Genomic DNA, 43,234 nt, shown 5'->3' on the forward strand with positions numbered 1-43,234 from the left:
ATCCCCTCACCCAGGACGTCCCCATGGATCGACTGCGATCAGTGAACGAACTAAGCGACGTGCAGCCAGGTGATTGGGCTTATCAGGCACTAAAAGCTCTGGTAGAAAAGTATGAGGTGATGACGGGCTTTCCCGATCGCACGTTTCACGGGAATCGACCCCTGACTCGATACGAATTTGCGACCGTGATGAATGCAGTCATTACTCAAATCGAGCAGTATTTTATCTCTGGGGAAATTGGTCGCATCCGGGAAGATTTTGCCACTATCAGGCGGCTTCAGGACTCCTACGACAATACTCTGGGGAGTATTGACAGTCGCGTGCAGAAGTTGGAAACGGAGATCGGCACCCTGGAGCAACACCAGTTTTCTACTACGACCCAATTAAAAGGAGAACTGGTGGCTGGACTGACTGATGGCAGCAATGCCAACAGCACTATTCCCATGCGAATTCGTCTGGACTTGAATACCAGCTTTACCGGAACCGATCTGCTGCGGACTGAGCTGGAAGCTGGAAATAATGGGGGAGATGCTATCAGCAAAGCTCAATCAACCCGTGGCCCTAACCTCCTGGGAACATTCGGTCTACTAGCCGACGGAGGTGGTTTAGACTTTGTCAGCTATCCCAATACCGTTCGCATCAGCAAGTTGTATTACACCTTTGCGCCTGCCAAAAATCTCAATTTGACTGTGGGTGGTCGCCTCAACCCCAGAGATTTCATTGATTACAACCGCTTTGCTAATGATTCTCTGGAGAACTTTTCCTCCAGCTTTTTCATGAATAATCCGCTGATTGTGCAAAATCCGGTGGATCGATCGGGAGGGGCAGGAGCCGCGATCGCCTGGGCATTCACGCCATCCCTGATCTTAAAGGGGTTATATGTAGCGGCGGATGCCAGCAGTCCCGGCGGCGGTTCCACCCAAAGAGGATTGTTTGGCGATCGCAACCAGGGTAGCGTGGAACTGGAATACTCCTTCAATCCAACTCTGGTAGCCCGCCTGCAATACACCAGTGCCACCGTTAACGGGGTGGCGATTAATGCTGGAGGTTTGAACGTTGAGTGGGCCTTCAACCGCCAGTTTGCTGCCTTTGGACGATTCGGAATTGGTCGCTATGCAGGTTTTAATACCGTGCTGGATCAGCAGCTTTCCCTGACTCCCATCACCTGGGCGTTGGGGGGCACGATTCGCAATATTGTGATTCCGGGATCCGTGGCGGGTTTGGCGATCGGGCAACCGTTTGTAACCAGTGACCTGGGAAACGCGACTCAAACCAACTTTGAAGCTTATTACCGCTTTAACCTCAACGACAGTGTGATTTTCAGTCCAGCCTTTTTAATTGTTGCCAATCCTAATAATCGGGCGATCGACACGATTTTTGAATGGGTGGTGCGCATGAATTTTTCGTTTTAGGTAATTTGCCCTTATGATTAGCCCTATTGGTTTACCCTTGTAGTTCCACCTCTATCCCCCCCTCCCCTCAGTTATACTGAAAGCTCAGCAATACGTATTTCTACTTGAACTCTTTATTCAAAGATGCAGCCAACTGACCCGAATAAGTTTACAGACAAGGCATGGGAAGCGATCGTTCAAGCTCAAGATGTGGTGCGTCGCTACAAACAGCAGCAACTGGAAGTTGAACATTTAATGATTTCCCTGTTGGAACAGCAGGACGGGTTGGCAACAAAAGTATTCGCCAAAGCCGGAGTGGATAAGGCCCGCCTGTTTCAACAGATTGAAGACTTTACCCGACGGCAACCCAAGGTTCCTAATGCCGATCAGCTTTACCTGGGGCGCAACCTGGATGTGATGCTCGATCGCGCTGAAGAAACCCGCCTTAAATGGCAGGATGATTTCATCTCGGTTGATCATCTGCTGATGGGCTTTGCCGTGGATCCCCGTTTGGGATTACGGGTACTCCGCACTTACGAACTGAATCCCCGCAAGCTAGAAGCCATGATTAAAGAGGTGCGGGGCAGCCAGAAAGTCAGCGACCAGAACCCGGAATCCCGCTATGGCGCACTGGAAAAGTATGGACGAGATCTGACCGAGCAGGCCAAGGCTGGCAAGATTGACCCGGTGATTGGCCGGGATGAAGAAATTCGTCGGGTGGTGCAGGTTCTATCCCGTCGCACCAAAAATAATCCGGTGCTGATTGGCGAACCGGGTGTGGGGAAAACAGCGATCGCCGAAGGGTTGGCCCAGCGAATCGTCAAAGGCGATGTCCCGGAATCCCTGAAAAACCGTACCCTGATCACCCTGGATATGGGATCCCTGATCGCTGGAGCCAAGTACCGGGGTGATTTTGAGAATCGGCTGCGATCGGTGCTCAAGGAAGTGATTCACTCTGATGGGCAGATTGTCCTGTTTATCGACGAACTGCATACCGTGATTGGCACTGGCTCTACGCAGGGTGCCATGGATGCCGGAAATCTGCTGAAACCGATGCTTGCTCGTGGGGAACTGCGTTGTATTGGTGCCACGACCCTGGATGAATATCGCAAATACATTGAGAAAGATGCGGCTTTAGAGCGGCGCTTCCAGCAGGTGTTTGTGGATGAACCCAGTGTTGAGGACACTATTTCTATTCTGCGTGGCTTGAAGGAACGCTACGAGGTTCACCACGGGGTCAAAATCACTGACTCTGCTCTGGTAGCGGCGGCAACCTTGTCGTCTCGCTATATTGCCGATCGCTTCCTGCCCGATAAAGCGATCGATCTGGTAGATGAAGCCGCCGCCAAGTTGAAAATGGAAATTACCTCCAAACCCACGGAACTGGAAGATATTGAACGTCGCCTGATGCAGTTGGAAATGGAAAAGCTGTCCCTGAAAGGCGAAGACCAACTGGGTATGCTGGCCTCCACTCGTGTCTCGAAAGATCGTCTGGAACGGATTGAGCAGGAAATTAGTGACTTGCAAAGTAAGCAGGAAACCCTGAGCAGCCAGTGGCAGGGAGAAAAGCAACTACTGGAAGCGATTAAAAAACTGAAGGAAGAGGAAGAAAATTTACGGGTTCAAATCGAACAGGCCGAACGGGCCCATGACCTGAACATTGCTGCCCAACTGAAGTACGGGATGTTGGAGAAAGTGCAGCGCGATCGTGAAGCACAGGAAGCCAAATTGCTGGAAATTCAATCCCGTGGCTCTACCCTGCTGCGAGAACAGGTTACAGAGTCCGACATTGCTGAAATTGTCGCCCGCTGGACAGGGATTCCTGTCAATCGCCTGCTAGAATCGGAACGGCAGAAGCTACTCAACCTGGAACATCATCTGCATCAACGAGTAGTCGGTCAACATGAAGCCGTGGAAGCCGTCGCTGCCGCCATTCGCCGTGCCCGTGCCGGAATGAAGGATCTGGGGCGTCCGATCGGCTCCTTCCTGTTCATGGGGCCAACGGGAGTCGGGAAGACGGAACTGGCTCGCGCCCTGGCCCAATTTTTGTTTGACTCTGATGATGCCTTGGTACGGCTGGATATGTCGGAATACATGGAGAAGCATTCCGTCGCTCGCTTGATTGGTGCTCCTCCTGGCTATGTGGGCTATGAAGAAGGTGGCCAGCTATCGGAAGCGGTGCGTCGCCATCCTTACTCCGTCGTGCTTCTAGATGAAGTGGAAAAGGCTCATCCGGATGTGTTCAACATTCTGCTGCAAGTCCTGGATGATGGGCGGATTACGGATTCCCAGGGCCGTATGGTGGATTTCCGCAACACCGTGATTGTCATGACCAGCAACATTGGCAGTGAACACATTCTGGATATTTCGGGAGACGACGATCGCTACGAGGAAATGCAGAAACGAGTCATGCAGGCGCTCCGGAAGCACTTCCGGCCTGAATTTCTCAACCGGGTGGACGACCTGATCATCTTCCATGCTCTGGGTCGCAGTGAACTGAGTCAGATCGTTGGCCTGCAAATTCAGAAAATTCAGGCGATGTTGGCCGACCAAAAGATTCGCCTGGAAATTACCCCTGCCGCTCAGGACTATATTGCTGAAGTGGGATACGATCCGACTTACGGTGCTCGTCCCCTAAAACGCGCCATTCAACGGGAGTTACAAAACCCGATCGCCACCAAAATCCTGGACAATACCTTCACCGAAGGCGACACGATTTTGATCGATTTAGTGGGCGATCGCTTGAAATTTACCAACAAGCAACTGGCAGTCAACAACCAACCTGCACTAGCGTAGGGAGCAGAGCGATCGCATATTGGAATTGGAATGTAAGGCAACAGCAACAGCAAGTTTTAGAAATGATTTATGGCGTACAGGGACTTTACACTATTGGAGGATTAAGCCAATGTGCAGCCTCAGTGGTAGCGGCTTAGATCTTCAATTACAGGGAAAGCAACAACACACCAATGATTTATGGGGCTGTAGCGAGCGGAACAACCTGGAAATTTTTGATACTTGAACAGACTGTTTTACGAATTGATCCGATTGAGTACCACATTAGCCAGGTAGAAAAAATTCTGGCAACCTTGCTGCAACCATTTCAGGGTACTCTCACGAAAAGTCTGGTTCAGATTTGAAGGTAAATCCCCTTGATTCACCACGAAGGCACAAACTAGCTTAAATGGCAGTCCCCCGCATCTAGATGCGGGGGACTGCCTCCGCAGTCAAATGGGCTATCTGATCGCGACCAATTGATTGGAAGCCACAGGGGGGTGGTGGAGTGATCGCCCTACTGCTGCTGCGATCGCGGCTATACTTTGCACCAGATTCTGCATGGTTTCCAAAGATAATGCTTGTCGGGCATCAGAAACCGATTTTTCTGGCTCCGGATGGCATTCAATGATCAGGCCATCGGCTCCAGCAGCGATCGCGGCACGGGCCAGGTCGGGTACTAGCTCTCGTTTTCCAGCAGCATGACTGGGATCGACAATTATGGGTAAGTGGGTTAATTGCTTCAGGGCAACTACTGCTCCCAGATCCAGGACATTGCGAGTATAGGTATCGAAACTGCGGATGCCGCGCTCACACAACACCACATTCGGATTGCCATGCGCCATGATATATTCTGCGGCCATAACAAACTCTTCAATCGTGGCCGCCAATCCCCGCTTTAAGAGAATTGGCTTGGCCACAGTTCCCAGAGCCTTTAATAGCTCGAAGTTTTGCATATTGCGGCTGCCAATTTGCAGCATATCGGCATAGGCGGAAACGGTTTCAATCTGGGCGATCGACATCACTTCCGTGACTACAGGTAAACCATAAGCCTGCCGCACTGAGGCCAGAATGCGTAGGCCATCCACTCCCATGCCCTGGAAACTATAAGGGGAGGTACGTGGCTTATACACACCTCCCCGAAGAGCGCTAATTGAAACGGTTGAGAGCGATTGCGCAACCCGCTCCATTTGCTCTACGCTTTCGACAGTACAGGGGCCGCCAATGACGACAATCGCCGACCCGCCGATCGCAACCTGATGGGATAAATTGACCACAGTACGGTGATCAGCATGGGTTTTAGTGGTCAGTTTTGCTTCTAACACAGTGATGGCTCCTAAGGTAATGAGTAGATGGTGGACAATGGAAACAAATCAACAAAAAGCCCGGAACTAGTTGGTCCCGGGCAGCATCATGAATGTACAACGACCTTACCCGGGTGATTCCCTGGCCCAAAAATAAAAACCGAAAAACCAACTGTGTTGCTGCATCATGATGGGGTAGAACCGTGAACTGAGTATAGTTCGCAAGTCAAAGTTTGTTATCAGAAAAGTTAAATCTCTAAACTTGAACAGGCTTTAATTAAAAAGCCGCAGACTGGATGCTGCGGCTCACTCAGAGAAATAGCAAGTAACTCGCTTCACTCTAAGTGAACCGGGAACGCCAAAAGTAAAAGTAAAAAGCGCGATTCAGCATCGGATTGCTTGGAGGAAATAAATTTCTTACTTTGACCCTAGCAGGATGATCAAAAATGCGTCAAGTACCCCAACGGGTTAATAGTGAAGCTAAGGAGATTTCCTCTTTCGGAAAGCCAGAATGCAGAGAGCGGAAAAAGCGATCGCTGTTGTAGACCCGACAGCTAACTTTACAGTTTCTTCATAAACTATCCGCATATTTACCGTTCATTCTCCATAGTTCTTTCTAAAATGAAGGACACAAGGTGTTATCTAGAGTTATGAATGTAATTAAAAAGAGAGCATTTTACGTAATAATGCTGATTGCTGGCACTCAATTAGCTCCTTTTTCGAGAATTAATCTTGAAAAACTTTACTCCTCGACTCAAACCAGTTTTATATCAATGTCATCGCTCAGTAAAAACCAGGAAAATCTGGGGCACTTCGCCTATTCTCCACCTTCCTCGATCGGAGGCCCAAGACGATCGGCGGGGTCAGGGGCACGTTGGATTCCACGGTCTTGCTAAGAAACAAGAACGGAATCAGGGTTCCTTCTTAGGTGATTTAGCCATCCCATCTTCTTAAAAAATCAGGCTCCAAAATGAAGAAAAAGAGGCAGAGTTTCTGCCTCTTTTTGCATGATTTTTATATATCAGGAAACAATGCCGTAGAGTGAGAACCGCTATTCTAAAACTGCATTTCTGCAGCCTGAACGCGCTCGACCTGTTTCTTCTTGAGTACCAGCATGATTTGAGTCAGGATGACAATGCCAAAGAATGCTAGCAGACCCAGAATGCGGTTCGGGCTTTGCAGGACAATCTCCGCATCTACCTGACCAAAGCCGCCCACGTTGGGATTATTGGTCAACGCTTCACCAGAAGCCACTTGCTGTCCTTCGGAAACCAGTAACTCTGGCCCTGCAGGAATTGCTTCCGTGATTGTATTGCCATCAGCTTTTTGAATCGTCACTTCGTAGCCGTTGTCATCTGTCCTGGCAATCTTGGTAATCGTGCCAGCCGCAGAAGCATTAAAGACCGTGTTATTGCTCTTTTCACCATTGGGATAAATCTGGCCTCGGCCCCGATTGCCGCCCACATGAATCTGATACTTGCCAAAGTGGATAGACTTATCTGCCTTAGGATCGGGAGACAGGATGGGGAACACAATCTCCTGGTACTGCTCACCCGGAAGGGGGCCTACTACGAGAATGTTTTCCTTATCTTCGCTGTAAGGCTGGAAGTAAACGTCCTTCACCTTTTCCTTCATTTCTTCGGGAATTCGATCTTCGGGTGCCAGCTTAAAGCCTTCGGGAAGCATTAACACGGCTCCTACGTTAAGCGGTGCTTTGGCTCCGCCATAAACTACCTGCTGCAAATTGGTGTCGTAGGGAATCTTAACAACCGCCTCAAAGACAGAGTCCGGCAGCACCGATTGGGGAACTTCTACCTGAGTTGGCTTGGCCGCCAGGTGGCAGTTGGCACAGACAATCCGACCTGTTGCTTCACGGGGATTGTCATAAGCTTGCTGGGCGAAAGCCGGATAAGCGGTGGCTGTTTGGGGAAAGGCAAGGCTGCTCACTAACAACACTGCCAGGGTGGCGATCGCAAGAGTTACAGCCCGCTTCAGGGTAGCCGTCCCTGGGAGCAAAACTTCTTGAATAGAACGTGTTCTCATGTCAGTTAAATACACCAGTAGCAAGGAAAATTAGGTCCACCAGGGATCTTCACCTGTGCGGAAATCAGTTTCTGTCCAGGGAGTAAAGGCGATTTTGTCATCTTCCACAGTCGCATGAACCAGCGCCAGAGGCAGCGGAGCAGGTCCCCGGACGACCTTGCCTTCACTATTGTACTGAGAGCCGTGGCAAGGGCACATGAACTTGTTTTCGTTGGGATTCCAGGGCACCACACAGCCCAAGTGAGTGCAGACCGCATTCAGGCCAAAGTCGGCGATCGATTTATCTTCTTTCACGATGATATAGGTCGGATCACCCTTCAAACCTTGAGCTAGAACATGATCTCCGGCATTGTGAGTAGCCAAAAACTCACTCACAATCACATCTTTGCCGAGTGCATCTTTGGCAGTTACACCACCCCCAGCTGCTTCACTGGATGGGGGAATAAAGTACTTAACGACGGGGTAGAGCATACCTAGAACAGCGCCGCCGCCCGCACCTACCAATAACAGGTTCATAAATTGGCGACGCCCCATATCGGGTACGTCGGAGGATCCAGAGAGTTGAGTCATGAGAATGTAAAGCGGTATTAAGGATCGGTCGAGAATATACGAAGCAGAAGCTAGATCAAGCCCAGTTAGAAAACCGGGGTTTTCTTGCCAGAGCAATTATGATGCTGGGCTTGGACAAAGTTGAGTACTCAGCCTGTTAAGCCTTCTCACAAGTAATTATTACATTGTGTGTATGCATTCCCATAATTCAGCCCTGGGGGAATTGATACAAAATGTTAAGAGAGGCTGACGAGCAGGATATGGCTGGATGGGATCTCCTGCGAAAGACAGATGTAGTCAGCAATACACAGGTAAGACAATTCATTTATCCCACCAGTTCCTTCACCTTCTTCATAATCCCCGTTGGGTCAATGCCCTGGTAAGGATACTGTTCCCAGAGGCCGCCACAGCCTTCTTTATGGGTGCCCAGGTAGGCAAATTTGGGAGTTAAACCCCGCTCCAGAAGCCAGGAACCAAAGCGGCTACCCAGACCTGTTTTCCGGTTGAAAGCTTCAACGACGAGGACGAAGGGAGATTTGCCAATTTGGTTCAGAACCGCTTCGTCCACCACATTCAGGGTGGGTTTGTTAATCAGGCCAACATCAATCCCTTCTTGTTTCAGGCGATCGACTGCATCCACCGCCCGGTAGAGTGCATCACCGAAGGCCACGACATACCCCGCTGTGCCTTCCCGCACGACTTCATCCTTACCAGGGACGAACTTGTAATCGCCACCATACAGACTGTTGCCATGGGCATCCAGGATATTGGGGGTTTTGGAACGGGTAGAGAAGATGAACCGCAGACCGGGATCAAAGAATACCGCTTCCACACAGGCCTTCATCTGAGCGGCATCGGCAGGGAAGTAGAGGCGGGTTTCATAGCCGTCATCCAGGCCGTTATCCGCAAAAAAGTTGTTGAGGCCGAAGTGACAGGTATTGTCGGCCATGTCATCAATGCCGGAGTGGGAGAAGTGGCATAGCAGGTTAGAGTAGTTCAACCGGGCCATGGTGATTTCGGAGATGCACATTTCCAGGAAAGCGGCAAAGGTGGCGAAGATGCCCTGTTTGCCTTTTTCCATGCCAAATCCCGCTGCAGCAGAGAGGTTGCCCCGCTCCATAATTCCAGAAGGGATAAACACTTCGGGATGGGCATCGTGGATTTTTTTCAAGCCACAGGAACCTTCCAGGTCACTATCAATGACGACGACTTTGGCTTTGCGCTCTTCCTCACTCATCCGACCGAGAATTCCGACTACGGCATCTCCGAACACATTGCGGTTGGAGTCCCACTTGTCGCCAGAGCCGATGAAGGTGTAGGTCTGCTTGGGTTTTTGAATATTTCTCAGATAATCTACGGCGGCACTGTGGCCCCGGTCTTCCAGGTAGGCGATCGCCTTCTCTACCGAAATTACATCATGACCGTGGTTAGAGCCTTCTAGCCCACGAATGCCGACGCACATGGGGCGCTTGTTGATTACGGCGATCGGCCCTGGGGTACTGACCGCTTCGTAAATCCGGCTATACAGTCCATCTAGGTCTTCTCCATCGCCTTCCAGCACTTTCATCCCATGACCAATCAGAGTTTTGGCGACGCTGAAGCCAGGCAGATATTTAGAGGGATGGCCTGCGATCGTCACATCATTGTCGTCGATGATTAGCTTCACGTTCAGGTGTTGGGCTACGGCCAGACGAGCCGCTTCGGCATCATTCCCTTCCTGCTGGGAGCCATCCGATCCTAGGCAGAATACAGTCTTTCCAGGATTTGCCATTGCTACCCCGTTGATGTAGGGCCACATGTGTCCCAGGCGACCGGAACTGAATTTCACCCCAGGAGTCAACCCCAGTTCCGGGTGTCCGGGTAATTTAGAGCCAGCGACCCGGTAATGCATCAGTTGTTCTGCTGGCAGATCTCCATGCAGGACGGCCATCAGATATTGTGTGCCGACCCGATGTCCAGCTTCATCAAAAAAGATGGGAACGAACTGGTTGGGCGCTCCCCGGAACAGCGCATCCAGAATCATCACCTCTGGGACGGTGTCGTAAGGGCCGCCCGTATGTCCACCTACCCCTCTGGCCGCGCCTGTGGCGGTAAAAAATACGATCGCATCTCGACAAAGTTGAATATTTGCTTGCAGAGCCTTCCGTTCATCGTCGGTCAGGGTGGGCTTGGTGGGATCCAGACGAATGGCCTGGTAAGCGCCAAGGTCAATAGGGAAGCGATCGCCAGTAGTTGTCATAACGGAAGTTCCTAAGGTACACAGCAGTTTGAGGAGGCTAACGGAAAGCCATCGTCAAAGCTCAATCTTCAAAGCTCAGTATAGTGGGCTGCGGGGAACATTCCAAGATTGGCAGTTAACCTATAAAGAAAAAAGACTGGACAAATCCAGTCTTGATACTCAAGGGTAATTAATCAAAAAGACGCGGTACTTAACTCCTTAACGGGAACCTGTGCCAACAGGAGTTTTAACTGCTTTGCCAGGTTGTACCCCATCCGCAGCGATTGCTTCCCCTTCGATGAAGGAGCGCAACATCCAAGCCATTTCTTCATGTTGTTCCATCAGGCCAGTCAGGAAGTCTGCAGTTCCCTCATCATGGAATTCTTCACTACATTGATCGACTTGTTCCCGCAGGTTACGGATAATCAGTTCATGATCATCAATCAGGCGAGAAACCATGTCAGTGGCGCTAGGAATCACTTCAGGGTTTTCCTGAATCGAAGCCAGATGGATAAATTCCGTTGCGGTACTCACAGGGAAGCCACCCAATTGACGAACACGTTCAGCAATGCTGTCTACGGTTTCGGTCAAAGTGGTGTATTGCTCTTCCCACAGCTCATGCAGGGTACGGAATTGAGGGCCGATCACATCCCAGTGATACTTCTTAGTTTTGATCAGCAACAGATACACATCTGCCAGATCTTGGTTCAATAGTTCACACACACCCTTGCGTTGCTCGTCGGTCAGGCCAATGTTTACCTTACGCATCGTTTTAATTTTTTAACTCTACTCTATTAGCCAGTTCACCAGATTTAATTCAGTTGGGCATCAATCATAAGGAATAGGTTAGCGATCGTGGCTTTCTATCTAAATGCAAAAAAGGAGGAAAATGGAGGAGTGGAGACAAAGAGACTGGCCTTTAAAGCATCCTCTTAACTTGCTTGCAACTCTTAACTTGCAACTCTTAAACTCCCTGTTTCCCATTGCCATTGCCATTGCCATCGCCATTCCCATAATCACAGGGCTGCTGGACGGGGAGTCGAATGATAAACAGACTTCCTTGACCAACCTGAGATTCTACAACGATCGTGCCCTGGTGCCCTTCTACAATTCGGTGAGCCAGGTAAAGACCCAGGCCACTTCCAGCGCGGCGGTTGTCTCCTTCTCCCTGGCGGAACCGTTCAAACAGTTTCTTCTGGTCAGCGGGGGGAATACCACAGCCCGTATCCTGGACTTCGATCGTCACCCAGGTATTGCTGGTATCCGTATCACTCAAGGGTTTGATCGATGCGCCAATCAAGCGAATCTCAATGCTGCCCCGTTGTGTGAACTTAATCGCGTTGTTGACCAGATGGCATACGAGGCGGCGGAGTTCCATGCGATCGCCCATTACTGTTGTGACTCGTTTGGGGCCAGCTTCTGGAGCTAGGTTGACGGTCAATTGCAGTCCTTTATTCGCCGCCAAGGGAGACAGTTCCTGAGCTACGTCTCGGATGATCTGACTCAAATCGCAGGGAGCAAACTTGAGATTTTTGTGGCCAGCATCGTGGCGATAGACTTCCAAAATGGTGTTGACCATTTGCAGCAAATTCTGATTGTTCTGGATCATAGTGGCGATCGCTTCATCCATGTCTGGGGAAGTTGGCCCAAAGGCTTCCTGCTGGAACAGCGTAAGCATCCGATCAGCAGCGATGAGTGGAGTTCGCAGATCGTGGGTGAGGCGATAGACAAAATCTTTCCGCTCCCGACTGAGGCGTTCTCGTTTTTGATTGGCTAACTCGATCGCCCGTTCAGCCTCATACAAGCGCAACGCATTCCGCAGGACATAACTTAAGGTATCTGCAGACACTTTGGATTTGGATAAATAATCTGTTGCCCCAGCTTTCATAACATCCACAGCGATCTGTTCATCACCCTGGCCAGTCAACACGATTAAAGGAATTTTAACTCCCTGCTGACGCAGATCTTGCACTAAGGCCAGCCCGTCTTGATCAGGCAATCGATAGTCTAGAAAAACGCAATCAAACTCTGCTTTTTTTAAAGTAACGATCGCAGTGCTGTAATCACGGGCTTCCAACAGATCTACGGAGAAACCAGCGGATTTAAGGGCACGGCGTACTGCCAGTCGATCTATCTCATCATCATCTACAACTAAAATCTTTAAGGTCTCTTCCATAGCAGCAAGTATGGCTCAGCAGAAGTTTAAACCAAGTCCAACTAGAGAACGATCATTTTCTTATATATGTTTTTTAACTTAACCAAAATCATCCCACAGGTACCTAAATAATAAACAGCAAGCCCTAGCAGGACAGTTCCCATAGAGCCTAATATTTATTCAACGTCGCCATAACTTCGACAAAATTAATAAAGGTCACGGGTTTGAGAATATATCCAGCTACGTTTAAGTTGTAGGCTTCAATGCGATCGCGATCTTCATTAGAAGTGGTGAGCACTACAACAGGAATATTTCGTAATACTAGATCCGATCGGAGTTCCTGCAAAAATTCCAACCCACCCATCTTGGGCATATTGAGATCCAGCAAAATTAAACGACGAGTTGGGGGCACCGCTGGAACAGCAGGATTTTCCCTCCGTAATAAGGCTAATGCTTCTAGACCGTTAGCAGCCGTATACAGTGGATTCGTAATATTGTTGCGCTTGAATGCCCGTTTGACATTCATTACATCGACTTCATCATCCTCGACTAGCAAGACGTTAATTAATCGATCTTCCATAAGCTTTAATGAACAATTTGTTTTATTAAGGAATGTTACGCATACTACAACCATTTTAGCGACAGATTTTGCAGCGATGCCTCAACCATAAGAAAGATACATTCCTAGTATTTGATGTGTTCAAGAGATAGCTTCAGATGGTTTAGGCAAGGTGAAATGGAAGGCTGCGTCCGCTCCTTTGGTAGACTCTACCCAAATATCGCCCCCTGAAAACTCTACAATTTTAAAGATTTTCTTATGGAAAGCCGGATCAATGCCAGGGTCATCATCAGTGACGCTAAATTTATAGCGATCGCCCCGATCCTGCACATCAATCCAGAGATGGCCATTGTAGCGATCGTGATGCTTAACGGCATTGCTGATTGAGTTGGCAAAGACCTGTCGCAGAAGAAGCCGTTTGGTATGCAGGACAGGCATATCAGAAGCGATTTCGATCGTGAAGGAATCTAGTACCGTGAAGGAATCAATTACTTCTGTCAGTAAGGCTTTGACTGATACCAATTCAACTTCAATCTGTTTCCGTTCAGCGCGGCCCGAATCAATTGGATGAAAAACCGCTGCATACCAGTCCATCTTTCCAGCAAAACTTTGGGCTGTTCTCTGCCGAAAGGCATAGACCTAGAGTAGGATCTTTTAAAGAGACCCACAATTAGTACTTGTGCCAAACAGTTGATTCTGTCACCTGTTGTCCATCATCGGTTGACTTCGAACGGCCAGACGTTTTGAATATAAACCTTGTCCAAGTCCAGAACTGTATTTTGTTTGATTGGAAAACGACCGTTCTTTAACGAGATTTAGTTTCAATCTCTTCCCTGATGATGACTGAGTGGCTTCCTATATGTTGTGGGGGAATGGAAACCATGTCTGAGATCCGCGTAATCTTAATCGAAGACCATGATCTAACCCGCTTAGGATTGCGGGCTGCTTTGAAGCGCCAGGAAGGGATAGATCTGATTGGAGAGGCGGCTAATGGCATACAGGGGTTAGAACTGGTAAAAACGACCCGTCCCGACATTGCCATTGTGGATATCGGCTTACCTGACATGGACGGAATTGAATTAACCCGTAAAATTAAACAGTTTCAGACGGTTCGGGGAGAGTCCGACATTAAAGTTCTCATCCTGACAATGCATGATCGGGAAGATCTGGTACTGGCTGCTTTTGCGGCTGGTGCAGATTCTTATTGCATGAAAGCTATCAGTACCGATTGCCTGGTAAAAGCGCTGCAGGAAACCTATGAGGGCCACTCCTGGATCGATCCTGCGATCGCGACGATTGTGTTGCGGCAGGTACGTCTCCATACCCAGTCTAAGCCTGTTGAGAAACCCAAGATGGTTGAAATTGAAGCGCTGCAGCCGGAGTTAGAACAGGCCCTGCAAGAATCGCCTCTAACAGAGCGGGAAATGGAGATATTGGAACTCATTGTCCAGGGCAGCAGCAATGTGGCGATCGCAGAGAAACTCTTCATTTCCATGGGAACGGTCAAAACTCACGTTCGTAACATCTTGAACAAACTGTGTGTGGACGATCGTACCCAGGCTGCTGTCGTTGCTCTGCGATCGGGCCTGGTGTCCTAAATTCCTGCACCGCGATCGATGGGAGCCATTTGTTCTTCGTGCTTGGCGATCGCCCAGACTGCATGAATACTGCCAGGAACCCAACCCACCAAGGTCAGCAAGATATTAATGATCAATGTTGGCCCTATTCCAAAAGTCAGAAACACTCCCAGAGGGGGCAGCACAATTCCGAGAATCAAGCGCAAGATTTTTATAATGCTCTTTTATTCCGTTTCAACTCAGCGATTCATCATTGGCTTATTCTCTTGCTCCCCAATTCAATCTACCTCTATCCCAGGGACGAAATGGCCAATGACCTCTCACTCCTACTTTGGTTTCGATTCTCTCGGTTCAGCCACTATTTTCAGTTTGTTATGAAACTCAGACGGTTCTAAAGCTGGGACAAACTGTTCGATCGCCTTGGAACTGGTACAAAACTGCAACCAGTCAATTTGATACAGCCGACTCAGCAGCAACCGCATCCTGGGTTTGAGTGCATGAGCTGCTAAACCGCAACTAAGGGCAAAGACGACTCCTTCTTTGAACTCTTTGAACTCACGCTCTGGATCCGGATCTGGCTTATCTGATTGATCCAATGTCGGAGGGTGGAGCTTGAATTCAGGTGATTTTAGTCCAGCAGTAGGAGAATTCCTGACTTCAGCGATGGTGCTTAGGGGTGGTGGGCTACCACTGCTGATACCGTTGCCTGACTCCTCAATCATCCGAATTTGAGACAGTTTTAGGGAAGGAATTTCTGTTAAGCGCTTTAATTTAGAGGCCGCCCTGACACTGGGTAATTCTAGGAGCATTTCTCGATAGGACTGGATCGGCTTGGGAGATAATGCGGCGACGGGTGGCTCCTCTACCGGGGGAGGAGACTGAACCGCAACTGGCAGATTACCACCCACCAGGCGCTCAAACTCACCGTTAAAATGACAGATCGTTTGACCTCGACGTTGCCACAACGCTAATATCTGATTCACGGAAACAGTTTTGTACCGTCCCTGATACAGCGCTTCAATAATGGCCTGCATAATCATTCGGGCTGGATAGCGCTCCAACCACTCTGCCATCTGTTCCTCGACGGTGTACATAGTCAGTTCAAACCCGTAGTAACGCAACAAACATAAGGCGTGCTGCGCTTCAGGACTACTAATAGAGGTTTTCACTTGATCTGGCACTTCCGTCATACGTGTTTGCAGCCACAGGGGGGAGTGAAGTCAATGACTCCGTGGCATGTAGAAAAGCGAACGCTTGAATCAAGTGTAATCGAATATCTGGTAGTGTTGAATGATGGACATTTCTACTTTGCCCCTCCGCGACCAGTTACATCCTGCTCTTCGATCGCTGGCAGATGCGATCGAAGCCTCCTGGCATCGCCATCTTGACCTTTCTCCCTATCCTTTACCCGCCGAGTTGGGTTACGTGGAAGGGCGATTGGAAGGCGAAAAACTGACGATCGAAAATCGCTGTTATCAAACTCCTCAGTTCCGTAAGCTCCATCTGGAACTGGCGAAAGTGGGAACCAATCTGGATATCTTACATTGTGTGATGTTCCCCCGTCCTGACTATGCCTTGCCCATGTTTGGCGCGGATCTGGTTGGCGGACGAGGCCAAATCAGTGTCGCGATCGCCGATCTCTCTCCTATCAATCCTGCTTGCACCTTACCAGTGGGTTATCAATCTGCCCTGAGCCAGTTGCCTGCACCCACCTTTTCTCAACCTCGTGATTTACCGCCCTGGGGAGACATTTTCTCCGACTTCTGTCTGTTTATTCGTCCGGCAGATGCCACAGAAGAGGCCGCTTTTGTTGATCGCGTGTCAGCATTTCTAGACATTCACTGCCAGCAGGCGATCGCAACCCGTCCTACCCCGGAACAAACTCCTGAAATTCTTGCAGGGCAGCATAACTACTGCACCAAACAACAACAAAACGACAAAACCCGCCGCGTTCTGGAAAAAGCTTTTGGCAAAGAATGGGCCGATCATTATATGACAACAGTTCTGTTTGACCTGGCGGAGGGTGAGAGTTAAGTCTCTTTGTCACCTTGGTGACTGAAGTTGCGTCTATCCGGAGAAAACCTGCCGACGCAGGTTACTAAAGCCTGGATTGTATTGAGTCTGCGTCGGCAGACTTCGTTAGGGTAGTCGCGGTTTTAACTGCCGGATACCTTTGCCAATGGCCAATGGCGAATGGCCAATGATAAATGACCAAAACTTAACCTAAAGCCAACCTGGAAATTAACTTCTCTTGATCTGAGGGCTGTAGTCTAGGCGACATCGCTTCATAACGAGAGTTTTTTATGCTTCAGTCGACTCTTTCTTCTCCCAGCGAGCACTCCGATCCGCGTCAATTTTTGGAGGAACTCTATCAGGGACGCACTCTGCAGGGGTTCCGTGCTGGACAGTCCATTCCCATGAATCCCAATGATCTGTGGATCGTTTGCCGGGGAGTGGTGCAACTCAATACCCTCTACCCAAATGGCGATGAAGCCCTGCTAGGTTTGGTCTGTCCCTCAATGCCCTTTGGCCTGCCAATTTCCCTGATTTATCCTTACCAGGCGATCGCTTTGTCCGATGTTGATTTAATGAGTCTAACCCTGGCAGAGTTGCAACAACATCCTGGCTTGATGCAGGAAGTCTTTCAGCACTTGGCCCGGCGATTACGGCAAGCAGAGGCGATGTTAGCTATGGCTGGTTGTCGTCGAGTTGAGGATCGATTACGGCAATTTCTGTTATTACTCCAAATGGAAGTGGGCCAACCTTCTCCTCAAGGAACGCGCTTAACTGTGCGACTAACTCATCAGCATCTTGCTAGTGCCATTGGCACCACACGGGTTACCGTTACCCGACTCCTTGGCAAGTTGAGGGAAGAAGGTTGGCTGAAGTTGGATGGCGATCGTCACATCATCCTCCAATCAGCCCCTGCCCTGGTGTAAAGACGTTCCAGCGGAACGCCTTTACCGCACACGTACCATGACCAACTTGTCTACCCGGCCAAATCCACCAAACCTGCCAGCATATCGGTTGGCATCCAGAGTAGATAATCTTTGCAAATCACCGCTTCCTGCTGTTGCAGCTTGAGTGCTTGTTTGTAGCTGTAGATGGATTCAGTTGGATGTCCTAAAGATGCCAGAATTGCGCCACGGAAAATCCAGGCCTCCCGGTTGTCGGGTGAGAGGCTGACGGCGCGATCGAAACTGGCCAGGGCGGCTGGGTAGCGTCCCAGATGGGCCAGTACTGCTCCTTGAAAGATCCAACTTTGCAAGTGATTGGGCTGAATTCTTAAGGCAGCCTTGAAGCTAGCCAAAGCGGCTTCGTGATAACCCTGTTTCGCTAAGAGTTTGCCTCGAATGAACCAAATGTGGTGAATAGTTTGGGCTGTGGCCGAAGAATTGCTGATGTTGTGGGAAGCAGAACCGCTGTTTGAACTCAATTCCATCGTAGTGGAGGATGCTAAATCCATAGTGATGCTCCGCAAAAGACTGGGTTCACAAAATCAATTCGCTAGACTAAACGAAGATGCCCCACAATAGGCAAGATTGCATCCTTGATTTCTGAAATCCAGGCAAAGGGCGTAAATAGGCCTAACTGGCATAAGCCGGATGGCTGAAATCAACCTTGTGTGCTCTGAAATTTTCTATTCCTACGATTAATCTGTAACGCCTTCTAACTCGTCTTCAGTAAGGTTGTAGAGTTGGCGGAGTTGTTCGAGTTTTTCGGGATCAGCATTCCAGAAGCCGCGACCGTGAGCTTCCAGCATTCGACCGATAATGTTGCGGAAGGCTTCCGGGTTGGCTTTCCGTAGTTTTTCTGCCATCTCTGGATCGAGGGCATAAGTGTTGGCGGCTTGATCATAAACCCAGGAGTCCTGAAAGTCTGCCGTGCCTCCCCATCCCAGCAGAGCGGTCATGCGTTGTGAGACTTCGTAAGCTCCACCAGAACCTTGAGCCACCATCGCGTCTGCCCATTTAGGATTCAGGAGCTTCGTGCGATATTCCATCCGCAGCAGGTCTTCCAATTTGCGGGGAGTGGTGTCTTTGGAAAAGCTTTCGATGAAGTTCGCCGCGACCTTTTGGCCCTGCTGTTGCTCGGCGGCTTTTTTCAGACCTCCGGTGTTGGCGTAGTATTCCTGAATGTCCGTCAGTCCGTATTCCACGGAATCAATTTCTTGAACGACACGGCTGGTCGTTTTCAGAAGGGTTTGCAGGACTTCGGGGCGAGCTTGCCCTTTGTCCTGCCGTCCATAACTGAAAGCGTTCCGTCCCTGCCAGGTTTGTGCCAGTTCCTCTCCCGATTCCCAGTTAGAAGCGACTACCTGATCATTGACCAGTGAGCCATAATCTCCAGCAGGATTGGAGAAGAGACGGGCAGAGGCATTGTCTACTCCCTGTGCTTTGAGCGCTAAGGCATGTTTACGGATAAAGTTTTGGTCTTCTGGTTCATCCGCTTCTGCGGCCCGACGGAACAGATCGTCTAGCAATTCAATGATATTGACAAAGCTGTCCCGGAAAATGCCCGACAGGTTGGCGAGAATGTCGATGCGGGGATGGCCAACTTCAGCCAGGGGTTTTAATTCATAGCGCACAATCCGTCCGGTGCCTTCTTTGACAGGTTCGGCTCCCACCAGTTCCAGCAAAATCCCCAGAGATTCGCCTCTGGTTTTGATCGCATCCAGTCCCCATAGCATGACGGCAACGGTTTCGGGATAGGTGTTGTGGTGTTCCTTCAGGTGTTGCTGAATAATTTTCTGGGCAATCTCCCGGCCTCGTTCATAGGCAGCCGGAGAGGGCATCCGGTAGGGATCTAGAGCGTGAATGTTGCGTCCGGTGGGCAATACTCCGGGGCCGTCTCGCAGTAGGTCGCCACCGGGAGCAGGAGGAATATATTCGCCGTTAAGTCCACGCAATAGGTTGGTGAGTTCGTCAGTGGTTTGGGAGAGGAGAGTACGAATGGCGATCGCATCCTCAATTTTGGATTTTAGATTTTGGATTTTGGATTCGGCAGTGAGATCAGAATTAATAGTTTCAGGTTGTTCAACAATAGTCTGGATTAAGTCTTCTGGTAAGTCTTCTGCAAAATAAGCTGTGAGATAGGTTTTAAGTTGATCGGAATCAGGGGGTTGACCGAGGATGTGTAGACCGGAGGAGAACAGACGATTTTCCAGGACTTGTAGATAGTCGTAGAGTTTGACGAGATAACGGTTAAAGGATTGTTGGGTGAACAGGTTAATGTTTTCAACGGTAAACTCGATGCCCAACTGTCTGGCTTCTTCAAAGGGGCAATCGGCATAGAGGCCGGTGTCAATCACTTTTGTACAGATGGCTTCTTTGAGGACGTAATTTTTGTCGGGATCTTCCCGATATTCGCTGATCAAATCTCGCAGGGCGACCAGCTCTTTGTACAGACCAGCCCGCCCGTAGGGGGGAACGTTATGGGAAATCAGTACGCCGTAGCCGCGCCGTTTAGCCAGCATCGATTCGGAGGGATTATTGGCGGCATAGATGTAGAGATTAGGCAAATTTCCCAGCAGAATATCTGACCAGGAATAGCCAGTGTTACCAAGGGGAGAACCAGGCAACCATTCCACCGTGCCATGCATTCCGAAATGCACCACAGCATGAGCTTGAAACTCTTCCTGCAACCACTTGTAGAACGCAGCGTATTGTGGATGGGGGGTTAAATCTCGCTCAAACATCAGCCGCATAGGGTCGCCTGAAATGCCTAACGGAGGCTGTACCCCAATCCAGACATTGCCCAGTTGTACGCCTCCTAGCAGGAATTGGTCTTCCAGGGTTTTGATCCCTGTATCGGTGAGAGATTTCCAGCAGCGTTCGATCCAGTAAGTACGGAGGTAGCCAAGCCACTGTTCCAGGGTACGAACGGAGACAGTGGTGATGGGGCGATGGGATGAGGAGGTGATGAGATGATGGGATGAGGAATGAGGGTCTTTTTCACTGGTTATCCCATTAGCCCGCCAGCCCATCAGCCCTTGATCGGCTTTGCTGACTTGTTCGATCAAAGTTTCGCCGTCTTCGGGGAGGTCGCCTACGGTGTAGCCTTCGGCTTTGAGGGCGTGCAGCAGGTTGAGCAGGGATTTGGGGACATTCAGCAGGGCAGCGGTTCCGGTAGCGCCATAACCGGGAGGGAAGCCGTAGAGAATGATCGCAATCCGGCGATCGCTCTTCGGAGTCCGGTGCAACTCAATCCAGCGTTTGAGGCGATTAGTGAGTCGCTGCACCCGATCGGGAATCAGGTAAATGCGATCGCCCACCAGACCACCCAGGGGAACCGTATCAATGGCTCCATCCAATTCCGGTAAAGCATACAGCACCACGCTTTGCAGCCCACCGATTCCCTGCCGCGTCCAGGAATGGATGTCTTGAATCAGCAGAGGAGCGGCGACGAAATAGGGTACATTTTTGGCACTGAGAATGCGTTTAGCGACTTCCACCTGCCGTCCGGCTTCCATCGATCCGGCTGGCCCTCCCACCAGGGGAAAGCCGATCGTGGAGACGATCGCATCTACCTGTACCGCTTCCTTGGATAGGGATGGTGTTTCATTAATTCCGGCCTGCCGCTGCTGTTGCTCATACTCCGTGGTCAACCAATCCCGCACCGCTACATGACCTTCTACCCCGTTAATGAAGATTGGCACGGGAATCAGCCCTGCCGCTTCAAAAGCCCGAATCAGTTGGGGGATATAGGGTTGCCGGGTGATGACGTGTTTGCGGTAGAGAAGCAGGGCGATGAGGGGGAGTTCTAAGTTTTGAGTTTGGAGTTTGGAGTTTGGAGTTTTAAGTTTTGAGTTTTGAGTCTCGGACTCTAACTGAGAACTTAAAACTGAAAGCTTAAAACTGTAGTACCATTCCAAATACGCTCTCGGTGACTCAAAATACCCCGCATAATCGGGATGAAGCAGACCCATGTTGGGGGTTTCCAGGGGTGGGGGAATATCCCCGATCGTTAATCCCAAATATTTCTCGGCTAAAGTCCAGAATAGGGCAGCAACGTTATCAGCACCGCCCGCATTCCAGTAGCCATAGATAATCAGCCAGTTACGCAGATCTTGAACTTTGCCGATCGGGATGTATTTCAGGAGTTTGGGGCCAGTTTTGAGGAAGCTGAGATAGCCTGCCAGTTTGTCTTCTTCCCGATTATTGGAGAATTTGCTGAGAATGAACTGAACGGGTTTGGGCATACCTTTGGGTTGATCCCCGATCGCAAATTTACCCAGTTGGGTCAGGCTCATCAGTTCCAGAGCGGACTCAAAGACGAGGCGGATGGGAATGGATTGAACGCGATCGCGCAGCCACAGCACTTGATCATAGTCAAAAATCAGGCTGGCAAAGAAAACATCGGCTCCCTGAAGAGCAGTTTCAACCTTGACAGGATCAGCAGCCAAGTCGCGATCGCTAAACACCTGAATCTCCAGATCCGGGCAGCGCAATTGAGCCACTTCCGCTGCTTTGCGATACAACTCTGCATTAAAGGACTCAAATCCAGCAATTAAAACGATTCGCTTCATGGCCCTAGGTCTTGCGCAGAAATAAGTTGAACTATTGCGATTCTTGAGAAGACACTATTTACACTATTCAATAGTTCCACTCTCCACGAAAAGGGACATGCTCAATCAGCATAGAATCAAGCTGCTCCTACCCCCCTTGAATAAGATAGGATATTTTTCCCTTCATTGAAAGCAACCGTTTACCTGTCAGCCCTGTCGAGGTCTTTGTGCTGGCAATTAAACCAACTTAGGAACCTGCTTGTGCCAATCGGTGGCTTGCTCGTAAGCGTAAGCGACTTGAAACACATGGTCTTCCCTTAGAACATTGCCGATAATTTGCAAACCAACGGGCATTCCATCTTTGTCAAAACCGCAGGGTAGGCTCATTCCGGGAAGTCCGGCCAAGTTGACGGGAATGGTCATCAGGTCGATCAGATACATACTGAGGGGATCGGCGGTTTTATCGCCTGCTTTAAATGCGGTTGTGGGAGCAGTGGGAGACACCAGCACATCCACCTGGCTAAAGGCTGACTCGAAGTCCTGCTTAATCAGCGTTCGCACCTTTTGGGCCTTGAGATAATAGGCATCGTAATATCCAGCAGATAGGGCGTAGGTGCCAATCATAATCCGGCGCTTCACCTCTGGGCCAAAACCTTCTGCGCGAGTGCGGGTATACATCTCCATCAGGTTTTCAGCATCTTCTACCCGCTTGCCGTACTTCACCCCATCATAACGAGCGAGATTCGCTGAAGCTTCGGAAGGGGCAATGATGTAGTAAGCCGCAATGCCGTAGCGGAAACGGGGACAGGAGATTTCGACGATTTCCGCACCCAGGTCTTTTAGTTGGTTGATCGCCCCTCTGACCGCCTTTTCCACATCGGGACTCAAGCCTTCACCAAAGGTTTCCTGAATTACGCCGACCTTCTTGCCCTTTAAGTCAGGCTTCAGGAATTGGGTGTAGTCAGGAATATCGACTTTCAGGCTGGTGGAGTCTTTAGGATCGTAGCCAGCGATCGCGCCTAACAAAATCGCGGCATCTTCCACCGATCGAGCCAATGGCCCAACTTGATCCAGAGACGAGGCAAAGGCCACCAGACCATAGCGGGATACCAGACCATAGGTAGGTTTCAGGCCGACAATGCCACAGAAGGAAGCTGGTTGGCGAATGGAACCACCTGTATCCGATCCCAGCGCCACCACACACTCTCCGGCTGACACTGCCGCTGCCGAACCTCCCGACGATCCGCCAGGAACACGAGACAGATCCCAGGGATTGGCCGTTAGTTGAAACGCTGAAGTTTCCGTGGAGCCACCCATCGCGAACTCATCCAGATTGGTCTTGCCCACCATCACCGTTCCGGCGGCCATCAGTTTTTGGGTGACGGTCGCTTCATAGGGCGGCACAAAATTCTCCAGAATTCGGGAGGCACAGGTAGTGGGAATTCCTTGCGTACAGATGTTGTCCTTAATCCCAATCGGAATTCCCGCCAGCAGGCCAATCTCTTCTCCGGCGGCAATTCTAGCATCTACCTGTGCAGCCTGCTTCAGAGCGTAATCTGCCGTCACCTGCAAAAAGCTGTGCAGTTTAGGTTCTAATGCCTGAATGCGATCGAGGGCTTCCTGAGCAATTTCCACCGCCGATCGCTGTTTGCCAACGAGTTGTTGATGCAACTCCCGAATGGATACCATGCAGAACCTCTTCTTCTCTTACCACTGCAACCCTAACAGTATACGGCCTGTAAGGTTAACTGCTCACTTACCCGGATTGACGGCAATGGTTGCTACCCTCGATCTGCATCCCACTCTGGAACTAACCGACAAGCAGTTTGAAATTAAAGCTGAAGGATTCTGGCAGGAGTTTCGGCGGCGAGTGAAGGCAATTAATCCAGAAGCCTACCTTGTCGGGGAGGTGTGGGGTGATTTGCGGCAATGGTTAGATGGCACTCAATTTGATGGTGTGATGAATTATCTGTTTGTGGCACCAACGATCGCCTTCACGGCAGGCGATCGGGTTGACTTGGCTCAGGTACAAGGCCGTTCCTATGAACCGTATCCAGCCTTATCTGCGAAAGAGTACGGTGAAAAAATTCAGGCGTTGCTGCAACTTTATCCCTGGGAGATTCAGCTTACCCAACTGAACCTGCTGGTCAGCCATGATATGGCGCGATTACTGACGATTGCAGGGGGCGATCGAGCCAGCGTGGAACTGGCAACCCTGTTGTTACTTACATTTCCGGGTGCTCCCGGTATCTACTATGGCGATGAGGTGGGTTTACCGGGTGGCCTTGATCCCGATTCTCGACACGGCTTTCCGCTCAGTGCCAATGGGGATGGGTAAATTTTTGCTTATCATTGGCGGCTGATTGAACTGCGCCATGCCCATCTAGCTTTACGCATTGGAGATTATCGAGTGCTGTTTGCCGAGGGAAATGTGTATGTTTTTGCCCGCACCCTGGGAACTGAGGAACTGATTGTAGCAATCAATGTGGGAACTGAAGCAAGTCGTGCTACTCTCACTCCTGCAGCAACAGGGTTGAAGACTCAGCCCCAGCGTCAGCTTTTTGAAGCCAGTGAGTATGAATGGACTGAGGAGGGACAATTAATCCTGCACCTACCCGCCGTGGATGTGTATTGGGTGGCTAGAAGTGTTTGTGGTTCGGCTTCATGTTCAAGCCGATCGCGGCTGCCACTTTTGTCTCTCCTGGTTCCTGATTGAATTGTAAATTTATGTTAAGAACATGAAGAAAACTTGTAGGATCAACTAAGTCCTGCCAGGGAAATTGTGTTAAATCATCTGGGCTACCTGGGGAACGATCATGCTTGAAGGTTCGATACTCCACCAGTTAAAGATGGCGCATCAACCAGGACAGGTTGGCAAGCGCCCCCTCAATTTTGGGGTTTACTACAAAAACACGCTGGTTGCCCTCTGCCATGCTTTAGAAGATTGCATTCTGACGTGCAGCAGTCAACCCTTAGTGGTCACCGCTTTTCAACGGGGAAAGTGGTATTTGCAGGAAGCCGATCGCTACGCGGATCTGGCTGAGAAGTCGCAGCGGGTGGTGATCATGGCTGCTCCCGATGCAGGCTTTGCAGAACATCCTACTAGCCAGCGATCGAACGTAGATTTAGTCAGCCTCACCCCGGATGATCCGGTGGCCCAGGAATGGCATTTGATGATTTTGGCTCCCACGTATTCAGCTATGGTGCTGTGTCAAGAGCTTTCTGATGCGGATTATGGTCAATCTGGCTCGCCCACAACCGATCTGGAACGCAAGTTTTACGGCTTTTGGACGTTTGAAACCAATCTAGTCCAAGAAGCGATCGACTTGGCGATTGCCCATCTACGCCCTTACAACCCAGCATTAGCCGAGCAATTATTCAGCCAAGTAGAAGCCATCACCGCAGGTCAAGCCGTTGAGCGAGATGACCTCGGCCTGATCGTGGCGCGAGTAGTCGATTATTTGCATGAAACCCACACCGTTCACCATGCATCGAGTACAGCAGCCTCTTGGCTGAAGCCTAAGCACCATCTGGAGACAAATTTGGTGTCCAATGAAGTGCAGGCATTTTTGCGAATGGCACAATTAACCGATCAGGCGGATGCCCGAAATCCCAATGCAGCCGCAGAAGTGGCGGCTCTCGCAGAGGCAATGGGGCAGCTTCTGGATCTTCCCATCTGGCAAATTAGTCGCCTCAAGTTAGCAGGATTGCTGCATCGATTAGCGCCCTTACAACAAACAGAATCAGTCCTAGCCCCGGGTACAGGTCGTTACTCTAGCGATGCTCTCGCTCAAGCGCCCAGTTGTCCTCTGGTACCCGGAGCGCAGGTGGTACGAACCATGCCTCAGTTACGAGCGATCGCCACCATCATTACCCATCAGACCGAGCATTGGGATGGTTCCGGTCAGCCAGGTGGTTTAGCAGGCGATGAAATTCCTCTGGAGTCAAGAATTTTGGGGCTGGTGGAAACGTTTCAACATCGCTTAGCCCATTTGCGATCGGCGGCTGATGCTCTCAGTTCTGAAGAATGCATGGCTAAAGCACTGGCAGACTGTCAGCAGGAACAAAACCACCGCTGGGATCCTAAACTAGTAGAAACCCTCTCATTGTTAGTCTGCGGCCTGCAACAGGGGCTAAACTTATCTGTCAGTTCTCCCAAAATTTCTGCTGGCCTATGGCTGATTGATTCCCACTGTGCAGATGATTTGTTTGCACAAAGGGTGGATAGTAAATAGTGAATAGTGGATAGTTAAGAATAAAAGGTTAAGGATTAATGGGTACAGACCTGCATCTCACACTTGCCACTTTTAATTCTTAAACCTTTCCAAGTTCAAAACCGGAGTTTCTCTGATCGGAAAGCGACCGTTCTCTAGCTGGACTTAGTTTAACTCTCAACTCTTAACTTTCAATTCTCAACTTCCAGTCTTAACCTTCAACATTCTCTCCCATGACGACCAATACTTCTCAGACAGATAAGCTCCATTTCGCTCCTGGTATAGATCTGGAAGAAGCCGATCTGTCAGGAAAAGATTTGCAGGGCGTGAATTTGATCGGTGCCCGACTCATGGGAGCAAATTTGAATGGAGCCAAGTTGACAGGAGCCTCATTGGAAGGAGCGAGCCTGATTGGCAGTCAGTTAGTTGGGGCAGATGTGCGATCGACGCTCATGGGAGCCAATTTGATGCAGGCAGACTTAACCGAGGCCGATCTGCGGGGAGCCAATTTGCGGGGAGCCAATTTGATGCAGGCCAAGTTGAACAAAGCCAGCATGGCCGGAGCCTTTTTAAGTGGCGCAAATTTAATAGGTGTAAATCTGCAAGGAGTGGATCTGCGGGGAGCTGATTTGCGAGGAATTAACCTGACCAGTGCCAACCTGCAAGGGGCGAACTTGATGCAGGCGGATTTGCAGGGAGCTTTATTAAGTGAAGCTAATTTAGAAGAGGCAAACTTGCAGGGAGCCAATCTGGCTGGTGCGAATCTGGTAGGAGCAAACTTACTGTGTACAGATTTAGAAGACGCTCATTTAGAAGGGGTAAATCTGGCTGGTACGTGTTTGGTTGGAACAGTGCTAGATAAGTGCTAGACGAAGTAGAAATAGGCTAGGGCTATGCATCAGTCTTGGTCTGCAAATCATGCATGAGCAATGCATCATTATTTCTGTTTCTTTGCCAGCAAGGGATAGCTAGCATTTTGTCGCGGCAAGATGACGGTAAAGGTTGCTCCCGCTCCTACCGCACTTTCTACTGTGATCGTTCCTCCTTGGAGAGTAACACACTGTTTGGCGATCGCCAGCCCCAACCCACTGCCAGGAATCTTTCCGACATTACTGGCTCTTTGGAACGGTTCAAATAAGGTTGTCTGTGCTTCTGCAGGAATGCCAATGCCCTGATCTTTCACCTGAAGATTAATCGTTTCAGCTGTGAAGGTGATTGTTAGCCAAATATTTCCACCTTTAGGAGAATACTTAACAGCATTGGATAGCAAGTTATTCAGCAAATGCCATAGTAACTTATCATCTAAATAGACTAAACAATAGGATTCATTTGAAGAGAAAACAAAAGAATAAAGATCTCCAGAAGACAGTTGGAAGGTTTCAAGAACTTCACGACAGAAACTAACAAACTCAATCGGAATAGGGAGACACTGTAATTTATTTACACGAGTTCGTTCTAGCGTGAGGACATCTTCTAACAAATTATTCAGGCTCTTAGTTGCATTTTGAATGCGTTCAATGTAGCGTTCTCTTTTATCTTCAGGTAGATTTACATTGTGATTCATTAACATTTCAATTGCAAACTTAATAGTAGTAACCGGATTTCGCAATTCGTGAGCCAAGATCGAGATATGTTCCGACTGCTTCTGAGCTTTTTGTTTGATATTCTGTAACTCTACTTCTGTAGTAGATAGGGCTTGTCGCATCTCCTTCTCTGCTTGATGGCGAGATAGAGCAATGTCGATCGTAGTGGCCAAAATCTTTTCATCAAAAGGTTTTAAAATGTAACCGAACGGCTGGCTAGCTTTCACCCGCTCCAGAGTGGTACAATCGGCGTTTGCAGTCAGATACACGATCGGAATTTGAAACTGGGATTGAATTAAATCGGAAGTCTGTACTCCATCTAATACGCCAGCCAACCGAATATCCATCAGTACTAAATCTGGAACAGCTTCAGCGATCTTCGCTAAAGCTTCTTCACCTGAGGCAACTGAAGCTGATACTTCGTACCCTAATCCCTGCAAGGTTTCTTGAAGATCATCTGCAACTAATTTCTCGTCTTCAACAATCAAAATCCTAGCAGAATCCATGTTTAGCTCCTCTAAGCTCTTCTAAGAATTTCTCTAGGATGCTACATGGTACTAGAATGGCATTTGAAAAGTACTCGGTAGTTAAAGCCGCCACTACCCCAACATGGCCTGCCAATGCAGACTTAGTAAACAATAAAAACAAAAACAGTGGGGTCAAGGGTTTTCAGTAACCTGCGTTAGTAAGTTTTCCTCGTATAGCTGCGACTTCAGTCTTCAAGGTGATAGTGTAAAAAAAGCATTACTATTTCATCTTAGAATGCTTCCCCCATAAAAGCAATACTGTCAAATAAAAACAAGATCGTCAGTCTATCGGATAAAAGCTTTATTGAAAAATTAACAGCGATCGCTAGTTTGAGGAAATGAGATCCGAAATTCAGTCCCGGAGTCACGATTAAGAACAAGTTTGCCTTTCATTTGATTTACCAGATTACGCACAATTCGTAAGCCGAGGGATGAGGCGGTTTGCCAGTCTACCGCCTCCGGAATGCCAATGCCATTATCGGCTACTACCAGGGTGATTTGCTCTTCTACATCCGGATGATCTGGTTGCTCTCGCTGGAGACTAAGCGAGATATGACCGGGACGAGCGTTGGGAAAGGCATATTTGAGTGAATTAGAAACCAGTTCGTTGATAATCAACCCACAGGGAATGGCCTTATCCAGGGTGAGAGTTAAACCATTCGTGGCGATCGCTAAGGTGATGTGTTTACTCACTCCATAAGACCGAAATAGATTATTAACCAACGTGTGTAAATACTCGCTAAAGTCGATTTGAGATAGGTCATTGGCCTGATATAAATGCTCATGGATTAGTGCCATAGACTGTACCCGGTTTTGTGCTTCCTGAAATTGGATAGCGATCGTCTCCTCACTTACAGCCTGCCGAGATTGCATGCGCAACAGGCTGGAAATGATTTGTAAATTATTTTTTACTCGATGATGAATTTCTTTGAGCAATACATCTTTTTGGGTTAACTCTCCTGCTAGTTGCTGGTACAGACTAGCTTTCTGGCTGGCGGTGCCAATATGACTTGCCAGTTGGCGCAGAAAATCCACTTCAAATTGCTGCCAATAGTGAGCATTTTGGCAGTGATGAACGATTAATAAGCCCCACAGGCGATCGCTCTTGAAAATGGGAGTCACTAAACTAGCCCTTACCTGCAGTTGAGCTAAAAACTCTTGATGACAGAGGGACAGATCAGAGTGCTGCACATCGGGAATAATCGTGATATAGCCTTGCTGGTACCGCTCGGCTACCACCTGCGCAAAGCACTGGTCAGTTATGCTTTTTCCCAATAAAGAAAACTGACAGCCAGAAGTTGCTTCTAGCTCAATGGAGCCACTCCAATCAGGATGGAAGTGGTAAACGAAGACGCGATCGGCGTTCAAGAAGCATCGCACCTGCTCTAAAGAAGCTTGCAAAACCTCTTCCAGGTGAAAAGATTGGTTAATCAGTTGGGCAATTTCTGCCATCAAGTGATCAGCTGTCGCTTGCTGCTTGACTAATAACTCTGCTTGTTTGCGTTCTGCCAGTTCGGTTTGCAGTTGGTTGTAAAGGTCGGCTTGCTGAATGGCGATCGCCAGCGGATTCGTAATTTGTTCCAGCAATTCTACTTCCCAGGATTGCCACTGGCGAGGGCCAGAATTTTGATAGGCCCCCAATAGGCCCCATAGGGTGTCTCCAACAAAAATAGGGACAACGAGATATGCCCTGATCTGAAACTGTTCCAGGATCTGGATGTAGCAGAGATGGTGACCAGCCGCGTAAATATCTGGGACAGCTAAACTCTCATGATTGCGGTAACGCCCCCCTTGTGTTTCCTGCAAATAGGTATCCTGCCAAACCGTGTAGGTATCTTCACCAACAAGTTTGACCCAGCCATCGCCCACCGACTCGGAGATAAAACTGCCACCCCAATCTTCATGAAATCGGTAAACGACGACTCGATCGCACTGCAGAATCTGGCGAATTTCAGTAACGGTAATGGTCAAAATGTCTGGCAAATTAATAGCCCGATGAATCTGTTGCGTGACGGTTCTCAGCAGTTTTTCTCGCTTGTATTGCTGTCGCAGAGCCTGCTTCACCCGGACACGATCGCTGACATCAATAATCACTCCATCCCAAATCACATCTCCATTAGGCTGTCGTTCGGGGTTAGACATTCCCTGTAGCCACCGGATCGCGCCATCGAGTCTGATAAACCGACCTTCCCATTTCCAGGGGTGAAGATTCTCTCTTGAAGAGAGAATAGACTGTTCGAACGTCGCCTGGTCATCGGGATGGATGCGGCTGACCATAAAGTCCAGATTTTGCTGAATTTTCTCTGGTTCCAGGCCAAAAATCTGAGAGGCAAAAGAACTCATGTAAGTAACCGATTTCACTCCATCAGCGGTCATTTTGAATTGATAAATTGCCCCCGGAATATTGGCTACCAATCGCTGAAAGCGAGCTTTACTACGACGCAAAGCCTGCTCGATTTGTTTTCGCTCTGTGATATCCTCGATCATATAAATGCTGTAAAGTGGTTGGCAGTCCGAATCGCAGATCAAAGCAGAGGTGACAGAAGCCCAGAGCATCTCGCCATTTTTCTTAATAAACCGCTTTTCCATCTGGAAACTGGAACGTTCGTGCCGTTTCATTTGCTCTGCCAGTTCTACAATCTGATCCACATCCTCTGGATAAATGATATCCAGAGCCGTCAAGCTCTTTAAATCTTCCTTGCTATACCCAAATAATTTTCGAAATGCCTGATTCACTTGCTCTAGATGAAAGTCTGTGACACGGGCTAGACTGATGGCGATCGGAGCATTATCAAAAAACGTGCGGAATTGTTCTTCGCTCTGGCGGAGTGTGGCTTCTGCCTGCTTGCGTTGCGTGACATCCATAGAGATGCCCATCAGTTTAAAAGGCTGTCCCTGCTGATCGAACAAATAGGAACCCCGGCTATAGCGCCATCCGATCGTGCCATCCGGAAATACTACGCGATGTTCATGCTCGTAAAGCGATCGCGATGCCAGTGCTTGATCTTGAGCTTGAATCAGGGATTCTCGATCTGCTGGATGCACCCGTTCTAAGAACAACGAATAGGTGGGGTAGGGACTTAATACCGTACCATCCAGATCCAGGACTCGCCCCTGTTCATCGGTGCAAAAACCTAGCAGGGCATAGTTCTCCGATGACCAAACCTGAGTGTCGTCCAACATATTCCATTCCCATAACCCCATGCCAGCGGTTGAAAGGGCCAGCTGCAGTTGGGTGGTGCGCTGGTGTACCCGTTGTTCCAGTTCCTGGTTCAATTGTTGTAGAGCTACCTCTGCTCGCTGCCGTTCTGCCAATTCATGCTGAGCCTGTTGATACAGGTTGGCTTGCTGAATGGCGATTGCTAATTGATCCGCTACGGCACGGGCCAGCTCAATTTCTGCAGACTGCCATTTTTGGCCCACTGCCCGGTTCAAACTCAAACATCCCCAGACTTGTCTCTCTCCCCAGAGAGGAATATGCAGCCAGTTGCCACCATAGGTATAAATAGTCTTGAGAGGAAGGTTCGCTTGATCGTCATACTGTTGATAGTCTTCAATTTCGACAGTTTGGCCCTGCTTTAGCTGAGCCGCAATTGAATTGCCTACATCGGAAATTTCCAGCCCCAGCCCAGATGGCATTTCAGGATAGCGGCGGTAGTCGGCCACATTTAGCCAAATTTCCCTTTCCGGCAAATAGCGGACGATATCTGCCTGATAAATCTGCAGTACTTCCCCAACTTCACACACCGCTGTTGTAAAAATGGTGTTCAGATCAAGAGAGTTACGAATCATGTGCACAACCCGGTTGAGAGCTGACTCTTGCTCAACTCTCTGTTTTAGGGCTAATTCAGCCTGCTTACGATGGGTGACATCACGGTCTACCAACAGCACAGTGCCATTAGGAAGGGGAGAAATGGTGGTATCAAACCAAATTTCCTGTTCCTGAATCGATAGGGAATATTCAATTTTCACAAGCTGGCTCTGAGTTAGTGCCTGTTGAATGCCATTCCATATCAGGTCTGCCTGATTCTGCGGAAAAACTTCATGGAGAGTGCGCCCTATCATGAAGTCAGCACGCTGATACAACAGTGGATGATTTTTGGAAGTCAGAATTTTAAGACAGCGTCCTTCAGCATCTCGTATCAGCACCAGATCACCCATTGCGGTAAAGAGAGCTTGCATTTCGTTATTGGCAATGTGTAAAGCGGCTTTAACCCGTTGACATTCAGCTTCACTGTGCTGCAACGATCGCTGAAACTGCTGTCGTTCCTCAGCTAAACGACTTTCTGCCAGTTGTTGAGCAGCCTTCGCTTGCTGGAGTTCCTGCTGACATTGGCGGAGTTGCTGCTCTAACTCTCGATTTTTGGCCTGAAGGTTATCGTTCATCGTTATTGGTCAGTCAGCTACATTTGTTAATATATATTAAATTTTCTCTCTTTGCTGCTTCATGTCTGCTTACCAAACCTTTGAACAGTCCATTGCCATCAAAGCTAGTGCGATCGTGGTTGAAAAATGCCTGACTGACTTGGATCTGATGCATCGCTGGCTTAATCCTGCCTTACGCTGTGAGCCGATTGGAGAGTGGTCAACTCAGATTGGTAGCCAGAGCCGCTTCGTAATCCAATTTCCCTTCTGGCAGCCCACGTTAACCAGTGTGGTGATCGAGCGAGAACCGGGTTTGATTGTCTGGGGGTTTAAGGGCTTTTTTACAGGCCGCGATCGCTGGGAGTGCAACCCTGAGCTAGATAGCACTCGTTTGGTCAATCGCTTTGAGTTCACAATTCCCAACCCTGTGGTACAGTTTGGCTTCAACACCTTCGCTGCCCACTGGACACAGCAAGATATGCAAGCCCAACTCCGCCGCCTGAAGCAGGTCGCAGAGGAAATTTACTTGAGTGGAAAGTGAAAAGTTAAGAGTTGAGGTAAAAAATTAGGAAACTGATCGACTGACAAATCTTTTGCGTTGGCGCCCGAACCACCCTCACCCTAGCCCTCTCCCAACTTGGGAGAGGGAACTGGAATCGAATCTCCCCTCTCCCGCTCTGGGAGAGGGATTGGGGGTGAGGGCGAGAGAGTTTTGTCAGCCGACCAGGTTAGGAAGTTTTAGAGAATGTTTTAAAGGCCTGTCTCTTTGTCACCCTGACGATTGAAGTCGCAGCTATCCGGAGAAAACCTGCCGACACAGGTTACTGAAAACCTTGATGGTATTGAGCCTGTGTCCGCTGACTTTGTCAGTATGGGTACGCTAAGCTCTGTCCATCCTCCTGATGATGATTGATTTCGGCAAAGTAAAGATTGTGGCTTAAATTCTCTGCCTACCTGACATTCAGTGTTAAAAGAAGTCACAGAATTTGGAAGATGAAATGCGCCCTCTGGTTTCACTTGTTATTACGACTTACAACCGGGAATTGTTTTTGGGAGATGCGATCGCCAGTATGCTGAAACAGACGTGGTCAAATTTTGAGTTGCTGATCTGGGATGATGGCTCCACAGATGGTTCGGTTGAACTGGCACACGACTACGCTCGTCAGGATTCCAGAGTACGGGTCGTGAGCGCAGAGCATCGGGGACGGGTAGCGGCCTTGAGTGCGGCGATCGCTCAGACCCAGGGAATCTATCTAGGCTGGCTGGATAGTGATGATTTTCTGCACCCAGAAGTATTGGCGCAAACGGTAGGAGAGAAATCCACCCCACAATTCTGTAGCACTTCTTTAGAGTGGAGATAGGATTTTACGAGATCCGTGATCTGGCCTATTCCAGGAGGCTACAAAAGTAATGAGTTCTTGGCGCGATCGCTTCAATCAATTCAGTGGCAGAGCCCGATTTGTGGTCTGCCGTCTATTTATCCATCTGGCCGGTAAGGAAGTGGCTCCTTTGTTGGGCATTCTTAACCGTGCAGCCCGACAGGCAATGGAGCAAGAAGGAGACTTGCAAGCCGTTGGTGAGGGGCTGGTCGAAATCTGCCAGGGCTTGTTGCAGTACGACATCTACTGGCAATCTGCGGCCAATGAAGGGGATGTGTTTTGGGATGAGGGGGAAGCAGGCGATTTTGTAGAAGAATTGTTCACCGATTCAGCCCAACGGTATCGCAGTGGTACTGAACTCATGGGCAGCGGCACTGAGGATTCCTTGTCGATTCCGCTCACCCAAAATCTGGTGGTCATGATCACGGTAGCCTTTGAAGGCGAAGCCCCCCAACTGGAAACCGATCTGGCCAACATCAATGCTCTGAAAGCCGGACTGAAAGCGCTGATCAATTTGCACTATCAAGGTCGGTTACGGGCAGTTCAAGTTCACTTCTCACCCGCTCAGCTAGGGGATGAACTCACCTCTGACCAACTGATGCTCAACTTTCCAGAACTCATTCCTCTGTAATCCTTGCGACACTCTTGCTATTCTGAATACCGTCACCTGCACAAACCATGAATATGCTTCGCCGACTACTTATTTCTCTGATGGTACTGACTCTAGCCGTATCCACGATCGCTTGCGAAGGATCTCCTTCAGCCAGCGGCCCGTACTCTAACCAGTCTAGAGCCGAATCTACCAGTGCTCAGATGCCACAAAACCACTTATCGAATGGTCAATATCCCGTTCAGCAAGTGACATATAACGATGCGGACGGAGAATATACGGTGATGGTCTTGAATACCAAACCGGGTGATTCTTCTACCTATCGCACGACTAACTTGCCAATGGCCCGGCTAACGGACGAGGAGATTGCTCAGGGACAAAAGAGTTATCTAAAAATTGAGAACAATCAACCCTCCCTGCACCTGACCGAGGACTTCAAAATTGAATACGTCCACAACGTTACCGAAAACGTCACCAACCCCCAAACAGGTCAAACAGAAACCGTGGTAGTACGGCAAAATTCCGGTTTCTGGGCACCCTTTGCTGGAGCATTGGCAGGTCAAGCACTGGGGAATTTACTATTTACGCCTCATTACTATTTCCCGCCCGTCTATCAACCCGGTGGCATCATGACTGGTTATGGCGGTTACGGCAGAACCTATGATGTGGCTGTGAACAACTACCGTCAGCGCTACAATGCCCCCCCTGCCGAAGTACGAAATCGGCAAACATTCCGCACTACAGGCAATTTGAGGACTTCAAACTCGAATCGGATTGGTAGTCAATTGGGCGATCGATCTACCGGATCTGGCTACGGCACGAATACCCTGCGTCGCTCGAATCGATCTACAGGAACCTACCGGAGTACCCCCCGCAGTGGTTTTGGCAGCTCTTCCCGCACCCGTAGTGTTGGCGGTAGACGCAGGTAAGTTTATCTAATAAGTTCAGTCTGCTCGGGGGCTAATTCCTTATGATTTTACTCCCCTCCTGATTCAACTTATCAGGGCAGGAAGCGATCGAGCGCTGCCTTCAACTCCTCAATCTCCGCCTCAATATTGCCTTCCTGAGCCGCACGGGCAATACACTGGGTCAAATGTTCGTCCAGAATAATTCGAGACACGCGATCAATGGCACCTCGAACAGCGGCCAGTTGCACTAATACATCTGGGCAAGCTCGATTCTCCTGAACCATTGTCTTAATGCCGCGAATGTGGCCCTCAATCCGAGATAACCGATTCACAATCCGCCGCATCGACTCCTCGGTATGGACGTGGGGATGGGCATGGGGGCCGTGATCACGGAGAACAGAAAAATCGTCCTCAAAGGAGTCTGCATCCGCCGAAGTTCGTAGTTCAGAAGTGGCCATCTAATGTTGAACCTATTGTGTTTGTATTAGATTTTAGCCCCTTCAGTTGAGACCCTACTCTATTCGGTAAACCCTACCTGATCTCAATCCGATGCCCCTGGATAAGAACAGAAACAGGCTGTCACAATAAGAAAAAAGTTTTGCGATCCAGACTGTAGGTATTTGCTATGCATTTTGTGACTCTCTCCCAGGCGCTGCGCCAACTTGCGTACCCGACGATCGCCTGCCTGTTGACCCTCTTTTTGGCGTTTAAGGGATTACCCAGTCTGCCTGTCTGGGCTGGCACGGTGGCTAATGCTCCTCCGCCTGCTATTGTCAGTGCGGCGCTGTCCACACTGGAGGCTCCCAGCAAAGGTGGCAGTTTTGTGGCTGCGGCAGTCAATGCTGTTGGCCCTGCTGTAGTCCGGATTGATACAGAACGGACGGTGACTCGCCGTACCAGTCCGGATCCAATCCTGGAAGACCCATTTTTTCGGCAGTTCTTTGGTGATGATGTGTTTTCCCAAATACCACGGGAGCAGCGCTTGCGGGGCCAGGGTTCCGGCTTTATCGTAGACCGGGGAGGAGTCATCCTGACCAATGCTCATGTGGTGGACAAAGCTGATCGCGTGACCGTCACGCTCAAAGATGGTCGGGTGTTTGACGGAAAAGTGCAGGGAGTCGATTCCGTCACCGATCTGGCAGTCGTCAAAATCGATGGCAAAGACTTGCCAGTTGCACCTCTGGGAGATTCCGACAAGGTGCAGGTAGGAGACTGGGCGATCGCGGTTGGAAATCCCCTCGGTCTGGACAATACGGTGACTCTGGGCATTGTCAGCACCCTCAAGCGATCGAGTGCTCAGGTTGGGATTCCCGATAAGCGCCTCGACTTTATTCAGACTGATGCCGCTATTAATCCAGGAAATTCCGGTGGCCCGTTGCTAAACGAGCGCGGTGAAGTGATTGGGATTAACACCGCCATTCGTGCCGATGCGATGGGCATTGGGTTTGCAATTCCGATTAATAAAGCGAAGGCGATCGAAACCCGATTGGCCCGCGGCGAACGGATTGCCCATCCCTACTTGGGTGTACAAATGACAACGCTGACACCAGAACTGGCCCGCCAAAACAACACCGATCCCAATTCGCCCTTTATGGTGCCGGAAGTGAATGGTGTTGTCGTGGTACGAGTTTTGCCCAGCACTCCTGCTGAAAAGGCTGGACTGCGGCGAGGCGATGTAATCACTGAAATTGATGGACAGGCCGTTACAAGTGCGGAACAACTGCAACGGTTTGTGGAGAACAGCCAGATTGGTCAGGCTCTGAAAGTTCAGGTACAACGAGGCAATCAGTCCCGGCAGCTATCGATTAAACCGGCTGAATTGGAAAATGCAGCTTAAAGCTAAGCAGAGAGATGCGATTAAAGAATTCCTGGAGCACTGAATGAAAAAGGGGCTTGATCTTTATCAAGTCCCTACCCTTTTGTGCAAGAGTAAGAGAATTACTGAGCTACAGGTTGAACGATCGGTACAGGCCGGGTGGTATTTGCTGGAGTTTGCCTGCCTGCTCCAGTTTCTGCTGGGGTTGTCGTTGAAGTCGTTAGAGTCGTTGGGACAGGCGCGGGCTGGATGATCGGTGTATCAACCACGGGTGTCACAGCCGGAGTTGTAGCCACAGGAGTTGCAGCCGGAGTAGTCACCGTAGGAGTTACAGGCGGACCGGTTACTACAGTAGGTGTAGTGGGAGGTACTACCACAGGTGCAGTAGTTACTGGTGGAGTCGCTGGAGTCGCCGGAGTCACTGGAGTCGCCGGAGTGGCCCCTACTCCTCCAGTGACTGGTGGAGTCGCCGGAGTGGCTGGAATTGCTGGAATCGTTGGAGTAGTCGGAGTAGTTGGGGTCACTGGGTTTGTTGGAGTGACTGGAACTTTAACAGGCGGGGTTGGCCGTTCAGGGACAATGGCTGACGGAGTATTGGGAGTACTGACCGGTTGAGGCATGACGGAGGGATCAGGCCGAACGCCAAGATTAGATACTGAAGTATTAGATGTTGCAGGATTAGATACTGGGATATCTGGTGGACGAACGATAGTTACAATTGGGGGAGGAGAAACTGAGGCTGCAGTTGACGGGCTACTAGCCACCGAGCCAGCCGTGCTATTCATGCTGGAGGCCTGAGCCGCATCTACTTGTGGTTGGAAAGGGATAGATGCCAGGTCTTTAGCAGTTGTGGGTCTGGCTGCCACAGGAGAAGTTTGACGGTTTTCTGCAATTTTCGTCCAATCGGGGTTGCTTTCAGAGTTGCCAACGAAGGTTCCCTGTTCACTGAGCGCCTGACTGATTTCCGCACTCACTTCTGGATTTTGATCCAGGTTTGCCTCTTTAAATAGAGGGCTGGTCTCCTGGAATTTTCTTAAATCAAAGTTATAAACGCCAATTTGACAGTTAAACACGTATCCCAATTGTCCAGCCTTCAAGGCAACGGTTTGTGAACTGTTGCACGCATCACCATTGGAAATCTCAATCCCACTATTGGTGAGGGCACCAATCAGAGTCACCTTACTGTCGGGAATGTAGCGCACAAACAGGGCAGAACCACGAATCCCTGCCGCCGCATTGGGAGTTCGTACTCGCGTCCGTCCTTGACCGGGAGTAATAAATAGCAACATTGTCCCCTGCCGCAGGTCGAAGTTGCGGGAATTAGGCATGAATTGAAACAGAGCTTGTTCACCCAGGCGAGCCAGAGAGTTATCGTTGAAGCGTAATTCTGCCATTGCTGCCCGGTAGGTTCTCAACGCATCTCCCGGTGTCATCACATCTGCCTTTTGAGCAGGACGGGTTTGCTGCTTGGCGGTCAGATCAACCTGGTGACGCAGATTCTGGATAATAGCTCGGTTCAAAGGAGTCTGAGCGCTGACGATGGAAGGTAGCAGGGTGGCTGCACTACAAAGGGCTAAGGTGAAAGTGAGGAGGGATCGAGTAATCATAAAACCCCTAGTTTTTTACAAAACCTTATCAAAACTTCAAACTTACAGAGCACTTCCTGCTGCAAATTCATCATAGCCAGGTGTTTTTTCTAAGTACATTCCCCTGGATAAGCTTGATGGAATCTTCATACTTTGGGCACACTGCCTTGGTTAAAACAAGTTGCTTGGCTAAATTAAAGGGGGAAATAATCCCGATTTAGGGCGATGCCAAATATTCTGTCTATGATCGTTAAATAGCATAAGCCCTTGCAGCCAAGTTGAAGGTTTCATCAAGGATGAAGGGTAGTACTATGGGCAGGAGTTTGTACTTCAGTAGATTTACGGTTCCTGATTGCCATTTTTATTATTGAGTCGGTTGAGTGATTTGTCTGATTCGAGGTTGCTGTTAAAGTTTTGGCTATGGGTCGTTTTATTCAGTAGCGGCTTATGGATAGCCAAACTAGCTTGGGCCAAACCTCCAGCCCTGTCTGGTGGAACTTTTACCGACTCCTATCGCACGAATTGCTCTGATATTTCTCCATCTCCCGTTTCTCAAAGTGGTGTCGATCAGCCCTTAGCTTCACATCCTTCCTGTGCTCCTTTATCAACTCCTGGAAAGCAGGGGACAGGGAAAACCTCAAGCGACACGGAGATCTGGAACAACCCACTCTTAGAAGAGGTTCAACAAGGTGGACAGAATCGAAACCTAAGTCTGAAGGCTACGATTGCTTCATTGCCCGTCGCTTCACCATCTATTCCCTCTTCCAGTGTCGCGTCTTCTCAGCCGCCATTCTCCAAATCCAAATTCACGGTAACCGCCAGTTCCCGTAAAGCCTCTGATCTGAAGCCGGTAACTGGTTCTCAGTCCATCCCAGAGATCCGTGATGATGCTAAAGAGGATGAACCCATATTGTCTAACACCCCGATTCCGGATGGAGTGCGATCGGCGCTTCAGGCAGACCAGTTTCCTGCCTCACAGCCCAATTTTCTGCTGACACAAAGTGCTGCTGAACCTGCCCCCGCTCCCGTCATACCCTCTGACCCAAACCATCCTCCAACCCTTGCCCCTCCCCCTTGCCAGAATCCCGACCCGGAGCTTGGGTGCTTAGACTTCCAGGCTCCCCCACCAGGTAAGGCACCGATTCTGTACCTGATTCCTCGACTGGACTTTTTTAGAAGTAACAATATTCTTTCAGGCATTGATCCGGTAGAAGATGGATTGATTCGTCCCTTCGCTCTGACTCTACTGGCTTTACCTCCTTTAGGGCCGAATACTTATCTGGCCGCTTCAGTTGATCTGGGCTTCAGCCGCTACTTCAAGTTGAACCAGTATGACTACAACGAATTGAGATTGAGAGTTGGCATTTTTCAGCGCCTATCTCCTACCATGTCGGGTGAAATTGGTTGGGGTAACCAGCAATTGTTTATTGTCAGCAATCGCATCCCTGGATTGCCAGTTGGTACCCGGTTTCTCAATGATCATGGCATTCGTTTAGAACTGAGCCGCCGAGATCAACTCACTAAAAATCTGTTTCTGGTCTCGTTTTATCAATTTCGTTGGGGATTTGCAGTTCCTGAGGATCGATCGCGGGTGATTAACGCGCTGTTCCTATCCCTCAATTACGACTTAACTCGCACGCTGCAATTGGGGCTAGACTATCAGTCTTCTTTGGCAAATTTTACGACTATTCCCCGGACTGATTTGTATAGCCAGTTGTTGGGACGGCTCACCTTCGGAGCCTTCCGAAATACGCAGCTCAGCATTTATGGAGGCTTTAGTCGGGGGAATTCTTCTCAGGCCGGAATTAACTTTGACAGCTTTATTTTAGGAGTCAGTATGACGGTGAATCTGGTTATCTTCTGATGTGGGGCCTGAGACAGGAGCGGTCATTCCTAGTACGAACACCAATCGCTCCAACTTCCGGGATAGAGTTTAGCATTGGGGATACCCGCTAAGTCTAAGGACAGTAGATTCACACAGGCTGTCACGCCAGAGCCACAGTAAACAATGATTTCCTCTGAATCAGCAAGAGCCGCCCAGCGATCGTGCTGCTCAGCGATCGGTCGAGCGTAGCCCTGTTCCGTTGTCACTTCCTGCCAGGGATAGTTCACTGCTCCTGGAATATGGCCTGCGATCGGGTCAATCGGTTCCTTTTCTCCACGATATCGCTCAGGTTCCCGTGAATCCACTAAACTCACCGTTGGTAAATCCTTCCGTGTTTTCACCTGCTCAATATCAACGGCTCGATCAGTCTGCAGTTTGGGAATGAAGCGGCCCGACTTAGCCAGGGATGGGGTAGTGCTAATGGGATAGCCTGCTGCTTTCCAGGCCGCAAAACCACCATCCAGGATGGCGACCTGCTCATGTCCCAAGTAACGGAGCAGCCACCAAAGGCGGGATGCAAAGGCCATCCGAGAATCATCATAGGCAATGACTAGAGTTGGCCCTTCTGGGGATTCTGAATTCACACCCATGGCAGCCAGTTTTTCTGCCAGAAGCGCTGGGTCAGGTAAGGGATGTCGTCCTCCATGCTTGCCAGCTGGGCTGGACAAATCCCGGTTTAAGTCGAGGTAGTAGGCACCGGGAATATGAACCTCCTGGTATTGCCGTCGGCCTAACTCCGGCTGCATTAAGACAAACCGACAGTCTGCGATCGCAATTCCGGGATGCTCCAAATGCTCATACAACCAGGCAGGTGAGACTAGCGACTTGATTTCATGCCAATTTTGTGAACCCGTCACCTAAGATTCTCCGTCTAAACATTCTGGATCCAGCAGACAACTCGGAGTAAGTAGTAATAGCCAATTCTACATTCTACCCAGAGTTAAAGTTTTATGTCTGTCAATGTACGTCATTGGGTGTCTCAACATTTTATACTCTGGGCACTCTGCTTCCCGATCGCAGGAGTAGGCCTAACATTGACAATACTTACGACGGATTGGTCATCGACTTCTCAGGAAAAGCGGCAACTTCGAGTTGTTGAGATCGTTCAACAGCCTAATCTCTCGGATACAGTGTTCGTCAACCAGCAGCCGATCCAAGTAGGAACTTCTCTCACCCGTGGACAACAACTAACCACTCAAGCCGGAGCTAAAGTTGCGCTGCAGAAGACGGATGCTGAAGGTGCCCGGTTAGGCAGTGGGTCATCTTTAACCCTGGAGAAAGATTGCCTCCAGCTGGGTAATGGCAGTGTTGTAATAGCTGGTCTATCGGGCTGCCTGGGAGCCATCATCGTCAATGGCACAAAAGGTATTTATACTCTGGAAAGAATAAATTATTCAGCCGAGATAAAAGTGCTGGCAGGCCAAGTTGAAGTTGCTGTACCAAGGAACCCAATGGCCCAATCAATTCCCCTCCAACAGGATCAAAAAATTACGATTGGATTAACAGGAGATGAGGTTGGCCCAGTTCGCTTGATGTTGCCCTCAGAAACACAACGCATTGCCAATGGCCCCTTATTTCAAGGGTTTCAAATTCCCTTGCCGAAACAGGCTGAAATTGCAGAATTACGAACTCCCCCGATCGCCCCTACACCTGCTCCATCAATCAGCAGTGAACCCCCTCCAATCTCCCCTGCGCCTACCCCATCGGCTAGTGTCCAACCGACCACGATCGCGCCCTCTCCCACTCCATCTGCAAGTGTCAAGCCAACCGCGATCGCCCCTGCTACACCGTCCCCTGCCACTGTAGAAGCCAGTCAACAGCCTGCTCCTCCCCTGCGACCCAAGCACGCTCCTGGCTGCTCTTAACCCCTTCACTTACGATTCTTCAATTAAACCAAGTCCAGCTAGAGAACTAGGGTTTTATAAGAGAAACTACGGTTCTGAACTTGGGCAAAACTTATTTGGCGACTAGAGTTTCACTTCATTTTGTTTGTATTTGTGTTAAGTTACATTTATAAATTTATTTAACTTTGTGCTTTATGATACAAGCTGAGAACGATCCTTCAATTGACAATTAAATAATCAAATAAACTCAGTCCAAATAGAGAACGATCGTTTTCTTATAAGAGAAACTAAAGTTCTAGGCTTGGACAAAGTTTAATCTTAAGCTTTTCAAACTAAATTTTTGCATTAACACAGGAAATAGATTTGCTTCAGGAAAAGTATCTGGCGTTAAAACCGTAACTAAACTCACCCAGTTTGACTACATAGACTCAATAATATTCAG

The 43,234-nt window shown here is 49.4% G+C and carries 34 protein-coding genes; 16 read left to right on the plus strand and 18 right to left on the minus strand.

Annotated elements, in window-relative coordinates; genetic code table 11:
• Together ACUVQO_RS08520 and clpB are read left to right on the plus strand one after the other, a co-directional pair.
• On the plus strand, nucleotides 1-1,412 hold a 1,412-nt coding region (locus ACUVQO_RS08520; protein ID WP_445925461.1), incomplete at its 5' end, for an iron uptake porin.
• Between the two features lie 123 nt (nucleotides 1,413-1,535).
• Entirely contained in the window at nucleotides 1,536-4,187 is a 2,652-nt protein-coding gene (gene clpB, locus ACUVQO_RS08525; RefSeq protein WP_445925462.1) for an ATP-dependent chaperone ClpB, read from the plus strand.
• A gap of 437 nt (nucleotides 4,188-4,624) precedes the next feature.
• Here clpB and aroF read toward each other — a convergent pair whose 3' ends face one another.
• The 8 genes from aroF to ACUVQO_RS08565 all read right to left on the minus strand — a co-directional run bounded on the left by aroF (nucleotide 4,625) and on the right by ACUVQO_RS08565 (nucleotide 13,585).
• Nucleotides 4,625-5,488 carry a 3-deoxy-7-phosphoheptulonate synthase gene (gene aroF / locus ACUVQO_RS08530; RefSeq protein WP_445925463.1) on the minus strand — a complete coding sequence of 288 codons (864 nt, stop codon included), beginning with the start codon at nucleotides 5,486-5,488 and terminating at the stop codon, nucleotides 4,625-4,627.
• A gap of 1,035 nt (nucleotides 5,489-6,523) precedes the next feature.
• Complete coding sequence (gene petA / locus ACUVQO_RS08535) at nucleotides 6,524-7,510, minus strand: cytochrome f (RefSeq protein ID WP_445925464.1); 987 nt, start codon at nucleotides 7,508-7,510, stop codon at nucleotides 6,524-6,526.
• 30 nt (nucleotides 7,511-7,540) lie between these two features.
• Entirely contained in the window at nucleotides 7,541-8,080 is a 540-nt protein-coding gene (gene petC, locus ACUVQO_RS08540; protein ID WP_445925465.1) for a cytochrome b6-f complex iron-sulfur subunit, read from the minus strand.
• 304 nt (nucleotides 8,081-8,384) lie between these two features.
• Nucleotides 8,385-10,298, minus strand: a complete 1,914-nt coding sequence (locus tag ACUVQO_RS08545) for a transketolase C-terminal domain-containing protein (RefSeq protein WP_445925466.1) — start codon at nucleotides 10,296-10,298, stop codon at nucleotides 8,385-8,387.
• A gap of 198 nt (nucleotides 10,299-10,496) precedes the next feature.
• Nucleotides 10,497-11,045 carry a Dps family protein gene (locus ACUVQO_RS08550; protein ID WP_445925467.1) on the minus strand — a complete coding sequence of 183 codons (549 nt, stop codon included), beginning with the start codon at nucleotides 11,043-11,045 and terminating at the stop codon, nucleotides 10,497-10,499.
• A gap of 196 nt (nucleotides 11,046-11,241) precedes the next feature.
• Nucleotides 11,242-12,453 carry an ATP-binding protein gene (locus ACUVQO_RS08555; protein ID WP_445925468.1) on the minus strand — a complete coding sequence of 404 codons (1,212 nt, stop codon included), beginning with the start codon at nucleotides 12,451-12,453 and terminating at the stop codon, nucleotides 11,242-11,244.
• Nucleotides 12,454-12,601: 148 nt separating this feature from the next.
• The gene (locus tag ACUVQO_RS08560; RefSeq protein ID WP_445925469.1) at nucleotides 12,602-13,012 is read right to left on the minus strand and encodes a response regulator; all 411 of its coding nucleotides are present in this window, start codon (nucleotides 13,010-13,012) and stop codon (nucleotides 12,602-12,604) included.
• A gap of 120 nt (nucleotides 13,013-13,132) precedes the next feature.
• On the minus strand, nucleotides 13,133-13,585 hold the full coding sequence (locus tag ACUVQO_RS08565; RefSeq protein WP_445925470.1) for a sensor histidine kinase: 453 nt from the start codon (nucleotides 13,583-13,585) through the stop codon (nucleotides 13,133-13,135).
• 287 nt (nucleotides 13,586-13,872) lie between these two features.
• Here ACUVQO_RS08565 and ACUVQO_RS08570 point away from each other — a divergent pair, with 287 nt between their 5' ends.
• Nucleotides 13,873-14,589, plus strand: coding sequence for a response regulator (locus tag ACUVQO_RS08570; protein ID WP_445925471.1), 717 nt, complete (start codon nucleotides 13,873-13,875; stop codon nucleotides 14,587-14,589).
• On the opposite strand, the gene ACUVQO_RS08575 is transcribed toward ACUVQO_RS08570, so the two are convergent.
• Together ACUVQO_RS08575 and ACUVQO_RS08580 are read right to left on the minus strand one after the other, a co-directional pair.
• A complete protein-coding gene (locus tag ACUVQO_RS08575; RefSeq protein ID WP_445925472.1) occupies nucleotides 14,586-14,774 on the minus strand; it encodes a YqaE/Pmp3 family membrane protein in 189 nt (62 codons plus the stop codon). The two genes, ACUVQO_RS08570 and ACUVQO_RS08575, sit on opposite strands and share 4 nt — an antisense overlap.
• A 120-nt stretch (nucleotides 14,775-14,894) precedes the next feature.
• Entirely contained in the window at nucleotides 14,895-15,758 is an 864-nt protein-coding gene (locus ACUVQO_RS08580; protein ID WP_445925473.1) for a hypothetical protein, read from the minus strand.
• Between the two features lie 100 nt (nucleotides 15,759-15,858).
• Between ACUVQO_RS08580 and ACUVQO_RS08585 the strand changes: the two genes are divergently transcribed.
• Nucleotides 15,859-16,602: a phycocyanobilin:ferredoxin oxidoreductase gene (locus ACUVQO_RS08585; RefSeq protein WP_445925474.1), complete on the plus strand. Its 744-nt coding sequence runs from the start codon at nucleotides 15,859-15,861 to the stop codon at nucleotides 16,600-16,602.
• Nucleotides 16,603-16,871: 269 nt separating this feature from the next.
• Entirely contained in the window at nucleotides 16,872-17,507 is a 636-nt protein-coding gene (locus ACUVQO_RS08590; protein WP_445925475.1) for a Crp/Fnr family transcriptional regulator, read from the plus strand.
• A gap of 50 nt (nucleotides 17,508-17,557) precedes the next feature.
• Here the strand turns inward: ACUVQO_RS08590 and ACUVQO_RS08595 are convergent, their stop codons facing one another.
• The 3 genes from ACUVQO_RS08595 to gatA all read right to left on the minus strand — a co-directional run bounded on the left by ACUVQO_RS08595 (nucleotide 17,558) and on the right by gatA (nucleotide 23,764).
• Nucleotides 17,558-18,034 (minus strand): tetratricopeptide repeat protein, encoded by a 477-nt coding sequence (locus ACUVQO_RS08595; protein ID WP_445925476.1) that lies wholly within the window; start codon nucleotides 18,032-18,034, stop codon nucleotides 17,558-17,560.
• Between the two features lie 186 nt (nucleotides 18,035-18,220).
• Nucleotides 18,221-22,096 (minus strand): magnesium chelatase subunit H, encoded by a 3,876-nt coding sequence (gene bchH / locus ACUVQO_RS08600; RefSeq protein WP_445925477.1) that lies wholly within the window; start codon nucleotides 22,094-22,096, stop codon nucleotides 18,221-18,223.
• 216 nt (nucleotides 22,097-22,312) lie between these two features.
• Nucleotides 22,313-23,764 carry an Asp-tRNA(Asn)/Glu-tRNA(Gln) amidotransferase subunit GatA gene (gene gatA / locus ACUVQO_RS08605; protein WP_445925478.1) on the minus strand — a complete coding sequence of 484 codons (1,452 nt, stop codon included), beginning with the start codon at nucleotides 23,762-23,764 and terminating at the stop codon, nucleotides 22,313-22,315.
• Nucleotides 23,765-23,849: 85 nt separating this feature from the next.
• On the opposite strand from gatA, the gene ACUVQO_RS08610 reads away from it, so the two are divergent.
• The 4 genes from ACUVQO_RS08610 to ACUVQO_RS08625 all read left to right on the plus strand — a co-directional run bounded on the left by ACUVQO_RS08610 (nucleotide 23,850) and on the right by ACUVQO_RS08625 (nucleotide 27,158).
• A complete protein-coding gene (locus tag ACUVQO_RS08610) occupies nucleotides 23,850-24,413 on the plus strand; it encodes an alpha-amylase family glycosyl hydrolase (RefSeq protein WP_445925479.1) in 564 nt (187 codons plus the stop codon).
• Nucleotides 24,414-24,485: 72 nt separating this feature from the next.
• Nucleotides 24,486-24,791 carry an alpha-glucosidase C-terminal domain-containing protein gene (locus ACUVQO_RS08615; RefSeq protein WP_445925480.1) on the plus strand — a complete coding sequence of 102 codons (306 nt, stop codon included), beginning with the start codon at nucleotides 24,486-24,488 and terminating at the stop codon, nucleotides 24,789-24,791.
• A 100-nt stretch (nucleotides 24,792-24,891) separates the two neighbouring features.
• Nucleotides 24,892-26,310 carry a DICT sensory domain-containing protein gene (locus tag ACUVQO_RS08620; RefSeq protein ID WP_445925481.1) on the plus strand — a complete coding sequence of 473 codons (1,419 nt, stop codon included), beginning with the start codon at nucleotides 24,892-24,894 and terminating at the stop codon, nucleotides 26,308-26,310.
• A gap of 212 nt (nucleotides 26,311-26,522) precedes the next feature.
• The gene (locus ACUVQO_RS08625) at nucleotides 26,523-27,158 is read left to right on the plus strand and encodes a pentapeptide repeat-containing protein (protein ID WP_445925482.1); all 636 of its coding nucleotides are present in this window, start codon (nucleotides 26,523-26,525) and stop codon (nucleotides 27,156-27,158) included.
• A 68-nt stretch (nucleotides 27,159-27,226) separates the two neighbouring features.
• Here the strand turns inward: ACUVQO_RS08625 and ACUVQO_RS08630 are convergent, their stop codons facing one another.
• Nucleotides 27,227-28,378 carry a hybrid sensor histidine kinase/response regulator gene (locus ACUVQO_RS08630; RefSeq protein WP_445925483.1) on the minus strand — a complete coding sequence of 384 codons (1,152 nt, stop codon included), beginning with the start codon at nucleotides 28,376-28,378 and terminating at the stop codon, nucleotides 27,227-27,229.
• Between the two features lie 333 nt (nucleotides 28,379-28,711).
• Nucleotides 28,712-32,785, minus strand: a complete 4,074-nt coding sequence (locus tag ACUVQO_RS08635) for a GAF domain-containing protein (RefSeq protein ID WP_445925484.1) — start codon at nucleotides 32,783-32,785, stop codon at nucleotides 28,712-28,714.
• A 61-nt stretch (nucleotides 32,786-32,846) separates the two neighbouring features.
• Here ACUVQO_RS08635 and ACUVQO_RS08640 point away from each other — a divergent pair, with 61 nt between their 5' ends.
• The 4 genes from ACUVQO_RS08640 to ACUVQO_RS08655 all read left to right on the plus strand — a co-directional run bounded on the left by ACUVQO_RS08640 (nucleotide 32,847) and on the right by ACUVQO_RS08655 (nucleotide 35,682).
• Complete coding sequence (locus ACUVQO_RS08640) at nucleotides 32,847-33,305, plus strand: SRPBCC family protein (protein WP_445925485.1); 459 nt, start codon at nucleotides 32,847-32,849, stop codon at nucleotides 33,303-33,305.
• Nucleotides 33,306-33,762: 457 nt separating this feature from the next.
• The gene (locus ACUVQO_RS08645) at nucleotides 33,763-34,125 is read left to right on the plus strand and encodes a glycosyltransferase family 2 protein (RefSeq protein ID WP_445925486.1); all 363 of its coding nucleotides are present in this window, start codon (nucleotides 33,763-33,765) and stop codon (nucleotides 34,123-34,125) included.
• Between the two features lie 49 nt (nucleotides 34,126-34,174).
• Nucleotides 34,175-34,774 (plus strand): DUF1517 domain-containing protein, encoded by a 600-nt coding sequence (locus ACUVQO_RS08650; protein ID WP_445925487.1) that lies wholly within the window; start codon nucleotides 34,175-34,177, stop codon nucleotides 34,772-34,774.
• A gap of 47 nt (nucleotides 34,775-34,821) precedes the next feature.
• Nucleotides 34,822-35,682 (plus strand): hypothetical protein, encoded by an 861-nt coding sequence (locus ACUVQO_RS08655; protein WP_445925488.1) that lies wholly within the window; start codon nucleotides 34,822-34,824, stop codon nucleotides 35,680-35,682.
• A gap of 71 nt (nucleotides 35,683-35,753) precedes the next feature.
• On the opposite strand, the gene ACUVQO_RS08660 is transcribed toward ACUVQO_RS08655, so the two are convergent.
• On the minus strand, nucleotides 35,754-36,119 hold the full coding sequence (locus tag ACUVQO_RS08660; RefSeq protein WP_445925489.1) for a metal-sensing transcriptional repressor: 366 nt from the start codon (nucleotides 36,117-36,119) through the stop codon (nucleotides 35,754-35,756).
• A gap of 167 nt (nucleotides 36,120-36,286) precedes the next feature.
• Here ACUVQO_RS08660 and ACUVQO_RS08665 point away from each other — a divergent pair, with 167 nt between their 5' ends.
• Nucleotides 36,287-37,498, plus strand: a complete 1,212-nt coding sequence (locus ACUVQO_RS08665; RefSeq protein WP_445925490.1) for an HhoA/HhoB/HtrA family serine endopeptidase — start codon at nucleotides 36,287-36,289, stop codon at nucleotides 37,496-37,498.
• Between the two features lie 101 nt (nucleotides 37,499-37,599).
• Here the strand turns inward: ACUVQO_RS08665 and ACUVQO_RS08670 are convergent, their stop codons facing one another.
• On the minus strand, nucleotides 37,600-39,084 hold the full coding sequence (locus ACUVQO_RS08670) for a FecR domain-containing protein (RefSeq protein WP_445925491.1): 1,485 nt from the start codon (nucleotides 39,082-39,084) through the stop codon (nucleotides 37,600-37,602).
• A gap of 364 nt (nucleotides 39,085-39,448) precedes the next feature.
• Here ACUVQO_RS08670 and ACUVQO_RS08675 point away from each other — a divergent pair, with 364 nt between their 5' ends.
• Entirely contained in the window at nucleotides 39,449-40,927 is a 1,479-nt protein-coding gene (locus ACUVQO_RS08675; protein ID WP_445925492.1) for a hypothetical protein, read from the plus strand.
• Between the two features lie 29 nt (nucleotides 40,928-40,956).
• On the opposite strand, the gene ACUVQO_RS08680 is transcribed toward ACUVQO_RS08675, so the two are convergent.
• Complete coding sequence (locus ACUVQO_RS08680; RefSeq protein WP_445925493.1) at nucleotides 40,957-41,805, minus strand: sulfurtransferase; 849 nt, start codon at nucleotides 41,803-41,805, stop codon at nucleotides 40,957-40,959.
• A 93-nt stretch (nucleotides 41,806-41,898) separates the two neighbouring features.
• Here ACUVQO_RS08680 and ACUVQO_RS08685 point away from each other — a divergent pair, with 93 nt between their 5' ends.
• Nucleotides 41,899-42,813 carry a hypothetical protein gene (locus ACUVQO_RS08685; protein ID WP_445925494.1) on the plus strand — a complete coding sequence of 305 codons (915 nt, stop codon included), beginning with the start codon at nucleotides 41,899-41,901 and terminating at the stop codon, nucleotides 42,811-42,813.
• The last annotated feature ends 421 nt before the right edge of the window (nucleotides 42,814-43,234 follow it).

It is taken from the genome of Leptodesmis sp., assembly GCF_052746595.1.

What these genes read in the sequence shown, in the direction of transcription:
- ACUVQO_RS08645 (WP_445925486.1), top strand. Translation starts at nt 33,763, where the DNA reads ATGCGCCCTCTGGTTTCACTTGTTATTACGACTTACAACCGGGAATTG.
- ACUVQO_RS08555 (WP_445925468.1), bottom strand. Translation starts at nt 12,453, where the DNA reads ATGGAAGAGACCTTAAAGATTTTAGTTGTAGATGATGATGAGATAGAT.
- ACUVQO_RS08610 (WP_445925479.1), top strand. Translation starts at nt 23,850, where the DNA reads ATGGTTGCTACCCTCGATCTGCATCCCACTCTGGAACTAACCGACAAG.
- ACUVQO_RS08650 (WP_445925487.1), top strand. Translation starts at nt 34,175, where the DNA reads ATGAGTTCTTGGCGCGATCGCTTCAATCAATTCAGTGGCAGAGCCCGA.
- ACUVQO_RS08560 (WP_445925469.1), bottom strand. Translation starts at nt 13,012, where the DNA reads ATGGAAGATCGATTAATTAACGTCTTGCTAGTCGAGGATGATGAAGTC.
- ACUVQO_RS08625 (WP_445925482.1), top strand. Translation starts at nt 26,523, where the DNA reads ATGACGACCAATACTTCTCAGACAGATAAGCTCCATTTCGCTCCTGGT.
- ACUVQO_RS08545 (WP_445925466.1), bottom strand. Translation starts at nt 10,298, where the DNA reads ATGACAACTACTGGCGATCGCTTCCCTATTGACCTTGGCGCTTACCAG.
- ACUVQO_RS08565 (WP_445925470.1), bottom strand. Translation starts at nt 13,585, where the DNA reads ATGGACTGGTATGCAGCGGTTTTTCATCCAATTGATTCGGGCCGCGCT.
- ACUVQO_RS08580 (WP_445925473.1), bottom strand. Translation starts at nt 15,758, where the DNA reads ATGACGGAAGTGCCAGATCAAGTGAAAACCTCTATTAGTAGTCCTGAA.
- ACUVQO_RS08620 (WP_445925481.1), top strand. Translation starts at nt 24,892, where the DNA reads ATGCTTGAAGGTTCGATACTCCACCAGTTAAAGATGGCGCATCAACCA.
- ACUVQO_RS08635 (WP_445925484.1), bottom strand. Translation starts at nt 32,785, where the DNA reads ATGAACGATAACCTTCAGGCCAAAAATCGAGAGTTAGAGCAGCAACTC.
- ACUVQO_RS08595 (WP_445925476.1), bottom strand. Translation starts at nt 18,034, where the DNA reads ATGGATTTAGCATCCTCCACTACGATGGAATTGAGTTCAAACAGCGGT.
- ACUVQO_RS08590 (WP_445925475.1), top strand. Translation starts at nt 16,872, where the DNA reads ATGCTTCAGTCGACTCTTTCTTCTCCCAGCGAGCACTCCGATCCGCGT.
- clpB (WP_445925462.1), top strand. Translation starts at nt 1,536, where the DNA reads ATGCAGCCAACTGACCCGAATAAGTTTACAGACAAGGCATGGGAAGCG.
- ACUVQO_RS08570 (WP_445925471.1), top strand. Translation starts at nt 13,873, where the DNA reads ATGTCTGAGATCCGCGTAATCTTAATCGAAGACCATGATCTAACCCGC.
- ACUVQO_RS08685 (WP_445925494.1), top strand. Translation starts at nt 41,899, where the DNA reads ATGTCTGTCAATGTACGTCATTGGGTGTCTCAACATTTTATACTCTGG.
- ACUVQO_RS08630 (WP_445925483.1), bottom strand. Translation starts at nt 28,378, where the DNA reads ATGGATTCTGCTAGGATTTTGATTGTTGAAGACGAGAAATTAGTTGCA.
- ACUVQO_RS08550 (WP_445925467.1), bottom strand. Translation starts at nt 11,045, where the DNA reads ATGCGTAAGGTAAACATTGGCCTGACCGACGAGCAACGCAAGGGTGTG.
- ACUVQO_RS08670 (WP_445925491.1), bottom strand. Translation starts at nt 39,084, where the DNA reads ATGATTACTCGATCCCTCCTCACTTTCACCTTAGCCCTTTGTAGTGCA.
- bchH (WP_445925477.1), bottom strand. Translation starts at nt 22,096, where the DNA reads ATGAAGCGAATCGTTTTAATTGCTGGATTTGAGTCCTTTAATGCAGAG.
- petA (WP_445925464.1), bottom strand. Translation starts at nt 7,510, where the DNA reads ATGAGAACACGTTCTATTCAAGAAGTTTTGCTCCCAGGGACGGCTACC.
- gatA (WP_445925478.1), bottom strand. Translation starts at nt 23,764, where the DNA reads ATGGTATCCATTCGGGAGTTGCATCAACAACTCGTTGGCAAACAGCGA.
- ACUVQO_RS08585 (WP_445925474.1), top strand. Translation starts at nt 15,859, where the DNA reads ATGATGGACATTTCTACTTTGCCCCTCCGCGACCAGTTACATCCTGCT.
- ACUVQO_RS08640 (WP_445925485.1), top strand. Translation starts at nt 32,847, where the DNA reads ATGTCTGCTTACCAAACCTTTGAACAGTCCATTGCCATCAAAGCTAGT.
- ACUVQO_RS08665 (WP_445925490.1), top strand. Translation starts at nt 36,287, where the DNA reads ATGCATTTTGTGACTCTCTCCCAGGCGCTGCGCCAACTTGCGTACCCG.
- petC (WP_445925465.1), bottom strand. Translation starts at nt 8,080, where the DNA reads ATGACTCAACTCTCTGGATCCTCCGACGTACCCGATATGGGGCGTCGC.
- ACUVQO_RS08660 (WP_445925489.1), bottom strand. Translation starts at nt 36,119, where the DNA reads ATGGCCACTTCTGAACTACGAACTTCGGCGGATGCAGACTCCTTTGAG.
- ACUVQO_RS08655 (WP_445925488.1), top strand. Translation starts at nt 34,822, where the DNA reads ATGAATATGCTTCGCCGACTACTTATTTCTCTGATGGTACTGACTCTA.